We start from the raw sequence: 57671 nt of genomic DNA on the forward strand, positions 1-57671 counted from the left end.
CTTCAAGGCGCCGGCCACACTTGGATTGCTCGTTGAAGATTTGGATTTAGATGCCGTATTGATTCTCTCAGTTGGAGTAAGCCTTGTCAAGAACGGACGAACTATGGTATTGCATAAAATTGAAGCTGCGATTGTCGGCCCTATAGATGATGACCAATCCAAGGAGTACAAAGGGAGAATTGGGGCAGGTATGATGAATATGTACAGAGATGGTTTGAACTACAGTTCTGTCATGCTTGAGGTAGAGCCTTTTGAAGTCGCCAAAATCAACAAATCAGAAGGAGCAATTGAAGAATGGCAGTTGGACGGACTTGATGTGGTCAGCAAACGAATGGCAGCTGATCTGATTAGGGGTATGGAGAAGTTTATTGCTCTGGATAAGTCGAAAGATTAATTCTTTCTGAACCCTTACTTGCAAAACATGTATGATAGAATCTGGGGTAAAATCCCAGATTTTTCTAAGTAATACCTTGCAAGGACCTATAAATTAATGAGTTGGTTAGAAATTGAAAACTTGACCAAGCCTACTAAGCTGTTTTGATCAGTTTTTTTGAATAGATTTTTCTTATGACTTTCTACCGTATGTCTACTGATGAATAGCTTATCGGCAATTTCCTGGGTGGTGAGCTCCTGAATAATCAATTGGAGTACATCTAGTTCCCGCTCACTCAGCGATTGCAGGATTTCATGCTTTTTGTTTTGGAGTTGGAAATTTGATCTGAGTTTTCCGACAATTTGGTCACTATAATAAATGCCATCATCGAGGACTCGGTTCACTGCATTCACCAGCTCTTCACTTGTATTTTCTTTGAGTAGGTATCCTTCTGCATCTGCCAAAATGATTTCTTGAACATAGTGGTCGTTGTCATGCATGGATAGGATGATGACCTTGGTTTCTGGGTGATTTTGTTTTACCCACTTGGTCAGTTGTAGTCCATCCAGCTCTGGCATACTGATGTCTGTGATAATTAAATCTACAGCGGTAACGGATAGAAATTCCTGTGCCGATTTACCATTGGTAAATTTGCCTAGAAGTTGAATTTCTGGAATTTCGAGGAGTAGCATTTCGATACCCTCCATCACTATGGGATGATCATCTACGAGGATTGTTTTTACTTCATTCATGCGCTATTGGGGACTGTGACCAAAAGATCAGCACCTTGGTCAGAAGAGTTCAATTTGATGGTGCCACCTAGAAATCCCGCACGGGTGGTCATATTTTGCCAACCGATTCCGGTACTATTATGCAATTCCTTTTCAGAAAATCCAGGGCCATTGTCACGATAATTGATACTGAGTGTCTGATTGTTTTCCTGAATTGATAGTTCAATTTGGGAAATATCACCGTGTTTTAAGCCATTATTTACTAGTTCCTGGATGATTCGATAGAGATGGACTTGGTTTTCTTTTTTCAATCTAAGGTCGAATGGGGCTAGATTTAGGCGAAAATCAACCTGATGTGTTTTATTGATCAGCTCTTCCATTTCTTCCAAAGCCTGAAGCAGTCCCTGTCCCTCAAATTTTTTTGGCATCAGATTGTGGGAAATTTGACGCACTTCCTGAATAGAATGACTTAATAAGCCCATGGACTTTTCTTTGGATCGCTGGTCTTCTTCTGAATCAGGGTTTTTGCCTAGGCTTCCAACAAATATTTTAGCTGCGGTGAGGCTTTGACCCAATCCATCGTGTAGCTCCCGGGCTATACGTGAGCGTTCTTTTTCTTCAGCTTCGATGACCGCTTTCAGGCGATTTTTCTCTTCTGCTGCTTTAAGGTCTTGGATTTCTAGCTGCTTGCGGTATCGATTTCTGTTGTACCACAATCCCCCAACCAGAGAGATCAAAATAAAACCACCCCCTGAGATAAAAAGCTGCATTCGGTTGATAGCTTTTTGTTGGGCTATATCTGCCTCTTGCAGAGCGATTAGTTGCTCTTTTTTCTCTGTCTCATATCGCACTTCCATTTCCGAAAGACTGGTAGCTTTTTGGGCATTGAAAAGGGAATCGGTGAGTTTGTTGTAGTCTTCAAGGGCTTTAAAACCCTCCTCCTGATCCCTTAAAGCTATTTTGCTCAGAGCAAATGTCATCAAGGCGGCTGAATTTGCAGATTTTACTTGAAGAGAATCCGAGATGAGTAGCGATAAATCTGCTAGCTGAGCGGCTTCTTCGAATCGCCCCGTTTTTAGGTAGAGATTTGCCAGTTCGGCGTATCGATTCATCAGATGAGATTGATTTACCAAGTCTTTGGAGAGGGCGATTGCTTTCATATAGAGATCCTCAGCCTCTTTGAAGTTTCCCTGTCTTTCCAAGTTGCTGGCCAATCCCGAGTACGATTTTGATTCTTCGATTGCATAGTCCAAGGCATCCGAAATCTTGAGGCTTTCGTACAAGATGGAGTCAGACTTTTCATACTCCTCCAATTCCGTGTAGATAAAAGAAAGGTTGCCCAGAGAGGTCATAATATCGATGCTATCGGGAATGGCCCGTCTGAGATCATGAGCTTCCACCCCAAATGTCAATGCTTTATCATAGTCACCAAGTGATTGGTAGATCAGCCCTATATTGTTGGATACCATGGCTTTATCGTAAAGATTTTCCTCCAAGTCATATACTTTTTTTGCCTCATAAAAATGCCCTAGCGCCTCTGTCAATAGTCCTTTATTCCAATAATACATCCCAATATTATTGTCGAAATGTGCAAGTTGAAGATCCTGACCAGCTTGCTCTGCCAGAGAACGACCTTTTCGGTAATACCAAATGGTGGAGTCGGGCCTGTTTGACTCAAAGAAAACCACTCCTTTGATTCGGTAGGTAATGATTTCTCCCAAAGTATCTTGGTATTTGGTGGAAATCTGTTCTGCCTTGTTGACATAGTTTAATGCAGAATCCGTGTTTTCTTGTGCGTAATAAAAGGCAATTCGGAGTAAATCTAATACCTGATCTTTTTCTTCTAAAGTTTGGAGGTTTTGGCGGAGTGAATCCGGATAGAGATGTACTTGAGCGTTGGCTTCAAAAAAGGCCAAAAAGAAAAGGAGCAAGAAACAAAGCTTCATAGCCGAACATAATAAATACCTTTTTCAGATGAAATCGATTGGGAGAATATTTGATTTTTATAGGAAAGATAGGTTGACGCATGCCAGGTATATGATCTGTACTATTTTTCCTTTGTTCACACCGCTTACTGACGGGATTGTTTACAAATACGCTCAGGGGCTAATTCAATTTGCAGCCACTATGGAAGGGATGCCAATGGTTCCATTTTATGGCTATTCCATGGCGGATTTGTTAGTAATTGGATTGGCAATTTGGGACTCTTACTATGTTGCCACTTCTCCTTTTTTACTTTTTATAAATTTCTTTCTGGCAGACTTTCTCAGCTTGGTTTTATGACCTGACTCTCACCTAAACAAGGACTGATGTTAACCTGAACTTAGGGTAATTTAATTAAATACTGTCCCAAAAAATACCTTCAAAATCGAAATTCGAGTCTATATTCAATATGAATCAAATCCAATAATCTAATAGCACCTCTCTGAAAGTTTTTTCTGCTTTGGCTTCCCATTTTCTTCCTTGCTATTCAAGGGTTAAAGTCACAAACAACTGAGACTGAATCAGCCAGATTCCAGATTTCTTAGTCCATTGAGCTGAATAATTTCCTCCCACTACTGGTTTGTCAGAATCCTCAAAATATCCTTTCCAGGTTCCTGTTTCCCAAGCTAATTTGGACTCTGGATTGACTTTGATCTCTTCTGGAGTTCGAATCCAATACATTTTAGGGCCAGAAGCTCTTTTTATATAATCCTGAAGTGCCTTTTTACCAGAGATCAAAGTCCCTGCGCCTGTAGTAATCAGAACATCATCCATCAGAAAGGTACTGTTTAGGCCTTCAGCAAAAGATCCTATTTAAGATGAATCTGATCAAAGCAGCGGATGTACAATCTACCCAACAAACCATTCAAGCGGTGAAATCTCTTTCCTCAAGTTTGGAAAAGATGAAAGTGCGTTGGGAAAGAATGAAAAATTAATAGGCTTGAGCTTAATAAACTAGAAACACCCCTGTTCTCTTGATCAGGGGTGTTTCTAGTTAAAAATCGCTTTCGAAACTATTTACAGTGATAGTGATTTGCATCCCCTATTCCAAATCCAGGATAGCAATAATAACTTATTTGGATATTGTAAGAACCAATATTGTCTTCAAAGAAGGTGTCGTTTACATAGAAAACTACTTCTCCGCTTCCAGTAAGTTCGGTTGGTCCTTCTCCAACGAATTGTAGTTCTCCTCCACCTACTCTGGCAACTAAGGAGACTACTGGAAAATTGTTGAAAATCAAAACATCTGTTCTTCCGTTTGGAGTGGAAGGATCTGCTTGTCCAGCAAAGTAAAAGCCTACGAGGCCCGAAGCAGTGATAACAGCAGGAACTCCTTCTTTCAGGATGAAGCCTGTAGCGAGACCATCGTCATCAGTTGCTAAAATTTCGTATTCGTCAATCACTTTAAAACGTTCGAGATCCATGGCAGCAGCTGTAGTTCCTGCTCCATTTTGATCCGTAAAAACCTGCCCTGAAAAGTCTGCTCGGTTGACTGCATTCTGCTCTTCAAGTGTTTGATTTGGTCGCATATCTGACATGCTATCGATTCCGCAGGATGTCAAAAATAAAATGGCGAGTAATGGTACAAAAAGCTTTTTCATATGAGTTGAAATTTAAGTGGGTAATAATTATGGCTTCCCTTGAAAGCCATTTCCTATCTCAAAAAAAGTTCTATTGAGATCCTATATAAGTTAAGTATTTTCACCTGATATTCAATACAATAAACAATTTTAAAATACAAAAAAATGTATATGAAAATTAGTTTTATAACGTTGTATTTAATGAGCTCCTATCTTTTATACTAGTTAATCAGGATGAACTTCGGTTTTCATGGAGTTAAAAATTTCTGGTTTTTGTTATTTGTACCCTTCAGGTTACAGGAAATCCAAAACGAGAGAAATGAAGATTGCTGGAAACAATTTATTTGTTTGCAAATAGGAAATATGGGTTCCTAATTGTTCCCTCATTTTTGAAGTTTAAGCAGATCTTTTGAGTATGCAAATCAATTCTTCTCCTATTCCTTTATTAAGTTAATAAGGCAATGTAACAAACAACTGAGACTGAATCAGCCAGATTCCAGATTTCTTAGTCCATTGTGCTGAATAATTTCCTCCCACTATTGGTTTGTCAGAATCCTCAAAATATCCTTTCCAGGTTCCTGTTTCCCAAGCAAGATTGGTTTCTGGATTGACTTTGATCTCTTCTGGAGTTCGAATCCAATACATTTTAGGGCCAGAAGCTCTTTTTATATAATCCTGAAGTGCCTTTTTACCAGAGATCAAAGTCCCTGCACCTGTTGTTATCAATACATCATCCGTCAGAAAGGTACTGTTTAGGTCTTCATCAAAGTTTCGAAGTGCGGCATTAGACCTTTCCCGCTTCGCAAGAATCTGAGACATGTCAGATTCTTGTGCAAAGCAGAAAGCAGAAGTAAGTAACAAGAAAACACAGAGAAGAGGTCTCATTCTGAGTCCCTATAATGATTAAACCAACTTAGAATTGAAGCAGATTTACTCATGAGCATGCTCGGTCTGTTGACTAAACCATGGGATGCGTTGGGGATTCGAACCATTGCAGTTTCTACTTCCTGTAATTTCAGCGCTGCATAGAATTGCTCGGATTCAGCGATGGGAGTTCGATAATCCTTTTCTCCTGTTAAAAGCATGGTTGGAGTTTTTACATTTCCCACGTAAGTGATTGGGGACCTTCTCATGTAATTTTCCATTTCTTCCCAAGGTTTTCCAGGGAACCAATATTTCGTGAAAAAGGCGGGGTTATCTGCGTAAAGAGAATGAGTAAACCAGTTGATCACGGGCTTTGCAACCACCGCAGCCTTGAATCGATCCGTTTTTCCAACAATCCAAGCTGTCAAAACTCCTCCGCCACTTCCTCCAGTAACGAATAGATTCTCTGTGTCTATGTAGCCTTTTTCGATCACTGCATCCACACCTGACATCAGGTCGGCATAGTCATGATTTGGGTAATCGTGATGAATGGAATTGCCGAATTCCTGCCCATAGCCAGTACTTCCTCTTGGATTGGAATAGAGCACGACATATCCTGCAGCAGCATATTGCTGAATTTCATATGAAAAAGCTGGACCATACATGGCAAATGGGCCACCATGGATTTCAAGAATAAAGGGATACTTTTTGTTCGGATCAAAGTTAGGAGGAGTCACAATCCATCCCTGGATTTTCAAACCATCATAGGAAGATTTCCACCAGATTTCTTCCACTTCCCCCAAATTCCTAAAGGAGAAAATGTCGTCATTCAAGGCAGTAATTCTCTTAACTTCTCCATCAGACAATACTGCCAAGTCAGCAGGATGATCTGCTCCTCCTAAAGTGTAGGCAAATTTATTTGTGTTGGATACTGAAAAATCCCCGGCGTTGTAAGGCCTTCCTAAGTCCAAACCTCCAAGACCTTCCACAACAGTTCGGATTTTTCCGGTCAGTGCCACATGCCCGATTTTCGTGTCACCGAATTCATCATACTGGAAATAGATGCCTTTTCCATTACTTTCCCATTGTGGATTTGCAGCATCTCGGTCCAAGTCGGCAGTCAAGTTTTTAATGCCAGAACCATCTAGGTTCATAACATACAAATTGGTCACCTGGTAGCCTTGATAAGAGTCGTCAAACCCGGTATAGGCAATCTGAGTTCCGTCTGGAGAAAGCACTGGTCCTCCATCTGGGCCAAATCTGCTCGTCAATGCCTTGATAGAACCAGATGCCAAATCCAATTGATAGATATCTGAATTGCCAGGCTCTAAATCATGGTTTTCATGAAGATTCGCAGAGAAAATCAGACTTTTCCCATCCTTGGTCCAAATAGGTATTCCATAATCATTGTCATCAAAAGTCCATTGTCTTGCCGTGCCTCCAGCAAGTCCAATGGTAAAGATTTGCTGATTTCCAGATTTGTAATATCCAGCTCCATCCCCACGATAATTCATTTCATCGATGTAGATGGGCGCATCATTCCAGGTAGCGCCTTCCGGTTTTGCAGGAATATTCAGAAGCGACTTTTTTTGTTTTGGTACAAACTGGGTAAATGCCAACTCTTGATCGTCAAATGACCAGGAAACAGATCCGGGAGGATTGGCTGAATTGGTCAGAGCTACTGATTCTTTTGTGTCTAAATAGAGTACAAAAAGCTTCATTTTCTCATCCTGTTGATTGGATCGATAGGCGATTTTGGTACCATCATGAGACCAAACCGGGCTGACATCATTATGATTTCCCTGTGTCAACGGACGATTTTGTGTCCCATCGATATTCGAAATCCAAAGATTGGAATAGTCTCTATCCGTCATGATATCTTTGAAGTTTCGTACATAAACTACCTTGCTTCCATCAGGAGAAATACTTGGATTTGTTACATACTCCAGATTGAAGATGTCGGTTAATTCCAAATTGGTTTTTTGTTGCGCATTTAAACTTGAAAACACGGCCAAAATCATGGCAAAAAGAGAAATGAGCTTTTTCATAGTATGCTAGTTGATTAGTGGAACGTAAACAAATTAAGGTTTTGAATTTTTATCTCTGACAGCTTTCACAAGGAAGTAAATGACTGTCAGTGCAATAAAGAATACAAAGAGTCCTGTTTTTTCATATCCGGTAAGGTTAGACAGGAAAAACAGAATAATGAGGGAAGATAAAATTGGGACTAGAGGGCCAAATGGGATTTTGAAATCTCCGGGCTTAGATGCCTGCTTTTTTCGGAGCCAAATGACAGATAGACAAACCCCAAAGTAAACCAAAAGCATACTTGCTGAGGCAATGACGGCCAACTGACGAAAACCACCCAGGGCTGCTAGTGTGAAACCTATGCCTGCATAAAGTAAAATTGCTAAGTAAGGTGTCTTAAATCTTGAATGTACAGAAGCTAATCTTTCCAAAGGAATTACACGATCACTTGCCAGCCCAAATATTACTCTTGGGAGATTGAGAATTTCTCCGCTCAACATGCCGAACATGGAGATTCCTGCTCCAACTAATAGAAAAGTATATCCAATAGGTCCAAATACCACATTGGCAACTGCAGCTAAAGGAGCTTCTTTAAATCCCGGTAATTGATCCCCCATCACCCCCTGAGCAACGGTCTGAATCAATACATATAGGATTAAAACAAAGAGAATTCCTATGAAAATGGCTCTTGGAACAGTCTTTTGAGGGTTTTTGATTTCACCCCCTACGGAAAGCCCAGCATCACCCCCTTGAAAAGCAAAAAATAGAATCAAACAAGCTTGACCAAATTGATTGAATGTTGGAGCAGATTCCCAGTATAGGTTTGAAAAAGAAACATCTTTCCAACCGAAGAATATCAATAATAATATGGGAGTAAGTTTTGCTACTGTATTGATTTTAACTAATCCGATTCCTTGCTTTACACCGATGACATTTAGGAAAGCTAAACTGGAAAAAATCACGAATAATAGAAGAAATCGGTTGACAGGGTCTGTAAAAACAGGAAAAGCCAATCCTACTAATTCTACTAGTGCATTGGCCACTGCAGCATCAGAGAATACGCTTCCTGTGACCATAAAAATGGCAGCTAAAAAGCCCGTGTAAGGTCCAAAAGCGGTTTCCACGTAAGCATAGCCTCCTCCTGATCTTGTGATTTTACTCCCAGCTTCCGCAAAGCAGAGCATCACCAAGGCTATCAGAAACCCGCAAAACAGATAAACCACGATTCCTGAGGAACCCATGATTTCAGCCACAATTGCGGGCAGCACAAATATTCCAGCTCCCACGATGATGTTGACGATGTTGGCCGAGAGTCCCCAAACGCCTATTTCCCTTTTTAATCCGGTTTCTTTTTCCACTAGTGTTTATTTGAATTCAAATTATTCTATTTCTTCGACTATGCAGTTCTTTAATTGCCTCGTGAAGACACGAGTCATGGCGGAATTCTATCTTTGGCATTCCCCATTTATTTTTTCTAGAATTCCTCTTGCCCCTTGAATCAAAATCCAATTTCATTAGACGAATCTTCTCCAAGGGAGATTGGATGCGTTTCCAACTTCTGTCTCCTGTCTACCGTCTTTTTAGCTTTCTCACCTCAGCTTTTAGACTTTCCCATTGCTACTTTAGTAATCATGTTTAACCTTACAAGATTGCCACGTCGTCGTACCTCCTCCCTGCCTACCGGAAGGCAGGCTCGCAATGACGTTTCTAAAATATAAATCTTCTCCAAGGGGGGGGATGCGTTTCCAACTTCCGTCTCCTGTCTTTAGCTTTCAGACTTTCCTCCTGCTAACTGAGAAAATTGAATGGGCCTTCGACTCCGCTCAGGCAGACCAATTATTAATGCGACCTACCTCCCGAAGGCAAGCTAAAAACTGCCCACTGCTCAATATCCTCTCGCTCCTCCATCTTCACTGGATGAATCAGCGGCTCCAACCCAGGTTCCTAATTCCGGATCATAAGTAATCCCCATCAATACGCCAAGATTGGTTGTTGGCCGCAGATTATGTCCCATTTTTTCCAGTGCTTTTCGAGTATCAGGGGAGAGCAAATTATGCTCATATATAATTCTGTCAGGTAGCCATTGATGATGTATTTTCATAGCTTCAATTGCTCGGTCTATTCTCATGTCATAGGCCAACACATTTAGCACAGTTTGGAATACAGTGTTGATGATGGTTCTACCTCCTGGACTTCCAATAATTAAATAAGGCTTTCCATCTTTGGATACAATTGTTGGAGTCATACTGGAAAGCATTCTTTTTTCAGGAGCTACCAAATTCGGGTTGGAACCAATCAATCCTGTGGAAGTCGTCACTCCTGGTATTGGATTAAAATCTCCCATTTCGTTATTGAAAATAAATCCAAGTTTGGAAGAGCCCATTTTCACTCCATAAGAATTTTCTAAAGTATAGGTCATGGAAATGGCGTTACCTTCTTTATCAACCACTGAGAAATGTGTGGTATGGTCACCACCATATAATTGACCATATTTTGAAGAGTCGCTGACGGATGCTTTGGATAAATCCAGATTTTCAAACCGGGTTTTAGCAAATTCCTTGGAAGTCAATTTGCCAACCGGCATCTCAGGATTAAAGTCTGGATCACCTAAAAATTCAGCTCTATCTGCAAAAGCTCTTCTCATTGCTTCAGCTACCAAGTGAACATAAGCGGTAGAATTAAACTCCACAGAAGAGATGTCAGCCGCTTCCATTAAATTCATCATTTCTATTAAAGCAACTCCACCCGAACTTGGAGGAGGCATAGAGAAAATTTCAAACTCATTAAAAGTTGTGGTAACTGGGTTCCGCTCTACAGCTTCATATTTAGCTAAATCTTCCTGTGTGATGATTCCACCATTTGCTTTCATGTAAGCCTCTATTTCTTCAGCTACCCAACCTTTGTAAAATCCGTCTCTTCCATGTTTCTGAATTTCTTTTAGAGTTTTTGCAAGTGCTGGCTGCTTCCAGGTATTTCCAGGTTTTACCACCTCTCCATCATCTCCTTTGAAGAAATTTTGCATGATATCTTCTGATGGATCTCGATCTGTCATTCTAAGGGCCGCTCTATACAACCCCCAAGACATTGTAAAGCCCTTTTTCGCTAGTTCAACCGATGGCTTTACCAATTCAGACCAAGATAATTTTCCATATTTCTGATGGGCTTGATAGAGTCCAGCTACTGTTCCCGGTACTCCCACGGAAAGCAATCCTTGATGATTTGAGTTGTCTTTTATCCTTCCATTTTCATCTAAAAACATGGTTGGACTTGCTGCCAAAGGAGCTTTTTCTCTAAAATCGAACGTAGTGACTTCTCCATTTTCCTTATGAAAAACGATAAATCCTCCACCTCCGATATTTCCAGCTTCCGGGTGTGTCACTGCCAAAGCAAATGCGGTGGCAACAGCAGCATCAATGGCATTTCCACCTTTTTTGAGGATTTCAACTCCTACTTCGGAGGCTAAATAATGATCCGAAACTACCATTCCATTTTGTCCGTAGGTTTGACTGTTGGCTGGATTTGCTAAGAACAAAAAGGCTAAGATGAAAATGAGGTTGTAATAGGTACGCTTCATAAAATTTATAAGGATGATTAATTTGATTTTGGTTTTGGAGTAGGAATGATTACTCCCATATTTTTAGTGTACTGATCCCACTCAGCGAGTAATTCTTCATATTTTTCAGGATACTCTTCTTTTAGATTATGTTGCTCAGCAAGGTCATTTGAGAGATTGTATAATTCAAAATTACTCCTTTCAAAGGGCTTTATATGATTCACCAGTTTCCAATCCCCTTTTCTGATCAGAGCATTGCCACGATGCTCCAATCCGAAGACATAATTGGGTTCATGAATTAGTTCTGTTTTTCCAGAAAGGAATGGTATGAGTGAATTTCCTAACTGTGGCTTAATAGGATTTCCAGTCGATTTTTCTGGATAAGATATTCCCGCAACTTCAAGAAATGTAGGAGCTAAATCCATTACCGTTAAAAATGAGGCATTGATTTCTGGAGACCTTTCCACTCCTTTGCCCGAAATAATCAGAGGAGTAGTAATTCCTCCTTCTGTAGTAAATCCTTTGAAATATCGAAAGGGGGCTGATCCGGCTTCCGCCCATTGGGGGCCATAGGAAATGAAACTTTTTTCGGTTCCCATTTCTTCAAATGCATCTGTATAATGCTCTTGGATGTAAGGTCCATAAAATGAGCTGTAATAAAAATCATTTCCAGCAGCCCCATTATCCGACATAAAAATGATCAGCGTGTTTTCGTACAACCCTTTGCTTTTCAAGTAATCAAGAATTTTCCCAATATTCTCATCTAAGTTATCTACCATTCCCGCATAGAGCTCCATTTTGCGGGCTTCTTTGGTTTTTTCCTCAGAGCTTAAACTTTCCCAAGGTTTGATGGCAGGAAGAATGGCTGGCAAACTTGCCTCTTCCGGGATTACCCCAGATTTTTTCAGACTTTCGAGTCGCTTTTCCCGAAGGATTTCATACCCTTCATCGTACCTACCTTGATATTTTTGCCAATACTTTTCTGGAACCTGTAGTGGCCAATGAGGTGAGGTATATGCGGCAAAACCAAAAAATGGTTTTCCTGTTTCGAGGTTGGCGTCAATATAGGATATCAATTTTTCAGTATAAAAATCTGTGGAATAAACTCCTTCAGGCCAATCGGATTTTTCTCCGTTTTCAGTATAAAATGACTTGTCCCCATAGCTTATTTCGGGACTGTCAGGAAAAAGGAGTCTGTTGCTGAAGTGATTGGCTCCACCTTCTAATGTAACAAAGGATTTTTCGAACCCTTTTTTGGCCGGATCATCTTCTGGTCTTAAACCTAAATGCCATTTGCCGGCCATAAAAGTGGTATATCCTGATTGTTGAAGGAGTTCGGGAAAAGGGATAATTCTATCGGTGAGATGACCTTCGTATCCTGTAACATCCGTCACCAGATCTTGGGAACCCATTCCAGCGATATGGTTATCATTTCCTGAAAGCATCATGGCCCGGGTCACGGCGCAAACCGGCGCAGTATGGAATCTGCTAAATCGAATTCCGCTAGCTGCCAAAGCATCCAGGTTTGGGGTGGCAATATCTCCACCAAATGCGCCAATATCAGCATAACCTAAATCATCGGCGACGATTAGCAAGATATTGGGTGAAACAAATTTTTGAGACTCTTCTATTTGTCTCTTTGAACAGCTAGAGATACAAAAAAGAACAATTAATATTAGCATTAAGTCTTTCCTAATCATCCATTTTCATTTTGGTAAGAATCTATATACCACATTTTCATTTCTCCTTTTCCTTTTACCGGTAAGATTCCTCTTTCAATAAAGGTAAAGTCTGGGTCATCTTTAAGTAGCGAATAGGTGTTTTCAGAAATATTGATTTGGTTTATTTCGCAACTAGCCTCCATTCGTTGGGCAGTATTTACCGTATCACCCCAGATATCATATTGAAATTTCTTAATTCCTACAATTCCAGCGACAACCGGACCAGAGTTTATTCCACAGCGCATGTCGAATTTTATTTTCCTCGATATATTGGGATCGGAGTTTCGTTCATCTATAAATTTTTTCATCTGAATTGCCGCCAATGCAACTTCTTTTACACCAGATTTGGAGTTGAGTCCTCCGGCAGCCATATAGGCATCCCCGATGGTTTTAATCTTTTCTAGACCCAGATTGTATGTAATCTCATCAAAGGTTTTAAAGCAAGTATTCAATTCTTTGACAAGTTCCTTTGCACTGAGATGTTGCGCTTTCTTGGTGAAATCTGCAAAATCTGTAAAAATAACGGTTACCTGATCAAAGTCTTTGGCATCTGAACTTCCTTTTGTTTTAAGCTCCTCTGCAACTTCAGCAGGGAGAATATTCAGCAAGAGTTTATCTGATCTATCCTTCTCTTTTGATATAATTTCTCTCGACTTCTTTACAAATTGATACCTAAGGAAAAGTCCAATAGCAAGAGCCAAAAGGAAAAGTCCAGATATCATAAAAATGATTTTCCGACTTCTCTCTACTTCAAGACGTTCGTTGAAAATCAGATCCCTCTCTCTCTTTTCCTGCTCATTTTGGATACTGTCCAGAATCTGTTTTTTCTCGAATTCATAATTAAGCATCATTTGGGTGATGCTTTTTGTATTTGATTCATTTAAGATACTATCCTTTAGTGAAGTTGCCTTCTTTAAAAAAGCTAATTCAGCACGATAATCACCCGTTTTTTCAGCTATCTCCTGAAGTCTCTCATAGGCCATTCGAAGTACTTTAACTTCGCCTGCTTTTTCGGCATTTTCAAGTGATTTCTCACCATGATATTTTGCTTTTGACAGCTGATTTTTCTTTTGATAAAGATTGGCAAGTCGGTTATGTGTATAGGCTAAGCCGCGAGATAAGCCTAAAGAATCTCGAATTCGAAGGGCTTCAAGCAAGGTTTCTTCGGCGAGCTTCAAGTCACCTTTGTTTGCATAGTTATTACCCAAATTACTAAGTGCTAAGCCTATCGAATAGGGATTTTCATCCCGTTTGGCATAATCTAAAGAAAACTTATGGTAATAAATCGCAGAATCAAGTGGGCCCGTGTGTTCAAAAATGATGGCGAGATTGTTATAACTGCTTTGAATGTTTTCGGGAGTTCCCAAAGCAATATCCATTTCCAAGGCTTTCCTTGCATGATAAAATGCCTCCTCATAATCGTGCTGATCGTAGTAGAGCAAACTGAGATTAGAATGGGAGGATGAAACCCCTGTCAAATTACCTGTGGATTCATAAATATCCATGGCAGCTTGATGGTTTTTTACAGCTTTTTCAACGTCTCCAAAACGTGCAAATGTGCTGGCCAGAAAATTATTAGCTCTTGCTTGCTCCAACTTTAATCCTAGCTTATCCATTTGAATAATCATTTTCTCGATCAATTCAGTGTCGGACTGGGTTGGATCGCGTTCTTGAACACTCAAGGCTTTATAAAATTCTCCAATAAGCAAGGCGGACTCATTTTCTTCTTTTTTTGCGATTGCAATCGCTTGATTAGCTATTTGAATGGACTCGTCATACTGATAATCCGAATAAGTAGAATACGCCTTTGAAAGTAAACTATCCAAGTTCTGGCCTTTCAAAGAAAAGGAAACACTGAAAAGTAGAATAAATACAAATCGAAATTTTACCATAGCCAAAAAACTCTGATTATCAGACTTTAAGATAGGAGATTACGAGTTTAAAATACAATAAAATGTATCCAATCATATTCATTGACTAATATGATTTATGCAACTAGTGGTCTTTAAGTATCATTCTCAGTGCTCATGATCCATTCTATGCTTTCGCAGAATGTCTTCACCAAAATCTCCATCTTTCTTTCTTAGGATAGAATGAATATGGTTGGCATTGTCCAAGAAGCCTACATTGTCATATTCGATGATAAAATCAGGACTATGAATCAGGTAATAGTGGGCTTTCATAGGTTCTAAGCTTCCGATCCAGGAAAAGTAAACTTGGTCTAATCCTCTTTCATGAAGTATAGCCATAAACTCATCTGCTTTTTGAACTTCCAAGTTTTCGATATACTCCTCAATTAGGTAATGCAAAACCTTTTGTTGCTCAGGATTCAGTTCAGAGCCTTTGATTCCACGATATTCAGAAATCCACTGAGGTCGATCCGGGCTGGTTATGATGTCTCCTGGTACTTTGTCCTCGAAAACAGCTTTGGCTTTTTGGTCTTCATCTAAAAGATTAACAAACCAGAACCCATAGTCTTCTTCTTTGCTCAAAGGTCGAATACCGGCATATTGTGTGGTCTCAACTACTGCTGGATCGGAACCGAAAAACAGAGGTGTTAAGGAATATTCTGAATTCACCATGGTCAAGTTGATAGAAACATGATGCCCTTCAAATTTCAATCCCCAAGTGCCTTCTTCCTTGGGTTCACCCCAGACTGCAGCGAAATAATTTCCATAATCCCAGTTCAATCCACGGATCATATTGATCGTTTCCTCATTTATTTCCCCATTCTGAAATTTGATTTCAAAAATCTCATGAAGAATGTCATCTACTTGCATGATGCTGAAGGTCTTGAGATAGCCTTGAGAACTGAAAATTGCACTTAGGATTTTATGAAACTGAATTTTAGATTCTTCTGAAAAGTCTCCATACCTCAAGCCTGCTCTTGGAGCTAAACCCAGAGGTAAGTTGGTCCATTTGCTTCTCATGCTGTCTTCCATTGTAAGCATCACTTTGGATTTTTGTTCCGAATCCAGAGTGTTGAGAAAATCCTGGGTAGTAAGAATCAGTTTGTCAGCTGTTTGTGCTTGTAAATTGATTCCAGCTGTTAGTAGAAAAGCTAAGAGGAAAATTAATTTTTTCATAAAATAGTAAGGTCGATTTAAGATACTTTGATATAGGATTGGGATTGAATTTCTGAACCTGGTCGAAACATTTCTAATTTAAATTTACCGTCGGGTTGGAATATCATCCTTCGATAAGATCCATCGTGTAATCCTGGATAGTCGAAAGTATTGTCTCCCAAATAATCGAAGGCGATTCCAAATACTTCATTTTTTATCCAGAGTCTCCCTTCTTTTTGGAACAGTTCTATTTTTCCTTCCTCTCCATCTTCAGACTTATAGATTCCGACTAATTTTTCAAGGGAAGCCTTTTCCATTCCTAATTTTTTGGAAAGGCCTACATTATAAGAAACAATGCTACCATTATTACCATCGGGAGTGACTTGCAATACTCTATTTTTTGCGGCGTCATTGGAGGCCCAAGGATCTTTTTTTATGTTCTCGTCTCCTGAGAAATATAGTTGTGTTACCAAAGTCTGATATCCCTCTGCGGTAATCATTAAATGATAATGGGCAGGCCGGATCATGCCTCCTCCGGCATCATATGGAACAGGTAAGATGGTGTCGAATGAATATTGCCCTTTAGAGTCTGTCATAACTGTTCCACGGTAATTATAAGCAGGAGTAGAATTGTCATAGACACCTTCCTCATCGCAATGCCATAATTCAACTTTAGCATTGGCGTACGGAGTGTCACAATCATCATTCATAATGATACCAGTTAGATGAATAGGCTTACCCTTTTTGCCGGCAACATTTAAGTTGCTTCTCATGGGACTATCAGGTCTGTAAAATGGGCCTAAAATATCCGTAGTGGTTTCACAGTCTCCAATATATTTTTTCCCGTCAAACTGTATAAATCCGAATGCACTCACGGAGATCACGCTGAGTGCTGAGCTTTGAATAAATTTTCTTCTTTTCATGGTTTCTTGGGTTTAGTCCAAAAGGAACTTCATCAGTTTTGAAAAAGGCTCTGACAATGGAACGATGAAATATAAAATCTGAAATAGGAGGTATAGGGACAATGAAGTGATCAATGGAAATAAGTTTCTGCCCTTTTTAAAATCAAAGTACAATAAAATTAGGAGGATGATATCTATCAAAAGAAAGGAAACATACTCAGGTCCAAGGCCGGGAAGAATGTACTTCACATCAAACCAAAAATAGAGAATGCGATCTAGTGTAGGGCCCATAAAAGTTAAAACTGTGGCCACCATAAACCGGGCATGTAATGCGGGTGATTTCTTAAAATAAATAGCAAGAGAATAGAAAATACTTAGCCAGAACAAATAGACTAAGCCAATAGCCTGATAAGATCCTAAAAGGATTAAACCCTCATTTAGGGACATAATTTCCTGTCCATTGGAAATATTCTCTGTTAATAATGCTAGCTGAGTTTGATAACTATGCCGCATCATCAAAAATGAAGTCAAAATTACCAAAGGAATCAGGAGATAGGAGAGTTTACCTATTTTTCTGTGTAGCGAAAGCTTTCTATACTTAATTAATAAAGGTTGGGTAATTGCCATGCCCACCCAAACACTCATCAATGAAAAATGGATATGGACAATTCCAGGAAATGGGCTTGTTAATTTTGAGAAATAAGTAAAATAAAATCCACCAAATACCCCTGCAATAAATAGCATCAACCAATACCCCATGTTTGGGTAAATAGCACTGATCGAATCTTTGACCCTCATCTGAAATAAATTAGTAATAAACGACCCGTTTTTTTCGGATCAAATGGGCAAATGGTCTAGTTTGGTCGCCTAAAAATCATATTCGAAATCCACTGTAAAAATTTCAAGTTGGCTTCGATTAATTAGCTGAATATACGAAAAAATGCAATTCATATACATAAAATACAAATTGAAATCAGATTTGAACCGAATAATTCAAATCTGATTTCTAATTTTTGCTTGAAAAATTATCATTTATAAGCGATGGCAGCACTTGCCGGACCTGCTAATGGAAGAATTTCAAAAGATTTAAAACCAACTTCTTTGCCCCAAGATTGAAAATCATCAAAGGTATAATCAAAGCCTCCCTCAGTTTCGATGAGCATATTTAGGCTCATCATCAACCCAAAAACATTATGTTTTCTTTCCTGATCTATAATGTTTTCAATAGCCACAAATACACCTTCTTCTGGAAGTGAATCGTAGGCTTTTTGCATCAATTTTATTTTTTCTTTTTTGTTCCAATCATGTAGGATATTCCCCATCACGATCATATCAGCTTTAGGAATTGCTTCCATAAAAAAATCACCACTTTGACTCTTTACTCGATCTGCCAGATTAAATTTTTTGATGGTCGCATTGGCGATAGGATTTAATGGAGGTAGGTCAAAGGTCACACAACTCATATGAGGATTTTCCTGAGCCACCATCAAGGATAAGTAACCTGCAGATCCGCCTGCGTCAGTAAGAGTCTTAAACTTTGAGAAATCAAATTGCTTGGCAAAAGCCATAAAGTTGCCAATCTGAACACCCGTCATACCGTTGACAAAGGTCTCCAGAAGCTCCGGCTCCTTATAAATTTCCTCAAAGATATTTACCCCGTTTTTAGCTTCATTTTGTGGAGTTCCAGTTTTTAATCCTTCTTCAAGATTACCCCAAAAACCATAGAGCCTAGCATTCATCATTTCTAAGATTCCACCGATGTACGAAGGTTTGTTTTTATCTAAGAAAACTTCTGTATCCTGAGAGTTGGAATACAGTGCAGTCTCCAAAATTCCCGTTCGGGTTAGAAATCCCAATCCATATAGTCCATCCATAAAATCATAAAAATGTCTATCGGTACAATTGAGATCAAGTTGCTTTTTTAAAGCCAAGGCTTTTTGATCGGGATGAGCAGAAAGTTTGGTGAATAGGTCAAATTTAACAGCCGTCAAGAGTGCTTTACAGGCCATAAATCCAGAACCAATTTTAAGAATGTTTTCTGGTGTTGGGTGTGGGGATGTAGTGTCCATTTGAATGATATTAGAATGTTGAGAAAAGTATTTTTCAGCCTACAGGACTGAATTCATCAACCAATATTTATGCAGCGAAAAAAAAACAGAGCTGAACAAAATTCTAGTTAAATGCTTTAAAAGTTACCTAATATTATTAGAAAAGTTAAATATTATGCTAAATATATTTCAATTGAAAGGTTGGAATAGAATTTTGGTAAGGAATAAAATTTTATCGATCCTTAACCCTATACATAAATTTCAATCCGCTCCATTGCTCATCAATTGCGGCGACTTTTACATCGACCAATCCATTTTCTAGTCCATAGGATCGGATAGGAAATTTATCTACCTCAGTAAGGATTCCTGAGGTTTTCTTAGGCCAGCTGATCCAGAGAGAACCGGACTTTCTAAGGTGCTTTGATGCATGTTTAAAACCAATTTCCAGTTCTTCTTCACTATGTACAAACAGGTGTATCAAATCGGCTTGCTTAGAATATTCCGGTTTGATTTCCAAGTGAACATAGTCCGGGAAATCACTAAAAAAGGATAAATAGGCTTTAGGGCAAAACAATACTTGGACCACCATTCCTGATTTGATTCCTAGTTTTTTTGCCAAAGGTGTTCCTGAATATCCTGCATTATCCATAGCTAGTTCTTATTTTTAATCCACTCCAATACTTTTTCTGTTGGCAACTTTTCTACGATTCTTCCCTCTTTTCCTTCCATCGTTTCTGCTGCGAAAAGTGAATTGATAATAGCTTCTTCGGTGGCTTCAATTACTGCCAAAAACAAGGACGTCATGTCATCATTTTGAAGGAATTCGGCCTTCTCTAGCTCAAGGTTAGGCTTTACATAGGGAATTCTCAAATTTTCGGCAGTGCTAAAAGCAATGACATAATCCCCTGAGCCGTTAGAAGCAATTCCTCCGGTTTTAGCTAATCCCATCATAGCTCGTTTAGCCATTCTTTCCAGGTTTCTGTCCAATACCGGAGCATCAGTAGCTATGACAATCATGCAGCTTCCATCTGATTTTTCCAAAGCGTCTTTGAAAGGATATATTCCCAGTTTTTCTCCAACAGGTACTCCTCCTATCTGTAAATTTCCACCAAAATTAGTCTGCACTAATACTCCCACAGTATATCCCCCAAGGCTCTCAGGAAGTTTTCTGGAGGAGGTGCCAATTCCACCTTTCCAACCAAAACAAATGGTACCTGTTCCTGCTCCTACATTTCCCTCTTCCACGGGGCCTGATTTTGCAGATTTGATGGTTTCCATTACCTCTTCTGCCGAAATATGCATTCCTCGAATATCATTGAGGTAAGCATCATTGGTTTCTCCCACCACCGCATTTACAGAATGGATAGTTTCATTACCAGGTAGGCTTAAACTATACTTCACAGCACCTTCTATACCAGCTGCCACACTCAGGGTATTGGTCAGAATAATAGGAGTTTCTATGGATCCCAATTCCATCACTTGGGTCGTTCCAGCCAGTTTGCCAAATCCATTTCCTACATAAACAGCGCCTGGGACTTTTTGCTGAAAAATATTACCCCCATGAGGTAGTATAGCAGTCACTCCTGTACGGATGTTGCTTCCTTCGATTTTTGTAAAATGCCCCACTTTCACTCCCGGCACATCAGTAATGGCATTTAGGTTGCCTGGAGATAAAATTCCAAATGGAACTCCAGCTTCCCTAGGACGAGTTTGTCCAAACAATCCAGTGCCAAATAAAAGGAGAGAGCAAATGCTAAAAATTAATTTTTTCATAGTCGGGATTAGTCTGAAGTAAGTAGGAAAGATAAAATTTTTCAATTTCACAGCTCCAATTTCTCAATTTAACTATCTTCAAATTCAAAAATAAATCCAGATACATGCTGAAAAAGGAACGTTACGAAGCTTTTATCAATCATTTTTCTGAAAACATGCCTGTAGCAGAAACGGAACTGCAATATGAGAATCCATTTCAGCTCCTAGTGGCAGTGGTATTATCTGCCCAGTGCACAGATAAACGAATCAACATGGTTACTCCTGCACTTTTCAAAGATTTCCCAGAACCAGAGTTTTTGGCAGCTTCCAATTTTGACGAACTTTTTCCTTACATCAAATCCGTTTCTTACCCTAATAATAAAACCAAGCACTTATTGGGCTTAGGGAAAATGCTGGTGGAGGATTTTAATGGGCAGATTCCAGAGACGGTATCTGAGTTGATCAAGCTCCCTGGAGTAGGTAGAAAAACTGCCAATGTTATCACCTCGGTTGTTTGGAATCAACCCAATATGGCTGTGGATACTCATGTATTCCGAGTTTCCAAACGATTGGGTTTGGTCACCCAGACAGCCAAAACCCCATTGGAAGTAGAAAAACAATTAATTCGCCATATCCCAAAAGAATATGTTCATGTAGCCCATCATTGGTTGATTTTGCATGGTAGGTATGTTTGCTTAGCACGTAAGCCCAAATGTGAAGAATGTAGCCTAACTCATTTCTGTAAGTACTTTGAAAAGAACTATGGGAAGGCTGTCAAAACGGAAGACTGATGTGTGGTATCCATTTGATTTGGGGTAAAAACGCCAATGAAGACTCTATCCGAGAGATGATGCGTCAAAGTCACCATCGAGGCCCTGATCAAGAAGAAACTTTTAGCCCATGGCCGGGACTTTGGATAGGGGTAAATCGACTTAAAATTATTCATCCTGGACAGGAAGCAGACCAACCCTTTAGCTCTGAAGATGGTAAATCATTGCTCCTTTGGAATGGTGAAATTTATAATCATAAGGCCCTAAAAAGCTTGCTTTCAAAGATGGGAGTTGAATTTCAGACGGAAAGCGATACAGAGGTTTTATTGCATTGGATCCGTCTCTTTGGGTCTGAAGGATTAAACAAGTTGGAAGGGATGTTTGCCTTTATTTATGTGGATTTAACGAATAAATCCCTTTTGGTAGGAAGAGATAGAAACGGAGAAAAACCTCTGTATTATTCACAAAATCAAGATCGGCTGATTCTTTCCTCGGAGGCCATTGCTATTAATACCCAAACCAAATCTCCAATCGACGAGAATCAATGGGAACACTTTTTCTATAACCGTAGCCCCTTATTGGGGAATACTTTTTTTAAAGGGATTAAAGAATGGAAACCCAGTAGGTTTAGCCAAATTTTCCAGCATTCTACCTTTCGCTGGGACAATATTGCTTTACCGGCATCCAAGGAGTTAGCACAAAATAAAGAGTCATTTAAAAGTCTCTTGGAGCAGGTGGTCCAAGAGCAATTTCACGCAGATGTGCCAGTGGGTATGATGATGAGTGGAGGAGCCGATAGCAGTTTGTTATATGCTACCTGGTACCAACAAACAGGGGTTGAGCTCCCAGCATTTACCCTTCAGGTAGAACAGAAATATAGGAAAAAGTATTCTGATGCGGATGCAGCAAGAGAGCTAATAAAGAAAGTTCCAGCACAACACCATTTGGTTTCTGTGGACCAGGATGTTTTTTGGGAAAATTGGGAGGAATACTTGTCTAGTGTCGACTTCCCTATTGGAGATTCCGCAGGTTTTCTCACTTGGTTGATTGGAAAAGAAGCAAAGAAATCTGTCAAAGTGATGATCACAGGAGCCGGTGCCGATGAACTCTGGGGAGGATACCAACGTCACCAGGCTTTTGACTATTATTTGAACAACTATCATTGGATTAGGAAAATCAGACCCCTACTTCAATACCTGCCATTAAATCGCTCTTATGCTAAGTTTTTAAATTCAATCAGTGATTCTGCCAATAAAACATTTCAAAATTTTGCGGCCCTTCGCCCCATTTCTGATGATTTGGCCATGGATAGCGAGCGGAATTTCAACTCCCAATTGAGTTCGTATAAAAGAGTCCTGGATTTTGATAGGCAACAATACCTCGTTCAGGATGTTTTGAAAATAAATGATCAACTTTTGATGGCGCAGGGTCTTGAAGGAAGAGCACCCTATTTAGATCAAAAAATGCTTTCATTTTGGATGGATATAAAAACGGATTCCTTCTTAAAAAAGAAACAATGGATTCGAGAATTATTGAATGAATCCGGTTTAGAATCTATTTCTAAAAGAAAGAAAATGGGGTTTGGATTACCACTTCAAGAATGGTTTGCTGAAAGAGGAGAATTCTCCAAAAGGGTATTTCACAGTATAAAAGCATTTGAAGCTAGTCATGGAAAGTCATTTCCTAAGGGAATGAGAGAATTAGCGAAAAACCCTGAGTCCGGGATCAAAAATTATTTTTTAGAACTCTATAACCTGTTTCTTTTGGCAGAATGGGTGAAATTGCGAAAGCTATGAAAGTAATTTACATCCACCAGTATTTTAAAACCCCAAAGGAAGGAGGGGCTGTAAGGTCCTATCATTTGGCCAAAGGCTTGGTGGATGCGGGGTATGAGGTGGAAATGATTACTGCCGGGAATAATTTAGAATATGATCAGCAGTGGATTGATGGGATTAAAGTCCATTATTTGCCAGTATCCTATGATCAAAAATTCGGGTTTATAAAACGTGTGAAGGCTTTCTTTACTTTTTCCTATTTGGCGAAAAGGCTTTTGAAAAGACTTTCTAGACCTGATTTACTGTATATAACTTCTACTCCCTTGACTACAGGATGGATAGGTTTGTGGGCGAAGAGGAAAATGGCTCTTCCGTACATTTTTGAGGTGAGAGACCTTTGGCCACAAGCACCCATAGAAGTGAAAGCGATTAAAAATCCATTGGCGATTAAGTACTTAAAAAAAGTAGAAGCTAAGATCTATAGGCATGCGCTGAAATTGGTGGCTTTGTCCCCGGGAATTGCTGAGCATTTAAGAAAAGTAAGTCCAGATTCACAGGTTCAACTGATTCCAAATTTTTCGGATGTCCAGACATTTTTTCCACAGAAAAAACAGGAGAGGATTCTTCAAAAGTATCAGTTGAAAGATGAATTGACTTTTGCTTATACGGGTGCTTTGGGCAAGGTGAATGCAGTAGAGGAGCTTTTGGCTTTAGCGAAAGTTGCTCAGCAGAAAGGCAAAAATTGGCAGTTTATTATTATGGGAAAAGGAAGCCAAGAACAGGCTTTGAAGCAATTGGCTAGCAAATCCCAACTACAAAACGTGATCTTCGTCCCTTTTGGCTCCAAGGAAAAAGTAAATGAGGTGCTTTCAATGGTCGATTTTGCCTGGATTTCATTTGCTCATTTGCCTGTTTTAAAAACCAATAGTCCCAACAAGTTCTTTGATGCGATTGCCGCAGGAAAGGCTATTCTAGTCAATCATAAAGGTTGGGTTTACCAGTTGACGATCAAAAATAAACTTGGACTTACTTTTCTTCCAGGAAAAATCGAGGAGAGTTTTCACCTCATAGAAGAAATGGAAAGTAATCCTGTTTTATTGGATAGAATGAAGCAAAATTCCAGAAGATTGGCTGAAAATTATTTTTGTAAAGAGATCGCAATTTCCCGACTGATCAACGTGATAGATCCTAATAATATTCCTTTCGATTCGACTGATGAAAAGGAATTTAGAATTGCCTGAACCTCCTAGATTTTTATTTTGGTTTTTTGAATTAACAAAAAAGTTGATTTGATAAAATCATTTGTTTTTCAAACACATGGGACAATTGCGAGTCGGCCTAAACTTAGATTTTTTAAACTATTTGTTTCTTGGTTAGTTGTATAGACTCAATTATTTACGATACCTAAAACCAACTAAAATGAAAATTTCAGAATTTAAGAAATGGCGTTTTTTGTCGCTTTCAATGGCTCTTATGGTCATGGTAGGCTTCACTTCATGTGATGACGACGATGATGATATGACCCCAGAACCAGAAAATCTTGTTGAAGTGATCGATGGAGATCCTGACTTTATGATTTTATCCTCAGCGATTGCCGAAGCTGGTTTGGAAGGAGCTTTAAGTGGAACAGGCCCGTTTACTGTTTTTGCTCCAAATGATGCGGCAATTGAGGCTTATATCCTTAATAACAGTCTCACACCAGCTGATTTATTGAGTAATGCTGAATTGGCAGATATTTTAAGCTACCATGTTGTTTCAGGTAGTGTTATGGCCGCAGATGTAACTGCAGGTTCGGTAAGCAATTTAACTTCAGATCCATTTTTTGTCAGCATAGATCCTAGTGGAAGCGTTTGGATCAATGGTAATACTGAGGTGATTGCTACAGATCAAATGGCCAGCAATGGTGTCATTCACACTTTAGACTACATTATTACTCCTCCTACTCAGAGTATTGCAGAAATTGCAGTAGAAAGTACTACGGCAGCAACTCCAGAGTTTACACAGTTAGTAGCGGCATTAACTAGAGCAGGCCTAGTGGATGCGGTAAGTGGAGGATTTGAAGATAACCTAACTGTTTTTGCCCCAACGGATGCTGCGTTTGAAGCTCTTTACGAAACCTTAGGAGTTGATGGAGTTGATGATATTGATTTGGATCTTTTGACGAGTGTATTACAATATCATGTGGTTCCTTCAAGAGCTTTCTCACAGGATTTAAGAGATGGAGCAAGTTTACCAACGTTATTAGAAGGTGAAAGTCTAACTGTGGATCTACCAGGCTTAATGATTAATGAAAGTAGCTTGGTTCCTTCCATGTTAAATATTCATGCTACGAATGGAGTCATCCATGTGATTGATCAAGTGATCATCCCAGAATAATTTTTCCTGCTAAATGAAAAAGCGAGTCTTTAATAAGGCTCGCTTTTTTTATTTTATACCAGTGAGATTTCGGTTGGAATTATTCGTTTGGGTTTCTCGGTCTATAGCCTGATTGTCTAAATATTTGCTCCGCATCAGGATTGTCCATGAGTTCTACAAGGCTGACATCTTGGTTAAATTGATAATCATCAACGATATTCCAACCCAACCATCTTCCTAATCTACCAGGAGCCTTCGTGCTAATAGCATCTGTAAAAGGAGCTTCGCCCATGTATTTTGTGATATCAAAAGGATTGGTCTCATAGAGCAGCTCATTTTCTACAAAATGTGACCAGATATACTCCTCATTGGCATAGCATTCAGCAATCTCATCTTCGGTATAACCAATGATATATTTTTCAGAAGTACAGGGTAAGATTGCCTTTGTAAAATGATAGGCTTTGCCGTAATAGATCATTTCAGCCAACATGGTATTATCAGCTGGGTTGGTTTTATTGAACTTTGAAGAGATTGCCGTTACTATCATAGGAACGATATATGGGCTATCATATCGTTCTGCCATGTACCGAGGTAAATCTGGTTGGAATTCGTGGCTCGGGGGAAGGAAATAATCTAAACCAATGACGATTAGATCTTCACTTAAAATTAGGTCGCTGTTAAAGCCACTTAAAAAGGTATAGACTTTAGGTACTTTAAATTCAGGGAAATAGTATTTGATATATTTAAAGGCATTCTCCAAGTCTTTTTCTACCTCAGAAAGATCCTGAAAATGAACTTTGACTGAGTCGTAAAGAACATTCATGGCAGAATCTTGGTGAATGGCGATTAATTCTGATATCAAAGTGTCAGGTGAAGAGTAGAGGCTCCTGCCTAAATAGTCTTCCGCGAAATCAGGATATTTTTCGATTAGGAATTCAAAGTCTTCGGCAGATTTTGCATTGAAAAACTCATCTTCCAAACGCGTGAATTGCAAGTTTAAATCCTGATCTAAAATCTTGGGGTCCAGCTGACATTCTTCTGTGCTTTTTTGGCAAGAAAAAACTAGAAGTAATAAGAATGAATAAAGAGAAAATCGGATGAATCTCATGAAATTGGCTTTTATCTGCTCAAAAGTAAGTAAACGAACTGAAGTCCTTTTTATTAATTCAAAGAATTCCATTTTGAAGGTCAATAGCAATTAGTTTACTTGCCTGAGTGAAGAATAAATGGATCACGGCAAAGGCAATTTTAAATTATCTGACTTTTATTAAAGTCTGGAATTACTTGCTTTTGCAACTTTCTTTTCAATTTTCCCGGCTTGTGGGAAAGCCATTGATTTGGGGCAAACCAACAACCTTGTCTATAGAGCCAACCACCAGTTGTAATTTGCGCTGTCCTGAATGCCCATCGGGACTTCGGTCATTTTCTAGGCCTACAGGTATGCTTCAGGAAAATCTGTTTGAAAATGTGATTTTAGAGAATAAAAAGCATTTGAGTTGGCTTCACCTTTATTTTCAAGGAGAACCTTTTTTGAATCCCCGATTTCTGGAAATGGTAAAATTTGCAGATAGTAATCGGATTTTTACTTCTACATCTACTAACGCTCACTATCTGGATAGAAAAACTGTGAAATCGATATTGGAGAGTGGACTTCGGCAGTTGATTGTCTCCATGGATGGGATTTCACAAGACGTATATGAGCAATATCGGGTAGGAGGAAATTTGGAGAAAGTACAAAAAGGCTTGAAATTATTGGTGGAGGAAAGAGAAAAGTTGGGTTCAAAATTTCCAAGAATAGTTTTGCAGTTTTTGGTTACAGGACAAAATGAACATCAACTTCCCGAATTAAAAAAATGGGTGGAGGAGATGAAAGTGGACGAACTCCAATTAAAAACTACTCAGATCTACGATTATGAAAATGGTTCCGAATTAATTCCTACAGATCTTGGGTACTCTAGATATATTCCTGATGGACAGGGAAAATGGAAACTCAAAAAGAAACTCGAAAATAAATGTTGGAGGATGTGGCAAGGGGCCGTTGTGACTTGGGATGGAAAAGTGGTGCCCTGTTGTTTTGACAAAGATGCATCGCATGTGATGGGAGATATGAAGCTCCAACCTTTAACTGCTATTTGGGCATCCAAGGCATACCAGCTATTCAGATTACAGTTGCTGACAGATCGAACTCAAATTGAAATCTGTAAAAATTGCACTGAATAGCAATAAAGGTAGTTTTCGGGAAAGTTGGTTTTTGGAACTATATTTGGTGAAAATTAGAAATACAAGGATTTTTAATCCCCATATTTGTTGGATATACACCCGCTTTAATCGGATTACCTCTCTTATAAGCATGATTTTAAAGAAAAGATTCTGGTACTTTTTTACCTTATTAGCATTCCTGGGATTGGCAACACCTCAGGTGATTGCACAGCAGTCCACAGATTTAACTAAAATCCAGGTGGATGAAATGAGCGACACTGAGGTGCAAGAGCTGTTGAATCGCTCTGCAGAAGCAGGACTTTCTATTGAAGAGTTTTTGCAAATGGCAGAGATGCAAGGAATGCCAGCTTCAGAAGTGTCAAAATTGAAAGTAAGAATTGCAAACCTGGATCTAGGTGAGCCTGGATTTAGAAGGTCTAGTGAAGCCTCCAAAAGAGACCCCAGAAAGCAAGCAGACTTTGACTTGATTATGGATGGGTTCTATAAACCTCAGTCTACTTTTGAAGAGGTTGATTTAGAGAATCAAATTTTTGGAACTTCGTTATTTTATCAAAAAAACAGAAGACTAAGTTTTGAGCCAAGCTTAAATCAGGCTACTCCAAAAAGCTATATTCTTGGCCCAGGGGATTTGATTTATGTGGATATTTACGGTGAGTCGGAGCAGTATTATGAAGCTACAGTAAATCCTGATGGGTTTGTGCTCTTAGATAATATAGGTCCGGTGTCTGTCTCAGGAAAAAGTATTGAAGAGGCCACAGGGATCATAAAAAATCGAGTAGCAAGATACTATTCGGGTCTAAGCGGAAGCAATCCCTCGACCTTTTTGAAAGTTACGTTAGGTGATGTAAGAACCATCAAAGTCCATATTCTTGGTGAAGTTAGGCTTCCAGGGACATTTACTTTAAGTGCTTTTTCCACGGTTTTTAATGCGCTTTATGCTGCGGGAGGTCCGAATGAAAATGGAACTATGCGAGCTATAAAGTTGGTCAGAAATAATGAAGAAATAGCGAAGATAGATGTTTACGATCTACTTGTAAATGGAACAGCAGAATTGGATAAGCAGCTTCAGGATCAAGATGTTATTTTGGTGAATCCCTTCATTTCCAGAGCAAAAATCAAAGGAGAGGTTAAGCGTCCAATGACTTTTGAAATCAACGGGGACGATACATTTGAAGATCTTTTGGAATATGCCGGTGGATTTACCGATGAAGCATTCAAAGACCGGGTAGCTATCTCCAGAATTACTGGAAATCAGCGTTCGGTTTCAGACCTTTACCAAAGTCAATTCAATCTATTTCCATTGGCAGGTGGTGATGAAATAACCGTTCAGAGAATCCTGAATCGTTATTCCAACCGTGTCCAAATCAAAGGAGCTGTTTATAGAGAAGGGACTTTTGCTTTGACAGAAGGGCTGACCATTTCTCAATTGATTAAAAATGCGGAAGGACTCCGTGGTGATGCTTATACCGCACAAGCCAGTATTTTAAGGACCAAAGAAGATTTGAGTTCCGAGATGATTCAAGTAAATCTTCAAGAAATTTTGGATGGAACTGCAGAGGATGTCCTTTTGAAAAGAGAAGACGTTGTCAGGGTTGCTAGTATTTATGATATCAATAATGAAAAGTACGTTCAGGTACTTGGTGAAGTAAAAAGACCCGGAGTTTACCCTTTCTCAGAATCCATGAAAGTGGAGGAGTTAATTATCATGGCGGGTGGCTTGCAAGAATCAGCCAATACCCAGGATATTGAGATTGCTAGAAGATTGGAAGATGGGGACTTGGGGACACTTTCAGAAATCATTCCTACGCAGGTCAATGCAGATTTATCTTATAATCCAGAGGGTAATACTTTGCTTGCCTACGATCAGGTAATTGTGAGAAAGCGAGCGAATTTTAATATGCAGAAATTAGTAGCTGTAGAAGGTCAGGTTAATTCTCCTGGGATTTTTGCTATCCAAACGAGCGAGGAACGTATTTCTGATTTGATAAATAGGGCTGGAGGATTGAATCAGTTTGCCTATTCCAAAGGAGCTACACTCATCAGAAGAACTGAATTTTTTAATACAGAGTCTGAACAAATCAGAAGACAAAGAAATTTGGAATCACTACGACTGCAACTGATTGAGGACCCGAATAACTCTGAAGCTCAGGAAGAGTTATTGGCAAGGTTATTCAAGGATTTGCCGAAGGAAAAAGATTCCCCTGTGGATACCCAATTGGCACAAACGAAAAAAGAATCCTTAGATCAAATTGCTTCAGAAACACCAGGCTTTGCAGTGAAAATAAAGGAAACAGAAGCTGTGGCGATAGACCTAGAAGCAATTGTTAAAAACCCTGGTTCTGAAGATGATTTATTATTGGAGGAAGGAGATATTTTATCTGTTCCTAAGCTGCTTCAGACAGTCCGAATGCGTGGAGATGTCGTATATCCAACTACCTTACGTCATGAGTCAAATAGAAGTCTCAAACATTATATTAATGGCGCAGGAGGCTTTGAAAGAAGAGCCAATAGGAAGCAAACTTATGTGGTTTATGCCAACGGAGCTGTAAAGCGAACGAAAGGATTTTTAGGAATTAGAAATTATCCGCCTGTGGAGCCTGGAGCAGAGGTCATTGTACCTACCAAAGGCCCTAAAGTTCCTCTTCGTTTAGGGGAAATTGTTGGGATCACGACAGGATTGGCAACATTAGGACTTGTTATTTCTCAAATCAACTGGTAATGGCAGGAAGTAAGCATTTTTCAGACAATCAATTTACGTTTAAAGAGGTATTCCAAAACTTTAGTGAATGGGTTACCTATTTCCTTTCGCAGTGGAAAATACTTATTCTAGCAGGTTTGATTGGGATGGCTTTAGGAGCATTGGTGTCGATCTTTAAAAAGCCGGTATTTAATGCAAGTACCTCCTTTGTACTCGAAGAAGGTGATGGTGGAGGTGTTGGCCAAATGTCAGGATTAGCTTCTTTGGTAGGTGTAAACCTTGGTTCATTGGGAAGCACTAGTGGTTTGTTTCAAGGAGACAATATCATGGAGTTGTACAAGTCAGATCGAATGATTGACGAGGCTTTGTTAAGCCCTTTTGATGAGGATGAATTATTGATCGATCGATTTGTGGAGTTTGAGGAGTTGGACAAAAAATGGTCCTCAAAGGTTGATATTCCTTCCATGGACTTTTCTATTCCTAGAGAAGAATTCACTGTTTCCCAGGATTCAGTGGTTAAAGAAGTAGCAAAATTGGTTCGGGATTATCAATTGAGTGTGACCAAGCCTGACCGAAAGCTAAGTATCATCAAGGTTACTGTTTCTTCTAAAGATGAGCTTTACGCAAAAGCTTTTAATGAGCGATTGGTGGAAAATGTCAATGAGTTTTATAAAGACACAAAGACAAAAAAGACCAGTGAAAATCTCTCCATTTTACAATCTCAGGCTGATTCAGTTCGTTCGATCCTAGATCAAAGCATCGGAGCGTACGCATCAGCTACGGATCGGGTTCCCAATGTCAATCCGCTTTTATCTTCAGCTACCATAGATGTTAAGAAAAGGCAAATCGATGTGCAGGCTACAGGAGCAGTTTATGAAGAGATTGTAAAAAACCTGGAAATCGCCAAAGTAAATCACCGTAACAACTCTCCACTTATTCAAATCATTGACTCTCCTAGGTTGCCATTGGAGCGAACGGAGATCAGATTGGTAAAAGGGATGGTTTTTGGATGTGCTATTGTAGGGCTTCTAACACTTTTGTTTGTTTACTTCCGTCGCTTGTATCTAAAACATGTGCAGGAAAGCTAAATGAAGCTGCCATGTTAGAAAAACTCTCCTTACTTCCGATCGGTAATTTCATCAGGAATAAATCCATTCAGAATTTTCTTTTTTTGGCGATTATCCAATCGTCCAATGTACTGATTTCGATTATTTCCATGCCCTTGTTGATACAGAATATTGGCGTGGATCAGTTTGGATTGGTGAATTTGGCTTTGGCAGTAATTATCCTATTGAATATTTTGGTTGGGTTTGGCTACAATCTTAGCGCACCTAGAGAAGTGGCTGTCAATCAAAATGATAAGACTGCGCTTTCACATTTGGTTTCCAATGTTTTTTCAGCCAAAATTTTATTGGCAGCAATTGCCACACTGATCATTTTTGTATCTGTTTTCGGGCTCAACTTGTTCAAGGAATACCAGATGATTCTGGTATTTTCTGTTTTGATGCTATTTTCCGAAGCCACATTGCCTCTGTGGTTTTTTCAGGGAATGGAGAAGATGAAATTGATCAGTATTGCCAATATTTTCTCTAAGCTTCTCTTCTTGATGGGAATCGTGTTTTTCATCCATAGTCCAGGGCAAAGCAAATGGGTGAATTTTATGATGGGGTTTTTTGGTTTGGGGATCAACTTACTCTTGCTTTTTTATATCCATACTTTCATGGGGATCAGAGTTTATAGACCAGAAGTTTCTGCTATTTGGAAGAGCCTGAAAGATAATATATTGCTCTTTTTCAGTAATCTCGCGAGCCATATTTCCATCAATGGCGGTTTGATCATTTTGAGTTTTTTCTCTGTAGCTGAGACTTTGGGGATGTATAGTTTGGCCGAACGTGTCGTAATGGTCTTAAGGATGTTTCCCGCGATGATTATTCAGGCAATCTATCCCAACGCAGCTAAATTGTATAAAAAAGACGAAAAGGCTTTCTTTAGATTTTTGAGGAATGTCTATATCAGAGTGGTTCTCTTTGGGGTATTCATAGCGGCTATGACTTATTTAACTGCCCCTTGGACCATTAGGATATTGGCTAGAGAAGAGCTTAAAGAATCTGTGACCTATCTTCAGGTTTTGACTTTGGTACCTTTGTTAGCTTGCTTGAATATCGCCAATGTAATTATGATGTTGGTAGCAGATTTAAAAAATTTGCTTTTTAAAGCTTCTTGGATGATGTGTTTATACATGCTGACAGTGGCACCGATTCTAACTTCATTCTGGGGAGGAATTGGAGTTTGTGTGGCCATCATATCCACAGAGGTTGCGGTCTTTCTGATTTGCTTGGTTTTATTGTATAGAAATAATCGAAAACTTTTTTATGGCTTTTACACCTGATCCATCAGTTGCAATAATTCTTGTGAATTGGAACGGGTATGATTTTACAGCAGCCTGCATCAATTCCCTGCGGAAGTTAGAGTTTCCTGACTATCAAGTGATTTTAGTAGACAATGCCTCCGGGAATAATGAAGGACAAAAGCTCTTAACTGCATTTCCTGAGATCATTCTATTGGAAAATAAAGAAAACTTGGGTTTTGCAGGGGGGAATAATGTAGGGATCAAAAAAGCTTTGGAGGATGGTTATTCACATATCATGCTTTTGAATAATGATACCGAAGTAGCCCCTGATTTTTTGGGTCAAATGGTGCGAGTATTTAACTCCAGTAATCAGCAGCTAGGCGTGGTTCAGCCCTTGATTACATTTCTGAATGATAAAGGGAAAATTTGGAGTGCTGGAGGGAAATGGAATTCGTTATTGGGAAGATCCATCACCTTAGGAGATCGAAAACCTGTTGAAGATTATCAGGCTAAAGATGTCAAATTGGATTGGGCAACGGGCTGTTGTATGCTGATCTCAAGGGAAGCTATGATGAAAACAGGTTTGCTTAACGAATCCTATTTTGCCTATTTCGAAGACGTGGAATGGTCCTTGAGGTTTAGAGAAAAAGGATATCAAATAGCCTTGGCTTCCAAAGCGATGATCTATCATGAGGCAGGAGCTTCTTCAAAAAAAGCACATGCTGAAGGTGTTTTGAGCCCCAAAGTGTTTTATTATCATGTTCGGAATCAGTTTTATCTGATTCGTGGTATGCAAAAAGGAATGTCTTTCCTTTTGTCACTAGGGTACCATGGTTTCCGTTTTCTGCTTTGGATACTCTATTTTTGTTTGAGAGGGAGGTTCCAAAAATTAAAAGCTGTTGTTAATGGTATGATAGATGGCTTAGGTGCTTCTCTAAAAAAAGCTCCATCATGGCCTTGATAATTTTCATTTTCATTTCCTTTGCTGTTGCTGCTGGATTATTCTGGGCAGTGCAGGAAATGGTATTTAATGGAAGGTGGAAGTATTTCATTTTTTTTCTGATTGGATTTCTACCTTTTTATATCACCACTCTTAGTTTGGTCTATTTAGCTACTGGATCCAGTGCATTGGTAGGTGTATTTCAGGTACTTAAGGAATTGATCGTGCTATTAGCTCTTTTTTCCTTCCTGCTTTACCAACGAAAATTATTCGAATATCCCTTTCGATTTCAATGGACAGATACCTTCTTTCTAGCCTTTCTTAGCTTGGCTGCTATTTATTTGATTTTACCGTTGGGGCAAGCTTCTTTCATGAACAAGGCCCTTTATTATAAGGGGATTTTAATACCGGGGATAGTTTATTTCTTAGGCAGAAATAGCACATTTAACAAGGACGAAATCCGTGGGGTATTTCAAATGATTTTCATTATCGCCATTGGGGCATTCTTGGTTAATCTTTTTGAAAATTATGTGCTGCAGGCTCATTTGCAGCAGTTCACTGGTTATGCCTTGTATAATCATGTGATAAATGACATTGATCCAACAGGTAATTTTGGTTTGACGTGGACTTTTGAGACCCAAGCGGTAACCAAACGATTGGCGAGCTTTTTTTCTGACCCCCTGGAAATGGCCAGTTCAGTTTTGATGGGTTTTGCAGCAGGGCTGATTTGGTTTTTGACCAGCAAAAGGGAATACAACTGGCTTTACATTTTGGTCATGGCTTGCTCTTTGGGAAGTTTGGTGTTTTCAGCTTCTAGAGCCGCTTTTGGAGCATTCTTCCTAATGATATTCTTTTTGGCTTTAGTTTTTGGACTATACAAACTGATAGCTGCGGGCTTTCTAAGCCTGATTGCTTTTGCAGTGTATGTGATCTTCTTTGCCAGCGATGATTTTTACTTTTTCGTCCTAGATACCATCACTTTTGAAAATACTTCCAGTGTGGGACATGTAGTAGAATGGCTGCTTGCATTGGATTCAATGGTGGGAAATCCAATGGGCATAGGATTGGCAATGTCTGGAAATGCCGGAAGTGTTACGGATGAATTAAGAGTGGGAGGAGAAAATCAGTTTTTGATATATGGAGTTCAGTTAGGCTGGCTCGGCATGATTTTGTATATACTTACCTTGGCTTCCGCAGTGATATTAAGTTTGAGAGTTTTTTATCGAACAGATAATATTATGGAAGCCCGAATTGCTTTTGTAGCTGCAGCAGTGAAGGTTGGATTGCTTTTACCTCTATTTACCGCCAATGCCGAAATGTACACTTACGTGGCTTGGACCACTTGGTGGATGGCAGGATATTCTGTTCATGCCTACAGCAGATTAAAAACCCAAGAAAACCTGAAACTTGCATGAAAGTACTTTTAGACCTTCAATATCTGAACGTGGCCACTACAGGCATCAAAACCTATATGATGGAATTGGCAAATGCAACCAAGGCATTTCCACATCCTGAAATAGAATGGATTTTCACCCATGATCCCGAAAAACAAGCGGCTGATACTACCTTTAAAAATCCTTCCTCAAAATTTCAGAGACTAAACTACCACTTGGATTATTTCCGTTGGAAAGAGTTTCAGCTTCCAGATTTGGTTAAAAAGCATCAGCCAGATGTGTTAATATGTCCAGATTTTGTTTCTCCGGCAGCTTCACTTCCATGCCGAAGGATGACCGTACTTCATGATGCCTTTTTCTGGCAAATGCCTCAGAACTATCCCCGATGGTGGAGAAAGTATTTTCTTAATTTGATACGAAAAGGCCTTAAAGAAAAAACTGAAATCATTACCACGACTCAGTATTCCAAAACAGCCCTGCATAAGCATTTGGGAAATGAATTACCGATTCATGTGGTTTATCAAAGTCCTAAAATCATCAATTCTGTAGCCGATGAAATGATTCTGGATCGCTTAAAATTGAGAGATACCCCATACTTCTTTCACCTGGGGACCTTTGACAAAAGGAAAAATTTACCTCTGCTCGTTCATGCATTTAAAACATTTTTGGAAAAAGAAAACCAGGACTTCAAATTGGTTTTGGCAGGAGGCCCAGGTCAAAGTATTCAAATGAATGATTTTCCAGTGGTAGAAAAGTTGGTTTCGGAACTCGGACTGAAAGAGAAAGTAGTCTTGCCAGGCTATATTTCTGATGCTGAGATTGTCAGTCTCTACCAGGAAGCATTTTGCTATGTTTTTCCCTCAGAAAATGAAGGTTTTGGCATCCCTATTTTGGAAGCGATGAAATTTGGTGTTCCAGTAATTCATTCAGACCAAGCAGCACTAAAAGAGATTGCCAACGGAGCAGGACTTAGCTCCAAATCAGGTGATGCATCAGATTTGGCAGAAAAAATGATACTTTTGAGCCGGGATAAAGCTTTACGGGAGACTTTGATAAAACAAGGTCTGAAGCAAAGCGATAATTTTTCCCCTAAAAAATTTCTAGAAGCTTTTCAGTATCTGATTTTGGATGCTGCCCCTGCATTATGAGGCAAATTATTTGTCCGGTCTGTCATACGAAACCTTCCCAAGACAAGGAAGAATTATCTATTATCAATTGTCCTCAATGTCAAGTGAAATGGACCTTCTTTTGGAAGGAGCTCGATGCGGATGCCCTTTATGAAGATGAGGTTTATGAAGTGGTGGATAACCGGGAGTCCATTTTTGAAAAGATCATTTTTAGAGAAGCAGGTAAAGTCCTCAAGAAAGCGAAAGGAATACAGCCTGACTTAAAATCACTATTGGATTTTGGCAGTGGAAAAGGCCAGTTTATGCATGCAGCAAAAAGTCTAGGTTTTTCCACATTCGGAATTGAAACTGCTGAAAATAGAGCTGCTTTTGCTAGGGAAAAGTATCAGCTCCAGGTTAAGAATGAATTCTACGAAAGCGGGAAGATTGAAAGTGGAGAATTTGACTTAATTTCCTTAAACCACGTGTTAGAGCATCTTCCTGATCCAATGGGATTGCTAAAAGAGCTATTGGATCAAAATTTAGCAAGTAGCGGTCTCGCATATATAGAAGTGCCTCGATCAGACTCCTGGCAGGCAAAATTGGCTGGGGGAAAATGGCTTCATTGGGATATACCGAAGCATTTGACACATTGGAATGAGGAAACCCTCATAAAAGAAATGGAGAGAATTGGCTATCGACAAGTAGGGGCCAGGAAATTTTCTATCCATTTAGGTGTGTTGGGAATGCTTCAGGCGCTCTTGTCAAAAGTTGGTTTTAAAGGCCATCTTATTCTTAAGTTGAAAAGGAAAAAGACGATTGGACTGATGGCTGCGATTTTACTTTTCATGCCTCTAGCATGGATTTTGGAAGGTTTATCTACTTTGAGTAGCAAGTCAGGAATCCTTGGTCTCTATTTTCAGAAAAAATGAGCAAAACCAGAAATGTACTTTTTCTTCAGAGTAGTTCTGAGCTGTATGGTTCTGGAAAAATCATTTTTCAAGTTCTAAGAATTTATCGGGAAGAAGGCTTCAATCCAGTGGTTGTTTTGACTGGAGAAGGGCCCTTGGCGGACTTGCTGGTTCAAGATGGGTTTACTGTTTGTATACAGAATCTAGGAATTCTCCGAAGGAAATATGTCAACTTTAAGGGACTTATCAACAGGTTTGACAAGAAGCTTAAAGCCTACAAATTTTTGGATAAACTCCACCAGAAGTATGATTTTGAATTAGTTTATTCCAACACGCTTGCGGTGATTGTAGGGTCTTATTGGGCACAGAAAAACAACCTTCCACATATTTGGCATATTCATGAGATTCTTTTCGGCCCTAAGCCATTGGTCAAACTTCTAAGAGCAATGCTTGATAAGGGGACTCCTGAGCCGATTGTAGTTTCTGAGGCAGTAAAAAAACATTGGGGAGGTATGCTTAAGAATTCCAAACCGGAAGTTATTCACAATGGAATTCCATATCAGGAGTATTTAATGCCTGATTCGAAGACTAAATCCGATTTGAACATACCTGTGGATAAGTTGGTCATTACGATGATTGGCAGGATCAATCCAGGTAAGGGACAATTGTTTTTTTTGGCCATGGCTAAAGAAATTTTAAAGACTTATCCACAATGTCATTTTTTATTGGTTGGAGATCCATTTCCTGGCTATGAATCGATCCATGAAGAGATAAAAAGCGTAATTCGTGAGGGGGATTTTTCAGGGCATGTGACAGATTTAGGTTTTCGAAAGGATATACCTACCATATTGTCTGCAACTGATATATTTGTCCTCCCATCCATCTTGCCCGATTCATTCCCTACGGTGATTTTGGAAGCCATGGCATCTGCTTTACCTGTGGTTGCCACAAGGTCTGGAGGAGCTGAGGAAATGGTTTCAGAAGGGGAGACCGGTTATTTGATTCCTATTGAGGATGTAGAGATGGGGAAAATTGCTTTAGAAAAGTTAATTTTGAACGATCAACTTCGTGAAAGTATGGGAGAGGCAGCAAGAGAAAAAGTATTGCGTGAGTATAGTTTTGAACAATTCAGCGAGAAAATTAGAAACCACCTATGGCGTCAAGTAAAAAGAAATTGAAAGTTGCCATCATGGGTGCAAAAGGGTACCCCTATGTCTATGGGGGTTATGACACCATGGTCAAAGAACTCGGTGAAAGGCTCGTTGCAAAAGGAGTTCATGTACGAGTTTACAATCATAAAGCACTTTTTAAAGTAAAACCTAGGTATGTCAATGGGATAGAATGTATTTATATGGGTGCCGTGGAATCCAAAATTGGAACCCAGTTATCGCATACATTTTTCTCCATGATCCATGCTTGTTTTTCTGATGTAGACATAATTTTTGTAGTGAATAGTGGAAATGGGCCTATTGGTTGGGTTTCCAGATTCTTTAGAAAAAAGTCAGTCATCAATGTGGATGGCTTGGAATGGCTGAGGCCAAAATGGAAAGGGATTGGTTCAAGGTACTTTTTCTGGGCGTCTCGATTAGCCACGAAATACTTTGATCGAATCATCAACGATTCCGATGAAATGCAGCGGGTTTATAAGGAATTATTCAATGCTGAATCTCAGGTGATCGCTTATGGAGCGGCTGTAAAAGAGGATGTGGAAGTTGCCCCGATTGCAAAGTGGGGTATTGAACACCAAGATTATTTTCTGATCGTAGGTCGACTTGTTCCAGATAACAATGCCGATTTAATTATCAAAGGATTTTTGAAATCTGATTCCAAGAAGAAGTTGGTCATCGTGGGTGACGTACCATTTATGGATGAGTATGCGACTTTATTGAAAAGTTTGGAAGATGATCGATTGTTGTTTTTAGGCTATGTCACGGATCCGCATGAATTAGGAGCATGGTACACCCATTGTTATGCTTATTTCCATGGGCATGAATATGGTGGGACCAACCCAGCCATGCTTAAGGCTTTGGGATATGGCTGTGCAATTTTAGCATTAGATACTCCATTTAATCAAGAGATGCTTCAAAATGGGAAACACGGTTGGTATTTTCAAAAAGAAGTTGATTCAGTAAAAGATATTGTAGAGACGGCCGAAGCTAGCTCCGAAAGAATGGAGTACTTCCGAAAAACTGCCAGAGAGGGTCTGATTCAAAAATACAATTGGGATTATGTGACAGAGCAGTATTTAGCTGTGTTTGAAGAATTGGCAGGGTTTAAAGTCATCAATCCATCAGAAGAAAAGAAGAATTTGACAGAGGTGGAATCCTGAGTTTTCTGAAATTTGATTGAACCAAAACAGGTGATTTTTACTTATATACATAACTTTTAACCCTAAAAAATTTTAACCATGATTAGAAAAGCAACCGCCGTATGGCAAGGAAATGGAAAAAATGGCAAAGGTCATTTGACCACTCCAAGTACTGTTTTAGATAAAACACAATATTCCTTTAATTCTCGATTTGAGGATGGAGTGGGTACTAACCCAGAGGAATTAATTGCTGCTGCTCATTCGGGATGTTTTGCCATGAAACTAAGTTTCAACCTTCAAGAGGCTGGTTTTACAGCTGATGAATTGGATGTAACTTCCAATATTACTTTTGAAGATGGAACGCTGAAAAAGTCACATTTAGTGCTGAAAGCGAAAGTGGATGGCATCGAACAAAGTAAATTTGATGAGCTAGTGAAAGATGCTGAAAAAAATTGTCCTATTTCTCAAGTTTTGAATTTGGAAATCAGCGTTGAGAGTACTTTGAACGCTTGATTTTATTAAAAGTATCAAGGTTTTAGAACCAAGTTTTAAAATTTGATGCGATAAAAAATGGGAAAGGGGGTCTGAATTAGTTCAGACCGCCTTTTTTTGCTTATTGACTAGCCTGAAAAGAATAATACTTAAACTATTCTTGCGAGTGAGGACACTCGCAAAGGCGAAAATTGCCCTGATTCGTGTCTCCACGAATCAATTGATGCCTTATCCCTGCGAGTGGAGACACTCGCAGAAGCGCAAGAAGATATTTCTATGCTGTAGACTTTTTTTCTGTGATCCTTGGACAAAAATCCAAGTACCTGATACCTGTCTTTACGAATCAATTGAATCCTTTTTCCCGGGAGTGGAGTTACTAGCAAAGGCGAGAAATACTTACTATGCCCTGATTCGTGTCTCCACGAATCAATTGGTGCCTTATCCCTGCGAGTGGAGACACTCGCAGAAGCGCAAGAAGATATTTCTATGCTGTAGACTTTTACGGGACGCTTGGACTTACCAAAATTAATATTCCAAAACTTACTATTTCCTCACCTTGTTTTTATTTTTAATACCATCGTCTTTTTGCCCAGCCTTCTTGTTGCGTGGGATTTAGAAAAGTCCAGGCAATGAATCGAGTTTTTTTATTTCCATGTGTCATCTGGATGATTTTTCGCTCAGCAACATTTGCTTTTTTCAAGGCAAGAATCAAATCTTTTAAATGCTCCTCTTTCGATACCAAAGAAGTAAACCAGTAACAGTTGAATTTGTAGATTTTACTTTCCAGAATCATTTTACGAATAAAAGTCAGTTCGCCTCCTTTACACCAGAGCTCATTGCTTTGCCCTCCAAAGTTTAGCGTGACAGTTTTGCCCACCTTCCCTTTCAGGTTTTTCACCTTACGGGTGCTTCCAGCCAATGCTGCCTCTTTGGATTCGTGAAACGGTGGGTTGCAAAGTACAAGATCAAAAACATCGTCTGATCGGATGATACCACTCAGAATTTCCTTGGGGTTTTCCTGAAGTCTCAGGTTTACCTTTTTTAGGATTTGTGGATTTGAGTTGAGGTTTTGCTGAGCGGAATGAATCGCTTTGGGATCAATTTCTGAACCCACAAAATTCCAATTGTAAATTCTGGTTCCCAAGAGTGGGTAAATACAATTTGCGCCTGTCCCAAGGTCCAAAACATTTACTTTTTCTCCTTCGGGTAGCTTACCTTTATTACAGTCTGAAAGTAAATCTGCCAAATAATGCAAGTAATCTACTCTTCCAGGAATAGGTGGGCAAAGATAGCCCGAGGGAATATCCCAATCTGATATTTGATAAAAATGCTTTAAGAGGGCTCGATTAAGTTCTTTGACCGCTTTTGGGTCGGCGAAATCTATGCTGAGATCTCCATACTTATTCTCAGCCACAAATTTTTCAAGTTCAGGCTGGGTGTTTATTAAGCTAGGGAAATCATATCGATCTCGATGGAGGTTACTTGGATGTAAGCCAGGTTTGAGTTCGTTTTTTGGAGTCTTTTTCAAATTAATCTACTTCAAAAACCAGCTTCATCGTGATGGAAGCAGTTTTGTTTTTATCTGCCGTATTAAAGGTTCCACCCCAGGAATAGTCTTCCCCTGAGTTTTGGCCTGTGATCTGAAAGATACCCATATTTGCGGATATCAGGTCTCCTAAGTCGCCTTTTGAGTTCTCGGCAATCCTCTCTGCACGAACTCTCGCATCTTCAGTAGCCTTGGCGATCATTTCTAGTTTCAATGACTCCAATCCGGTATAATAATACCGTGGAGGCTGAGAATAGAAGGCGATTCCTTGGTTTAACAATTCCGTGATTTCTCTACTGATTCGCTCAACTTTTTCTACGTCTTCGGATTCTATTTTTAAGGATTGATTCAAAGTATACCCCTCAAAAGTTTGACCTAGGTATCGCCCATCATTGGAGTAATTCTGTCGATATTTTGGATTTGTATTGACCGCATTAAAAATCAGTTTGTCAGCGGAAATACCTTTTGAGATCAAGTATTCTGTTACAAGCTTTTTATCCTTTTCAAGGTCTGCATAAGCTGATTTTAAATCTAAACTCTCCCTTGAGAAATTTCCTTCCCAGACTACTAAATCGGAAGTAAAGTTGCTCTCCCCAAGACCTGTCACATGTATGGTGCCTTGAGGCCGATTTCGTTTGATTACTGCATTCCCTAAAACTATGGAAGCTATTACAATTGCTAGAGCAAAGAGAATGGAGGATAGGTGCTTGTTCATCATTTTGAAAAATCAGAGATGGAAAATAACAATAATTACTTGTTGATAATCAAAAAAACCGCCAAGTGACGGGTTTTTTGGATTGAAGAACATTTATTAACAATTAATAAATGGGTTGCATGAATAGCTCATCTTTAGGATTTTCCAAGTCAATCAAATAGCCGTTGACTAAGGCGTATTTTAAATTTCCATTTTTGGAGAGATAGAAATTAGGAGCAGAGCCTGTAGTCCAGCCACCAGAAAAAGTATCCGTGCTTTTTAAAACTAAAATTGGAAGGTGATGTACCTCCTTTGGCATTCCACTTTTTATTTTCACAGCTAAAAATCCTTCTTTTAATAGCTCTAGAGCCTTTTCTTCAGTAAGATCTTCTATGGAATTAAATGTAGTTTCATAAACTTTTCCTTCTGTGAACTCAAGACCTGAAGCATCCAGCGTTTCCCGAGCAAAATAAACCTGCATATCTCCAAGGTCATCAATGGAGCCAGAGACATAATAGCCATTTGGGATTTCAGATTCCCTTCTACGGATCACTAGGTCGATTGGGTATTTCTTTCCATTTACATTGACCTGCATTTCGTTGATCAATAAATCTACGAGCTTGGAATCGTTATCAGGAATGGCAAAATATTGCTCGGTAGTATAGCTTTCATATCCTTTGGTAGCAATTTCATGCAGGGCTTCCAAGATGATCATAAAATTGAGTTGACGGATATACTGTTTATCTGGATCTCCCCAATAGCCGCCAGATTCAATTAAAATAGTGCTGGTTCCCCATTTGGTAATATTGTCTCCAAATGCCCTTGGTTCGAAAGCATCGTCGTATTTCCCTACTTGCCCGGGAATCACTTGCTGTAAAACCTGGTTCATTCCTACGATGGTCTGCATTGCTTTTTCCCTCACATCATTCACATCAGTAGCATAATTATAGGCAGGAGCCAAAACAGAAATAGTCGCTTGTTTTGGAGTGCCTTCTACATTATAATACACTTGCTGATCATGTAGGTTGAACCCAAATTCTGGTTCGAAATCATCTCTGGCTTTTTTAAGAATAATGGCCTCTGGAGAAATTTGAGAGATAGCATCTCGATTCAAATCAATATCTAAGCTGTTTCTTCTTTTGAAAGCCTCTGCGCCGTCAGGGTTGATCAAAGGGATAAATTTGATTTCTAAATTTTCTTTGAGTGTATTTCGGATCGGATCAAATTCATCTCCACTTCCTTCTAAAAAGTTGAAAAGATCAAAAAGGGCCATGGTGGCAGTACTTTCATTGCCATGCATTTGAGACCAAAGCATCACTTTGGTTTTGCCATTTCCCCAATCCATACTGGAAATTGAACGGTGATCGATAGACTCACCTAAGACTTCCACTTTAAATTCTTGGGAGTGTTTTTGTATCAAAGGTTGCAGGTCGGCATGCTTGAATCGCCGATTAGTAATAGCAGCCTCTTTATATTTTTTATATGCAGCCTCTAAAGTTTCGATAGATAGTGGCTCATTCGTATATTTATTTGCAGTTTTGTAACTAGTTAGCAAAAAGCAAAACAGCAAAAAAATGCTAACATGGGATGCCCGGGATATTTTCATATGGCTTCTATTTTCTTTTTGTGTCAAAGTAAAACTAGCCATTGGGAATGAAAAAGTATATGAAACGCCCTAAAAATTAATGAACATATGAAACTTACCTATTTCGTAGAGGATCTTCCTTTAAAGCATACATTTACCATTGCTCACCAGAGTAGGGATATTCAGGATACACTCCTTGTCAAACTAGAAGAAAATGGCATGGTGGGATATGGAGAATCTACTACGAATCCATTTTATGGAATGACGGTAGAAAATATGAGTGAAGCATTAGAGTGTTTTAGGGAAACGGTAGAAAACGGCAATTGGAATAGCCCCGAGGAATTATGGGAGCTAGGAAAAGATTGTTTTAAGGAAAACCCATTTGCACAATGTGCTTTGGATATGGCTGCTTGGGATTTATTTGCTAAAAAGAAGGGGCAAAAGTTATATGAGTATTTAAAATTGGATCCAGCAGATATTCCTACAACCAATTTTACTATTGGTATTGATACTGTGCCAAAGATGGTTTCTAAAATGCAGGAGGTTCATTGGCCTATTTATAAGATCAAGTTAGGCACTTCAGATGATCTTGCCATTGTGCGGGAACTTAGAAAGCATACAGATGCGGTTTTTCGTATTGATGCCAATTGTGCATGGTCAGCAGAGCAGGCAATAAATTATTCTGGGGAGTTGAAGAAGTTGGGTGTGGAGTTTATGGAGCAGCCACTGGGGAAAGATGATCTAGAAGGGATGAAGGAAGTTTATCTGCATTCGCAGCTTCCGGTAATTGCTGATGAGAGCTGTATTGTCGAATCTGATGTCAAAAAATGTCATGGGCTTTTTCATGGAATTAACGTCAAGTTGGTGAAAGCTGGAGGGATAACTCCTGGGCTCAGAATGATTCATGAAGCAAAATCTTTAGGGATGAAAACGATGGTTGGTTGTATGACAGAGTCGTCTATAGGTATTTCTGCGATTGCACATATTGCTCCATTACTAGATTATGTAGATATGGATGGAGCGATGCTTCTGGCTAAAGATCCTGCAAAAGGGGTAACTATTACACCTGAAAAAGTAACTTTCTCGGAAGAGAATGGTATAGGTGCCACTTTGGTTTGATTAAAAAGGTGCTAAAATCAAAAGAGGCATGGAAATTAATCCTTGCCTCTTTTAGATAGTCTATTTAAAATCGGTAATACTTCTAGAACGATTCCCAACTGCTTATGTTGGATTTATTCCCGACTATTTAATATTTATTCACTTACGATCAACTTAAAGCCTTCACCATGAACGGTGATGATCTGTACTTTTGGATCGTCCTTGAGTAGTTTTCTGATTTTGCTGAGATAAACATCCATACTTCTTGCGTTGAAGTAGCTGTCATCTCCCCAGATTTGCTTCAAAGCATGACTTCTGTTGACCAAGTTATTTATTTCAGAAGCTAATAGTCTGATGAGTTCATTTTCCTTAGAAGTGAGTTTATGCTTCCCTTTTGGGCCTTCTATGAATTGCTCGTCATAGTGAAGGACAAAACCTCCAAACGTATAGGTTTTAAGTGGAGATACTTCTGAGCTTTTTTGAGTTCTTCTTAAGATAGCTGTTACTCTTAATAGTAGCTCCTCCATGCTAAAAGGCTTCGTGATATAATCGTCAGCGCCTATTTTTAGCCCCTCGATGATATCGTCCTTTTGATTTTTAGCTGTTAAGAATAAAATAGGTAGGTTGTCCTGTACCTTTTTGATTTCCTTCGCAAGCGTAAAGCCATCTTTCTTAGGCATCATAATATCCAAAAGACAAAGGTCGTATTTGTCTTTTTTGAATTTATTCCAGCCTTCTTCCCCATCTCTGCAGAGTGTGGGTTCGTAGCCTTTCATTTCTAAATATTCCTGAAGTATATCGCCAAGATTTGGGTCATCTTCTACAACCAATAGTTTTGCTTTGCTCATTGTTTTTTGGGTAAGTTTATGGTGAACGTGGTTCCCTTTCCAACTTCACTTTCCACTTGAATTCCTCCTTTGTGTGCTTCTAGCATGGCTTTAACATAAGATAAGCCCAGGCCAAAGCCTTTTACATCATGCACGTTTCCAGTAGGAACTCTATAAAATTTATCAAATATTTTCTTTTGGGCATCTTTAGACATCCCAATTCCATTGTCTTTGATCTTGATGATTACTTGATCCTCACCGTCACTGGCTTCCATTTTTATGGTGGGAGCGTTTGGCGTGTATTTGATGGCATTATCCAATAAATTATTGAAAATATGCGTCAAATGAAAAACGTCTCCTTCGATCAAAGGTTCTTTTAGGCTATCTCTTAAGGTCAAGGTACCGCCTTTTTTCTCTACTTGAAGGCTGATGTGCTGCATGGTTGATTCCAACAGTTCGCTTAGGTTGACCTCTTCAAACTTCAATTTGAAATCCTGTTTATCTAATGCTGCGGCCTGCAATACTTTTTCCACTTGGGCTGTGAGCCTCTTGTTTTCATCTTTGATGATTCCCAAATAGCGATTTCTAAATTTACCCTGAGTAGAAAGCTCAGGATCTTGTAAAGCTTCTACTGCGAGACTAACAGTTGCCAATGGAGTTTTAAACTCATGGGTCATGTTATTGATGAAATCATTCTTTGTGTCGGATAAGGCTTTCTGTTTGAAAATTACCTTGATCGCATAGATGAAACAGAAAATAATGACGGCTATAAATAGAACTGAGCTGGATAATGGCAGCCATACTTGCCTGATAACATGATAGCTTTTATCAGGAAAGTAAATGTATAGGAAGTTGTCCTCACCTAGAATGTCATTTGGAAATAGCTGAGCTTTTGTTCCTTTATCTATTAATGTGGCTGGATCTGTAACTGGCCCCAATGGCGTTAATTCCCCATTGTTTTTTAATAAACCCATTTCGAAAGATTCGGAAATTCCGCGTTCTATCAAATGGTTACGTAAAAGTGCTCTTGCTTGCAAAGTGTCAAGTCTTTCTAAAATGGCCTTTTGTCCTGCTAACTCATTCCAGGTTTTTTCAACCATATCAATCTTGAAATTTGCCCTACGTATTTTTTCAAGGATATCGTCTGAAATGTTGATTTGGGTAAAAACTTCAGGTCTTTGAGCAGTCCTACCACCTGAAATTTTTGTAGCCTTCTCCCTTTCGCTGAGATATTTAAGTTGCCTTTCCTTTTCTTCAAGCAAAATTTCCATTTCATCTGGAGTGAACATGCTGGAAGCAAGTTCGGGAGTCATGTAGGTGAAAAACATTTCCAACTCCTTCAATAAACTCATATCAAATCCTCTGGATTCTAGGATTCGACGGAAAGTAGGGCTTACTTCAGGTGCAGGTTCATTTAATAAAGTATCGACAATAGATGGCCTGGATGGATAGACGGAACGCTGTTGAATTTGAAAAGTGATGGGTTCAATTTTTTCAAAAAGGGATTCCTGCAGTACAGAGTCTTTCATAAGTGAACTCAGCAACACATCCGAGGTTTCACTTTTTTCCAGTTGGTCAATGGTGCCTGAAAGTGCCATGTAAACATTTTGGTCAAATCTTTCCCGGTTTATGCTTACTGCATTACGCACCCAATAGTATTGAAATCCCATCAAACCGAAGCTTGCGAGGGACATCAAAACGATGATAAGCGTAATGTTTCTTTTAGACATAATGCAAATTTAGTCTGATTCTTAGGTCAGCTATAGAGGTTAACAATATTTAACTGCGTATAGAATTGTAAAGGAAGCCTGTTTTAACAACATTTTGGGAAATGTATCCGATCTTGAGCGATGATTTCTTAATTACACCTTAATAAGGTAGGAAAACAGGGGGCTTATGCCTCCTTTTTTTCTGAATTGGCTATCTTTGGGCGCAAATTTCAGACCATGCCTAGACCTCAACACCCCTTAACGATTCAGGGAGTATCCTTAAATTCAGTAGCTGAACAGTTTGGTACGCCCGTATATGTGTACGATGGAGACAAAATCACCTCCCAGATTAAAACATTACAGCAAGCATTTTCCAAGGTGCCGTTGAAGATCAAATATGCGACTAAAGCTTTGACTAATGTTAATATTCTGAAAGTTGTTAAGCTAGCTGGTGGTGAAGTGGATGCTGTTTCCGTTCAGGAAGTCCGATTGTGTTTAGAAGCTGGTTTTAAAGCTGAAGACATTATGTATACTCCTAATGGAGTGAGTTTGGAAGAAATCAAAGAAGTGGTTGAGCTAGGTGCCATGATTAATCTTGATAATCTTCCAGTCTTGGAATTGTTTGGTCAAACTTATGGCCATGAAGTTCCGGTTTGCATCCGAATCAATCCTCATATTATGGCAGGCGGAAATGCCAAGATATCCGTAGGGCATATTGCAAGTAAGTTTGGAGTATCTATTCATCAGCTGGATGAGATTTTGGAGCTTGTAAAGAAATATAATATTCAAGTGACAGGGCTTCATTTGCATACAGGTTCTGATATTTTGGATGCTGAAGTATTCTTAAAAAGTGGAAATGTCTTATTTGAGGCTGCATTGAAATTTCCTGAACTGAAGTTTCTTGATTTTGGAGGAGGCTTTAAAGTAGGTTATAAAGAAGGAGATGTTGTCACCGATATGATGGAAGTTGGGAACCGTGTGTCAGAGGCATTCCTGAAGTTTTGTGAGAAGTATGGTAAGAAATTGGAATTATGGCTAGAGCCAGGGAAGTTTGTAGTAAGTGAAGCTGGCTCCCTATTAGTACAGGCTAATGTGGTTAAGAAAACTCCTCAAATTACTTTTGTGGGAGTTAATTCAGGTCTGAACCACTTGATAAGACCCATGATGTATGATGCATATCATGATGTTTATAATTTAAGTAATCCAGAAGGAGAAGAGAAGAAATATAATGTGGTAGGCTACATCTGTGAAACTGACACCATCGCTGCCGAAAGGGATATTGCAGAGGTAAGAATGGGGGATTTTCTAGCGATTAAAAATGCAGGTGCTTATGGTATCAGCATGGCTTCCAACTATAATTCAAGATTAAGGCCAGCAGAGGTGTTGATTTGGGAAGGTAAGGCTAGGTTAATCAGAAAACGTGAAGAATTTGAAGATCTACTCCGAAACCAGGTAGTTTTAGATCTTTAATGGGAATAATTTAATACTAAAAATTTCTTTGGTATAGTTATTGATTTTCAATGCCAAAATTGACGGATAAACATAAAAAAATTGTGTTTTGTCAATATGGTTTGAAACCAAATAAGATTGTTTGCCTCAATCATAAGCCCTAGTAGTTTCACAACCTACATTTTATTTAAATTTCACATAACAGCGTTGCAGTTTGTTTAAATTGATCGTTGGATAGGTGAAGAAAGATTATGTTGAGGAAGATCTTAGGCATAGGTATTTTAATATGGGCACTGTTACAGCTGCCAATAAGCTCCTATGCTCAAGATACCCAGTTTTCACAATTTTATGCGGCTCCTTTATTTTTAAACCCAGCTTTAACGGGCTCTTCAGAATTAACTAGAATAGGAATCAATTACAGAAACCAATGGCCTGGCTTAGACCAGAGTTTTAATTCCTACTCCGCGTACATTGACCATTATATATTTGACTATAATTCTGGTGTTGGATTGATTTTCAATGGAAGTCAGGAATCAATGGCGCAGCTTTCAACCAATGAAATTGGTCTCTTGTATTCTTATAAGCTTCAAATTTCGGAAAACCTCTTCTTTAGTGTTGGTGGTCAAGCAAGTTACATGCAGCGAAATGCCTTTTTTTCAGACTTGGTTTTTGGAAGCCAAATAGATATCATCAACGGGACGGTCGGAGGAATAACGGATGAGCTGAATGGGGTGCCTCTTGATTCCAAGTACAGTTTTATGGACTACTCTATCGGAGCTCTTATATTTACAGATAAATATTGGTTTGGAGTTTCTGCGCATCATTTATCTGAACCCAACCGCTCATTTGTGGATGGTCAGCTTTCAAAGCTTCCCATGAAGCTTTCCGCTCAAGGTGGAATAAAATTCGATTTGGGGCATGGAGGCAGAGATTATTTCACCCATCAATATTCGGAACGCTCAATTTCCTTCGCGTTTAATTATAAGCAGCAGGATCCTTTTAGCCAATTGGATGTCGGAGCCCAATTATATTTGGAGCCATTGGTTTTAGGTTTATGGTATCGAGGTCTTCCAACAAAAAATTCATTGCCCAACAATGAGGCTTTCATTGGTCTAGTAGGAGTATCACTTCCAAGTGGATTAGATATAGGATATTCCTATGATGTAACAGCCTCAAAACTAGGTTTAAAAAACAGTGGTGGAGCACATGAGGTCTCTGTGAGATATACTTTTCTTTGGGGAGATCCTAAAAACCGAAATCAAAGAGGAAGAGTAATTCCCTGCTTCAAATACTAAATTGGACTTCTCTTAGAGTCAATTATAGAAAAATATTAATTTTTCTGGAAAATTTTTTCTAAGCCTGATTTTCAGGCTTTTGTATTTTATGCTCAAAAAAAAGCATCACCACCTACTTTTTTTGGGTATGGTAATATTTTAAGAAAAATAACACTATTTAAAGGAGTATTTCATTTTTTGCCTAAGCCTCTCAACGCTTGGATATTAGAATTATTCTGTATTTATTTCAAATAATCTTCAAATTTTAAGAATATCATTTTGCTGTATATGACTTACAAAAAATAATATTCTTAAAAATGAAATACAAAAACCCTATTATATAAGGCAATTTTACCCTACTGAAAATCAGTGTCCTGAATTCCAGGTTAATTATGAAAAAGGCATTCTTATTTTATGGCTTGATGGTATTCCTACCCCTTTTGGTGAATGGGTCTGTTTTGCCTTTGAATGCAAACAGCTTTTTCACCTCTCCAAATTTGGAGAATACCCCTGGTTTGGGTTCAGAAGTAATACAAGTAGACGTTTCCGGTAAACTTGCTCTATGCTCTCATTCCGAGAAGGGGCATATCATTTTAACAGTTTCAGGAGGAGTTGCTCCTTATACTTACAAATGGAATACACTTGAAACTACCAAAGATCGTACCAATTTATATGCCGGTACCTATACGGTTGATATAACTGATGCCGAGGGAACAGTTCATACAGAAAGAATAGTTGTTCAACCTCCATTTCCATTAATATTAGATCCAATAGAAGTTGAAAATGCATCCTGTGGATCTGGTGCAAATGGGAAGGCAAAAGTGAGTGTGAAGATTGGAAGAGGCGAACCCTATACTATAAAGTGGAGCAATGGGATCACTGATCAATGGGAAGTGGATCAGCTTCAGCCAGGTACTTACTCTGTTACAGTTGGAGATAAATATAACTGTGATGTTACGGTTTCTTTTGAAGTTAAAAGTGAATCAGAGGGAATTACTGTTTCAGAGGATATTCAAAATGAAACCTGTACAGAAACCGGTAATGGCTCTATTAACCTAAGTGTCAGTGGAGGGCAAGCTCCTTATACTTATTCCTGGAGTAACGGTTCTACTCAGCCAAACCTTTCTAACCTGAAAGCAGGTAGCTATACAGTGATAGTGAAAGACCAGACGGGCTGCTCATATACAGCAAGCTATGAGGTTACTTCACCAGTTTCCTTTTCCTTATCTGAGAATGTAGAAAACCCAAGTTGTTTAGGAAATGCGGATGGGAAAATAGATGTGGCAGTAGTAGGAGGAAGTGCTCCATTTACCTATCAATGGAATAATGGACAAGGTGGACCTTCTCTTTATGGACTAGAAGCTGGAGTTTATTCAGTATTAGTATCAGATGCATCTGGATGTACAGTATCCAAGGAATTTAATTTGACTAATAACTCGCAGTTAAACTTGAAGCTTGTTGAAAAGCAAGATGTAAGCTGTGAAGGGGACGACTCAGGGAAAATTTTCTTAGAAGTATCCGGGGCATCTGGAGAAGTGGAAGTTTTATGGTCTGATGGAGTCAAAGGGTTATTAACCAGAGAAAATTTGGCTCCGGGAGCCTACAGCGTAACAGCCACTGAAATAGGTGGGTGTGAAGTCAGTAATTCATTTGAAATAAAAGCAGCAGGTTCGATGAATGCACGAATCGAAAGCATGCTGGATGTTGATTGTGATCAAGGCTCAATTACAGGAGTAGCTTGGGTTTCTATTCAAGGAGGAGTTGAGCCTTATTCCATCGAGTGGAACACAGGAGATACTGATTTGAGAGAGGTTCAATTCTTCCAAAGCAAGACACTTCAAGTAAAAATTTCGGATGCCACAGGATGCTCAGTTGTCTCCGAAGCAAAAGTTGATTACCCATCCTTCTCCACCCAAGAAGGAAGATTGAATTTTCAGTTTAGAAAACTGGAAATTACTAATGAACCAGAAGTAAAAGTAGATGAGCAGGTCCTTTTTGAAAGTGAAATTCCCGAAGAGTTTATCGCCTGGGAATGGCATTTTGGAGATGGACAGAAGTCTACTGATAAAGACCCAGTACATGTTTTTGAAAAAGCAGGGGCTTTTGAAGTGACTTTAACTGCTTATGATTTATATGGATGTTCAAGTGTTGAGAAAAATACTGTTCAGGTAACCCAGCCTGAAGAAATGGTAGTTATTCCCAATGCATTTTCACCAAACGGTGATGGCCTAAACGACACGTTTATACCCAAAATGAAGGCTGTCACAAATTTCTCCATGGAAGTATTCAATACCTGGGGAGAAAAAATGTATGCAACGACCAGTCTTGAATCCAAAGGCTGGGATGGAACATACAAAGGTCAGGCTTTGCCGGCCGGAAATTACTTATACAAGATCACCTATACTTCTGCAACTGGCGAAAATTTAAGCCTAACTGGAGGTATCACCCTTATTAGATAATTTATGAAACGATTATTTACGCTTTTAATGATGGGACTTCTGTCCTTGAGTCTCTATGCTCAGGATGTTCAGTACTCCCAGTTTTATGCTGCACCTCTCTACCTTAATCCTGCCATGGCAGGCTCTTCAGAAATGACACGAATAGGTGTGAATTATAGAAATCAATGGCCTGGTTTAGACCAATCCTTTAATTCTTATTCAGCCTATATAGATCATTATTTATTTAATATAAATAGTGGAATTGGTCTGATTTTCAATAAATCCCAGCAAAGCATGGCCAACTTGAGCGTTTCAGAAATAGGAGCAGTTTATTCTTATAGAATGCGTTTAGGCTTTAGATCTTTTTTGAGAATAGGTGGCCAGGTAAGCTATATGGATAGAGATGCCTACTTCGGTGACTTGCTTTTTGGTAGCCAAATTGATGATCAAACAGGAGCGATCGGTGATTATAGCGGTGAAAATATTGGTGAAGATTTTCGTCAGCAGTTTGTTGACTACAGCTTTGGCTTTTTATACAATAATGAAAACGTTTGGTTTGGTCTTTCTACGGCTCATGTCACTCAACCTAATATGTCATTTATAGATGGTCAAAGTAGACTTCCGCTTAAAGTTTCAGCTCATGGTGGAGTGAAATTCGATTTGTCTGGGGGTAGTTCAAGGGCGTTTTATAATCAAAAGTCCGGTACTAGAGAATTGACATTAGCTTTCAATTACAAAAACCAAAAACCATTTTCTCAATTGGATATTGGAGCTCAAGTTAATATTCAGCCTATTGTATTGGGGGTTTGGTATAGAGGTATTCCAGTATCTAATTCAGAGCAACCCAATCACGAGTCCATCGTGGCCCTAGTAGGTATGTCTCTGGGAGGAGGACTGGATATTGGGTATAGCCATGATTTTACTTTATCATCCCTAGGAAATGCTAATACCGGAGGAGCACATGAGATATCATTACGATATAGCTTCCTTTGGGGAAAAGCCTCTGAAGGAGGAAGAAAGTCTTCAATGCCTTGTTTCAAATATTAGAGAAAAGAACTTCCATTGAATGGCTCTTTAGAAAAACTAATTTAGTTATAGATATTTTGGAAGTCTTTTAGCGTTCATTTTCCTTATGATTCGCATCAATTCAAAAAATATCACAAGAGAATTGAAATTTTTATAAAATAGCCCTCCCGACAGCTGGGAAGGCCAGAATTCTAATCTTTGAGTGGGATCGAGAGAGTTCCGCTACACCAGCCTGCCATTAAATCTCCGTCATATTGACCTAGATAATATAAAATTTCCCAGTCTTTCTCCGTGTCTATTTGGTAAGGGCCAAAATACTCTTGGTCTGCAATGGGAGTGGGTTCCATTCCACTATTGCCCCGAATTGTATGACGGTATAATTGTCTAAGTGGGATTCTACTTAATAGGCGATTTGCCAAAACTGTCGGACCTGTCGCTTGTGTAAAAAAATTAACTGCATACAATCTGGAGCGATAGGCCTCAGCCAATGCCGGTTTGTTGATAGCCTCAGCCTCAACAATTTTACTTTTTAACCAAACCATTCTATTTTGAAAATAGGTGTTCAGGTCATCTTGGGTTAACCCAATTTGGGCCAGACCATCTGTAGAAAGAGCAAACCGTTGATATGGAAGCCTTCTATCCAAAATCGTGTTTGGGAAAACCTCGTAGAGTTGTTTATCAGGATACTCCATATCCAAGGGGTCAAATCTTGATATTACTGTTTTGCTATCATCAGGAGTATTGATTGTGAAAAGGAAGGGATTGACTGTAAATCGATCTGGGTCACCATCTGAGGTTATTTGGTTTCGGCCCTCAAAAATAGGTCCTTTATAAGGGCCATTTGATTTGGGACGATTTGCAAATCGGCAAAGAGCTCCCTTCATTTTTTCATTTAACTCGGGAACTGTCTCACCATTAATCTGTACTTCTTTTACTAATATCCCGATTCCTCTGGAGTTATAATTCGAATAGTCTGGAGAAGCTTCCCTAATGTTTTTAATATCAAATTGGGTATTGCTTCGCAATGGATCCTTAAAGCACTCCTCTTTTGGACCATATGCTTTTTCTATGTCTTTGGCTTGTGACCAAATAGACGGATCTAGTAAAGTTTCACCGGCCACTGAATAAGTAAAGCCACTGATCCCTCTCTGTTCATTGGATGGATCAGGGTCCGTAGCCAACCTGCATTGAAAATACCCGTCAAAAATAATGTCTAGAATTGCCATAAAAAGTCTTAGTTGAATGTTGTGGAATAGTTTTGAAATCCTCGTGAAGAAATTGGAGCTACCATATCTCCATTCCAATAGGCTTTAAAGTTTTTACCCATTCTTTCGAAGTTTTCTGCCAGATAACCAAAGGACACGTCAAAATCCCTTGCATCGTCTTGTAAGTAAAAAGCCATATGATATCCTCTTTCTTTACATAGGTTTTGGAGATCAATTGCTTTAGTTTTCATCGATTCAAATCTTTCTAAATAGTCCTCTAATTGATCATAAGGAGCGATCATTTTATCTATTTCATCTTGATTGAACTGTGATACATCCAGCATAAAGTCCGGACCTGCACATCGCTCTGGAATTTTTCCACCGTCAGGAATAAAGCTTTCATCAGCAGGAAGCCTACAAATCATTTCACCTAAGGGCCTAATTACATTGGTCATGAATGGGTAAAAGGCAGTTTGGAAATAGGCATTTACCTGTTTAGGACGAATTCCTGTAGTCTGATCAATTTCATAATGACCAAAGAAACCACTCAGCATTTTTACCATTAGGGTATAAGCTTCATTAAAGAGTTGCATCGCTAGGACAGAAACCTGATTTGAAATTTGATTGGTTGCGTTACTTGATAAGCTTGGAATGTTTTTGATCAAATGTCGATCGGCTTGAATGGAGTAAGTAGGGTTCCAAACTACCGGTAGAGCTGCATCAAAGGGTAGCCCTGAAACTTTTTCCTCTTTCTGTAAGTCGTCAAGAATGGATTGGAAAACCCAAAAGTGGCTTCCTAAGGAAGGTGGAATGCCATGAACTCCCTCGCCTTCTTCCAAAATTTGGCTGACCGCCTCTTCCACGTATTCAACAAACTGTCCAACAATTAGTGGGTTTAATGAAATATTAAAGCCATAGTGTTCATCGACTATTCTCTCAAAATTTTCTCCTTCAATGATTTGGTATTTTAAGGCGATTACTAAATAAAGTTGGAGAAAAGTATACAACTCCTCAACGCTATTAAAATATGTGTTTTCAGTTAATGGATTGTGGATTTGGTTTAATTGGTCCTGAGATAAATTCTTCGCGAAGAAGTCTAATAGAAAATCCATTGCTTTGGATTCAGTTGCTTCTTTGTCGAAAGGCTTGGCTTTTTTATGTGGAATATTAAAAAGGCTTTTCATTTGCTCTGGAATCCCTGATGCCTCCAGTGGATCAGAAACTGGTAAGTGGTCGGGCTTTTCCCAGTATCTGAAAATCTCAATAGCGATAGGGCTAAATGGCATGAGGTTAACGGGCTTTTCCATTGGAAAGCTCGTGGCCGGAACAGGGAAATTAGGACGGAATAAATACGGGTTTTCTCCTAAAATGGCTAGCAGATTCATATCATAACACAAATGACCCATCTCTTCTCTGGAGACCATCAGGATATTCGCCTCCCACCTTCTGATTTTTTCTACCTGAGCCATTCGGATTTGATTGATTCTTTGTTGTCCAGGATCTAAAGATCCAGGTACATAATCCGAAAACTCTTCTGGATATTTTTTTAAACTAAAGCTAGTAAACAAGTACTGCATAGCGAGTAAATGTTCCGTGGTGCTTGCTTGCTTGAGAAGTGAGTAAATAAGGTTTATAAACTCCTTTTTCTCTGAATCATTTAAATTTTGAACCTTTTGGTCTAAATCTGGGGCAAGCTGAATTTTTCTATGATTTTTTTGTGTCATATTGAGATAAAAAATAAATAAGTGTATACAAAATAAAGATTTATAGTGACATAAATATAACCTTAAGTTTGGACTAGCACCTTTTTTTGGTATATTTCATTAGTATTTTTATCACACAAAAAAATTTTTAAAAGATGCCAAACATTAAAAATGGAGTCAACCTCGATAATATTGAGGCGCTTGTTGGAGCAATCCAAAATGATCCAGAAGTTGCAAAAGTTCAGTTCAAAGCACAATCAGAATGGAAAGGTGGAACCCAAGCTTCTGTCACGGTTTCTGAATTATTTTCAAACGGAAATAATATCCGAACTGAAGCGAGTAAATTTAACTTAATAGTGGATGAGCCAGCAGTTCTTGGAGGGAAAGATGAATACCCCAATCCGGTAGAATATTTAGCTTCTGCTCTATGTGGTTGCTTGACCGCAGGAATAGCTACAAATGCTGCACTTTTTGGAACAGAGCTGGAAAAAATCAACGTGGAAGTATTGGTTAATTTTGATATCCACGGAGTTTTGGGATTAGATAGATCCAAGCCTAGTGGTCCTTTGGATTTACATTACAAGGTAACTTTAAAGGGGAAAAATGGGGCTAAAATGGAAGAACTGATCAAATCTAAAGAGACTTTGGATAAAAAGTCTCCTATAAAAAACACGATCGAACTTCCTTTAAAAGTAACCACTGAGGTAGTTATTGAGGAATAATTATGTCTGCAAAAGCTACTTCATTTGGTGTGGGGTTCGCCGAAACGACCGATTCCTTACTCGCAGGAGTAGAAGCTAGCAAGCAGGCATTACAGACAGCTGGACTTTTTCCTGAGGAGGTCCAGCTTTGTTTTTTATTTTGTACTTCCCGACATGAGGCAGAGCATTTTTTTGAAGGAGTAAAATCCTGTTTAGGAGAACAGACACAGTATTTTGGAGGCTTTTCCAATGGAGCATGTACTAATACCGAACTAGGATATGACGGATATCAAGCAATCGTGGGTTTGTTAGGTAAAGGTGATTTTAAGTTTGACTTAATGATCCAAGAAGGGATAGGATTTCATGAATTTGAAACTGGAAAATCTTTAGGGTTAAAAATTCAAGCCCAAAAGTATGATTCTGAACCACAGATGTTTTTGCTTTTTGATGCTGTAAATAGGCTGGAAGGAAGATTTAGGATGAATTATGGCACTCCT

Annotated in this window: 49 protein-coding genes (2 of these 49 running past the window's edge); 25 read left to right on the forward strand and 24 right to left on the reverse strand. The window is 39.1% G+C overall.

Annotation, left to right across the window (positions count from 1 at the left end; translation table 11 throughout):
- Positions 1-394 carry the final stretch of a hypothetical protein gene (locus ALPR1_RS02125; protein WP_008198091.1) on the forward strand. 608 nt of this gene lie to the left of the window's left edge, so 394 of the gene's 1002 nt are visible here — the last part of the coding sequence; its start codon lies beyond the left edge, outside the window; its stop codon occupies positions 392-394.
- A gap of 86 nt (positions 395-480) precedes the next feature.
- Here the strand turns inward: ALPR1_RS02125 and ALPR1_RS02130 are convergent, their stop codons facing one another.
- Together ALPR1_RS02130 and ALPR1_RS02135 are read right to left on the reverse strand one after the other, a co-directional pair.
- Positions 481-1125, reverse strand: a complete 645-nt coding sequence (locus tag ALPR1_RS02130; RefSeq protein ID WP_008198092.1) for a response regulator transcription factor — start codon at positions 1123-1125, stop codon at positions 481-483.
- Positions 1122-3050, reverse strand: a complete 1929-nt coding sequence (locus tag ALPR1_RS02135; RefSeq protein ID WP_008198093.1) for a tetratricopeptide repeat-containing sensor histidine kinase — start codon at positions 3048-3050, stop codon at positions 1122-1124. The genes ALPR1_RS02130 and ALPR1_RS02135 overlap by 4 nt, the downstream gene beginning before the upstream one ends.
- Positions 3051-3078: 28 nt before the next feature.
- Between ALPR1_RS02135 and ALPR1_RS02140 the strand changes: the two genes are divergently transcribed.
- A complete protein-coding gene (locus ALPR1_RS02140) occupies positions 3079-3387 on the forward strand; it encodes a hypothetical protein (protein WP_040302469.1) in 309 nt (102 codons plus the stop codon).
- A gap of 183 nt (positions 3388-3570) precedes the next feature.
- On the opposite strand, the gene ALPR1_RS02145 is transcribed toward ALPR1_RS02140, so the two are convergent.
- The 14 genes from ALPR1_RS02145 to ALPR1_RS02210 form a co-directional block, all read right to left on the reverse strand.
- A complete protein-coding gene (locus ALPR1_RS02145) occupies positions 3571-3861 on the reverse strand; it encodes a DUF4440 domain-containing protein (protein ID WP_008198094.1) in 291 nt (96 codons plus the stop codon).
- Positions 3862-4100: 239 nt separating this feature from the next.
- Complete coding sequence (locus ALPR1_RS02150; RefSeq protein WP_008198095.1) at positions 4101-4688, reverse strand: hypothetical protein; 588 nt, start codon at positions 4686-4688, stop codon at positions 4101-4103.
- Between the two features lie 429 nt (positions 4689-5117).
- On the reverse strand, positions 5118-5486 hold the full coding sequence (locus ALPR1_RS02155) for a nuclear transport factor 2 family protein (protein WP_008198096.1): 369 nt from the start codon (positions 5484-5486) through the stop codon (positions 5118-5120).
- Between the two features lie 62 nt (positions 5487-5548).
- Positions 5549-7579: a S9 family peptidase gene (locus ALPR1_RS02160; protein WP_008198097.1), complete on the reverse strand. Its 2031-nt coding sequence runs from the start codon at positions 7577-7579 to the stop codon at positions 5549-5551.
- A gap of 33 nt (positions 7580-7612) precedes the next feature.
- Positions 7613-8917: an APC family permease gene (locus ALPR1_RS02165; RefSeq protein ID WP_008198098.1), complete on the reverse strand. Its 1305-nt coding sequence runs from the start codon at positions 8915-8917 to the stop codon at positions 7613-7615.
- A gap of 527 nt (positions 8918-9444) precedes the next feature.
- Positions 9445-11133, reverse strand: a complete 1689-nt coding sequence (gene ggt, locus ALPR1_RS02170) for a gamma-glutamyltransferase (RefSeq protein WP_008198099.1) — start codon at positions 11131-11133, stop codon at positions 9445-9447.
- 17 nt (positions 11134-11150) lie between these two features.
- A complete protein-coding gene (locus ALPR1_RS02175; protein ID WP_008198100.1) occupies positions 11151-12812 on the reverse strand; it encodes an arylsulfatase in 1662 nt (553 codons plus the stop codon).
- Complete coding sequence (locus ALPR1_RS02180; RefSeq protein WP_050776356.1) at positions 12809-14725, reverse strand: adenylate/guanylate cyclase domain-containing protein; 1917 nt, start codon at positions 14723-14725, stop codon at positions 12809-12811. The genes ALPR1_RS02175 and ALPR1_RS02180 overlap by 4 nt, the downstream gene beginning before the upstream one ends.
- A 126-nt stretch (positions 14726-14851) precedes the next feature.
- Complete coding sequence (locus ALPR1_RS02185; RefSeq protein ID WP_008198103.1) at positions 14852-15919, reverse strand: DUF3500 domain-containing protein; 1068 nt, start codon at positions 15917-15919, stop codon at positions 14852-14854.
- A 17-nt stretch (positions 15920-15936) separates the two neighbouring features.
- The gene (locus tag ALPR1_RS02190) at positions 15937-16821 is read right to left on the reverse strand and encodes a dioxygenase family protein (protein WP_008198104.1); all 885 of its coding nucleotides are present in this window, start codon (positions 16819-16821) and stop codon (positions 15937-15939) included.
- Positions 16822-16833: 12 nt separating this feature from the next.
- The gene (locus ALPR1_RS02195) at positions 16834-17598 is read right to left on the reverse strand and encodes a hypothetical protein (protein ID WP_008198106.1); all 765 of its coding nucleotides are present in this window, start codon (positions 17596-17598) and stop codon (positions 16834-16836) included.
- A gap of 230 nt (positions 17599-17828) precedes the next feature.
- A complete protein-coding gene (locus ALPR1_RS02200) occupies positions 17829-18869 on the reverse strand; it encodes a methyltransferase (RefSeq protein WP_008198108.1) in 1041 nt (346 codons plus the stop codon).
- A 211-nt stretch (positions 18870-19080) separates the two neighbouring features.
- The gene (locus ALPR1_RS02205; protein ID WP_008198111.1) at positions 19081-19497 is read right to left on the reverse strand and encodes a DUF3052 family protein; all 417 of its coding nucleotides are present in this window, start codon (positions 19495-19497) and stop codon (positions 19081-19083) included.
- Between the two features lie 2 nt (positions 19498-19499).
- The gene (locus tag ALPR1_RS02210; RefSeq protein WP_008198112.1) at positions 19500-20621 is read right to left on the reverse strand and encodes a P1 family peptidase; all 1122 of its coding nucleotides are present in this window, start codon (positions 20619-20621) and stop codon (positions 19500-19502) included.
- 104 nt (positions 20622-20725) lie between these two features.
- Between ALPR1_RS02210 and nth the strand changes: the two genes are divergently transcribed.
- The 4 genes from nth (at position 20726) to ALPR1_RS02230 (ending at position 25521) form a co-directional block, all read left to right on the forward strand.
- Positions 20726-21391, forward strand: coding sequence for an endonuclease III (gene nth / locus ALPR1_RS02215; protein ID WP_008198113.1), 666 nt, complete (start codon positions 20726-20728; stop codon positions 21389-21391).
- Positions 21391-23166, forward strand: coding sequence for an asparagine synthase (glutamine-hydrolyzing) (gene asnB / locus ALPR1_RS02220; RefSeq protein WP_008198115.1), 1776 nt, complete (start codon positions 21391-21393; stop codon positions 23164-23166). The genes nth and asnB overlap by 1 nt, the downstream gene beginning before the upstream one ends.
- The gene (locus tag ALPR1_RS02225) at positions 23163-24386 is read left to right on the forward strand and encodes a glycosyltransferase family 4 protein (RefSeq protein WP_008198117.1); all 1224 of its coding nucleotides are present in this window, start codon (positions 23163-23165) and stop codon (positions 24384-24386) included. Before asnB ends, ALPR1_RS02225 begins: the two co-directional genes overlap by 4 nt.
- A 178-nt stretch (positions 24387-24564) precedes the next feature.
- Positions 24565-25521 (forward strand): fasciclin domain-containing protein, encoded by a 957-nt coding sequence (locus ALPR1_RS02230; RefSeq protein WP_040302473.1) that lies wholly within the window; start codon positions 24565-24567, stop codon positions 25519-25521.
- Positions 25522-25600: 79 nt separating this feature from the next.
- Here ALPR1_RS02230 and gldB read toward each other — a convergent pair whose 3' ends face one another.
- Positions 25601-26608 (reverse strand): gliding motility lipoprotein GldB, encoded by a 1008-nt coding sequence (gene gldB, locus ALPR1_RS02235; protein ID WP_040303144.1) that lies wholly within the window; start codon positions 26606-26608, stop codon positions 25601-25603.
- A gap of 107 nt (positions 26609-26715) precedes the next feature.
- On the opposite strand from gldB, the gene ALPR1_RS02240 reads away from it, so the two are divergent.
- From ALPR1_RS02240 to ALPR1_RS20775, 12 genes are all read left to right on the forward strand, one after another.
- Complete coding sequence (locus ALPR1_RS02240) at positions 26716-27720, forward strand: SPASM domain-containing protein (protein ID WP_008198120.1); 1005 nt, start codon at positions 26716-26718, stop codon at positions 27718-27720.
- Between the two features lie 130 nt (positions 27721-27850).
- A complete protein-coding gene (locus ALPR1_RS02245) occupies positions 27851-30439 on the forward strand; it encodes an SLBB domain-containing protein (RefSeq protein WP_008198121.1) in 2589 nt (862 codons plus the stop codon).
- Positions 30439-31506 carry a GumC domain-containing protein gene (locus ALPR1_RS02250; protein ID WP_008198122.1) on the forward strand — a complete coding sequence of 356 codons (1068 nt, stop codon included), beginning with the start codon at positions 30439-30441 and terminating at the stop codon, positions 31504-31506. The genes ALPR1_RS02245 and ALPR1_RS02250 overlap by 1 nt, the downstream gene beginning before the upstream one ends.
- 11 nt (positions 31507-31517) lie before the next feature.
- Positions 31518-32807, forward strand: coding sequence for an oligosaccharide flippase family protein (locus tag ALPR1_RS02255; RefSeq protein WP_008198123.1), 1290 nt, complete (start codon positions 31518-31520; stop codon positions 32805-32807).
- Positions 32791-33729, forward strand: a complete 939-nt coding sequence (locus ALPR1_RS02260) for a glycosyltransferase family 2 protein (protein WP_008198124.1) — start codon at positions 32791-32793, stop codon at positions 33727-33729. Before ALPR1_RS02255 ends, ALPR1_RS02260 begins: the two co-directional genes overlap by 17 nt.
- The gene (locus tag ALPR1_RS02265; RefSeq protein ID WP_008198126.1) at positions 33720-35123 is read left to right on the forward strand and encodes an O-antigen ligase family protein; all 1404 of its coding nucleotides are present in this window, start codon (positions 33720-33722) and stop codon (positions 35121-35123) included. Before ALPR1_RS02260 ends, ALPR1_RS02265 begins: the two co-directional genes overlap by 10 nt.
- Positions 35120-36250, forward strand: coding sequence for a glycosyltransferase family 4 protein (locus ALPR1_RS02270; protein WP_008198127.1), 1131 nt, complete (start codon positions 35120-35122; stop codon positions 36248-36250). Before ALPR1_RS02265 ends, ALPR1_RS02270 begins: the two co-directional genes overlap by 4 nt.
- Complete coding sequence (locus ALPR1_RS02275; protein ID WP_008198128.1) at positions 36247-37140, forward strand: class I SAM-dependent methyltransferase; 894 nt, start codon at positions 36247-36249, stop codon at positions 37138-37140. The genes ALPR1_RS02270 and ALPR1_RS02275 overlap by 4 nt, the downstream gene beginning before the upstream one ends.
- Positions 37137-38297, forward strand: a complete 1161-nt coding sequence (locus tag ALPR1_RS02280; RefSeq protein WP_008198129.1) for a glycosyltransferase family 4 protein — start codon at positions 37137-37139, stop codon at positions 38295-38297. The genes ALPR1_RS02275 and ALPR1_RS02280 overlap by 4 nt, the downstream gene beginning before the upstream one ends.
- Entirely contained in the window at positions 38273-39448 is a 1176-nt protein-coding gene (locus ALPR1_RS02285) for a glycosyltransferase (RefSeq protein WP_040302474.1), read from the forward strand. Before ALPR1_RS02280 ends, ALPR1_RS02285 begins: the two co-directional genes overlap by 25 nt.
- A gap of 78 nt (positions 39449-39526) precedes the next feature.
- Complete coding sequence (locus ALPR1_RS02290; protein WP_008198133.1) at positions 39527-39940, forward strand: OsmC family protein; 414 nt, start codon at positions 39527-39529, stop codon at positions 39938-39940.
- Between the two features lie 145 nt (positions 39941-40085).
- Positions 40086-40448, forward strand: a complete 363-nt coding sequence (locus tag ALPR1_RS20775) for a hypothetical protein (protein ID WP_153231756.1) — start codon at positions 40086-40088, stop codon at positions 40446-40448.
- 39 nt (positions 40449-40487) lie between these two features.
- Here ALPR1_RS20775 and rlmF read toward each other — a convergent pair whose 3' ends face one another.
- The 3 genes from rlmF to ALPR1_RS02305 form a co-directional block, all read right to left on the reverse strand.
- Positions 40488-41447, reverse strand: a complete 960-nt coding sequence (rlmF, locus tag ALPR1_RS02295; protein WP_008198134.1) for a 23S rRNA (adenine(1618)-N(6))-methyltransferase RlmF — start codon at positions 41445-41447, stop codon at positions 40488-40490.
- A 1-nt stretch (position 41448) separates the two neighbouring features.
- Entirely contained in the window at positions 41449-42180 is a 732-nt protein-coding gene (locus tag ALPR1_RS02300; protein ID WP_008198135.1) for an SIMPL domain-containing protein, read from the reverse strand.
- Positions 42181-42283: 103 nt separating this feature from the next.
- Complete coding sequence (locus ALPR1_RS02305; protein ID WP_040303147.1) at positions 42284-43765, reverse strand: M14 family zinc carboxypeptidase; 1482 nt, start codon at positions 43763-43765, stop codon at positions 42284-42286.
- Between the two features lie 87 nt (positions 43766-43852).
- Here ALPR1_RS02305 and ALPR1_RS02310 point away from each other — a divergent pair, with 87 nt between their 5' ends.
- Positions 43853-44863 carry a dipeptide epimerase gene (locus ALPR1_RS02310; protein WP_008198138.1) on the forward strand — a complete coding sequence of 337 codons (1011 nt, stop codon included), beginning with the start codon at positions 43853-43855 and terminating at the stop codon, positions 44861-44863.
- A gap of 134 nt (positions 44864-44997) precedes the next feature.
- On the opposite strand, the gene ALPR1_RS02315 is transcribed toward ALPR1_RS02310, so the two are convergent.
- The gene (locus ALPR1_RS02315) at positions 44998-45690 is read right to left on the reverse strand and encodes a response regulator transcription factor (protein ID WP_008198139.1); all 693 of its coding nucleotides are present in this window, start codon (positions 45688-45690) and stop codon (positions 44998-45000) included.
- Entirely contained in the window at positions 45687-47399 is a 1713-nt protein-coding gene (locus tag ALPR1_RS02320) for a sensor histidine kinase (RefSeq protein WP_040302476.1), read from the reverse strand. Before ALPR1_RS02320 ends, ALPR1_RS02315 begins: the two co-directional genes overlap by 4 nt.
- Before the next feature lie 216 nt (positions 47400-47615).
- Between ALPR1_RS02320 and lysA the strand changes: the two genes are divergently transcribed.
- The 4 genes from lysA (at position 47616) to ALPR1_RS02340 (ending at position 53586) form a co-directional block, all read left to right on the forward strand.
- Positions 47616-48848 (forward strand): diaminopimelate decarboxylase, encoded by a 1233-nt coding sequence (gene lysA / locus ALPR1_RS02325; protein WP_008198143.1) that lies wholly within the window; start codon positions 47616-47618, stop codon positions 48846-48848.
- A 230-nt stretch (positions 48849-49078) separates the two neighbouring features.
- Positions 49079-50122, forward strand: coding sequence for a PorP/SprF family type IX secretion system membrane protein (locus tag ALPR1_RS02330; RefSeq protein ID WP_008198145.1), 1044 nt, complete (start codon positions 49079-49081; stop codon positions 50120-50122).
- 371 nt (positions 50123-50493) lie between these two features.
- Positions 50494-52560 (forward strand): T9SS C-terminal target domain-containing protein, encoded by a 2067-nt coding sequence (locus tag ALPR1_RS02335; protein WP_008198146.1) that lies wholly within the window; start codon positions 50494-50496, stop codon positions 52558-52560.
- A gap of 3 nt (positions 52561-52563) precedes the next feature.
- The gene (locus ALPR1_RS02340; protein ID WP_008198148.1) at positions 52564-53586 is read left to right on the forward strand and encodes a PorP/SprF family type IX secretion system membrane protein; all 1023 of its coding nucleotides are present in this window, start codon (positions 52564-52566) and stop codon (positions 53584-53586) included.
- A gap of 170 nt (positions 53587-53756) precedes the next feature.
- Here the strand turns inward: ALPR1_RS02340 and ALPR1_RS02345 are convergent, their stop codons facing one another.
- Both ALPR1_RS02345 and ALPR1_RS02350 read right to left on the reverse strand, forming a co-directional pair.
- On the reverse strand, positions 53757-54791 hold the full coding sequence (locus ALPR1_RS02345; RefSeq protein ID WP_008198150.1) for a hypothetical protein: 1035 nt from the start codon (positions 54789-54791) through the stop codon (positions 53757-53759).
- Positions 54792-54799: 8 nt separating this feature from the next.
- Positions 54800-56494 (reverse strand): ferritin-like domain-containing protein, encoded by a 1695-nt coding sequence (locus tag ALPR1_RS02350; RefSeq protein WP_008198152.1) that lies wholly within the window; start codon positions 56492-56494, stop codon positions 54800-54802.
- A 134-nt stretch (positions 56495-56628) separates the two neighbouring features.
- Here ALPR1_RS02350 and ALPR1_RS02355 point away from each other — a divergent pair, with 134 nt between their 5' ends.
- Both ALPR1_RS02355 and ALPR1_RS02360 read left to right on the forward strand, forming a co-directional pair.
- Positions 56629-57195, forward strand: a complete 567-nt coding sequence (locus ALPR1_RS02355; protein WP_008198155.1) for an OsmC family protein — start codon at positions 56629-56631, stop codon at positions 57193-57195.
- A 2-nt stretch (positions 57196-57197) separates the two neighbouring features.
- Positions 57198-57671, forward strand: the start of a protein-coding gene (locus ALPR1_RS02360; RefSeq protein WP_008198157.1) for an FIST C-terminal domain-containing protein. 765 nt of this gene lie beyond the right edge of the window; only the first 474 of its 1239 coding nucleotides appear in the window; it begins with the start codon at positions 57198-57200; its stop codon lies beyond the right edge, outside the window.

This window comes from Algoriphagus machipongonensis (genome assembly GCF_000166275.1).
GTDB lineage: Bacteria > Bacteroidota > Bacteroidia > Cytophagales > Cyclobacteriaceae > Algoriphagus > Algoriphagus machipongonensis.

What these genes read in the sequence shown, in the direction of transcription:
- ALPR1_RS02285 (WP_040302474.1), top strand. Translation starts at nt 38,273, where the DNA reads ATGGCGTCAAGTAAAAAGAAATTGAAAGTTGCCATCATGGGTGCAAAA.
- ALPR1_RS02315 (WP_008198139.1), bottom strand. Translation starts at nt 45,690, where the DNA reads ATGAGCAAAGCAAAACTATTGGTTGTAGAAGATGACCCAAATCTTGGC.
- ALPR1_RS02260 (WP_008198124.1), top strand. Translation starts at nt 32,791, where the DNA reads ATGGCTTTTACACCTGATCCATCAGTTGCAATAATTCTTGTGAATTGG.
- ALPR1_RS02190 (WP_008198104.1), bottom strand. Translation starts at nt 16,821, where the DNA reads ATGAAAAGAAGAAAATTTATTCAAAGCTCAGCACTCAGCGTGATCTCC.
- ALPR1_RS02320 (WP_040302476.1), bottom strand. Translation starts at nt 47,399, where the DNA reads ATGTCTAAAAGAAACATTACGCTTATCATCGTTTTGATGTCCCTCGCA.
- ALPR1_RS02255 (WP_008198123.1), top strand. Translation starts at nt 31,518, where the DNA reads ATGTTAGAAAAACTCTCCTTACTTCCGATCGGTAATTTCATCAGGAAT.
- ALPR1_RS02340 (WP_008198148.1), top strand. Translation starts at nt 52,564, where the DNA reads ATGAAACGATTATTTACGCTTTTAATGATGGGACTTCTGTCCTTGAGT.
- ALPR1_RS02290 (WP_008198133.1), top strand. Translation starts at nt 39,527, where the DNA reads ATGATTAGAAAAGCAACCGCCGTATGGCAAGGAAATGGAAAAAATGGC.
- ALPR1_RS02205 (WP_008198111.1), bottom strand. Translation starts at nt 19,497, where the DNA reads ATGGATAATGCAGGATATTCAGGAACACCTTTGGCAAAAAAACTAGGA.
- ALPR1_RS02185 (WP_008198103.1), bottom strand. Translation starts at nt 15,919, where the DNA reads ATGAAAAAATTAATTTTCCTCTTAGCTTTTCTACTAACAGCTGGAATC.
- ALPR1_RS02230 (WP_040302473.1), top strand. Translation starts at nt 24,565, where the DNA reads ATGAAAATTTCAGAATTTAAGAAATGGCGTTTTTTGTCGCTTTCAATG.
- ALPR1_RS02280 (WP_008198129.1), top strand. Translation starts at nt 37,137, where the DNA reads ATGAGCAAAACCAGAAATGTACTTTTTCTTCAGAGTAGTTCTGAGCTG.
- ALPR1_RS02300 (WP_008198135.1), bottom strand. Translation starts at nt 42,180, where the DNA reads ATGAACAAGCACCTATCCTCCATTCTCTTTGCTCTAGCAATTGTAATA.
- ALPR1_RS02250 (WP_008198122.1), top strand. Translation starts at nt 30,439, where the DNA reads ATGGCAGGAAGTAAGCATTTTTCAGACAATCAATTTACGTTTAAAGAG.
- ALPR1_RS02160 (WP_008198097.1), bottom strand. Translation starts at nt 7,579, where the DNA reads ATGAAAAAGCTCATTTCTCTTTTTGCCATGATTTTGGCCGTGTTTTCA.
- ALPR1_RS02350 (WP_008198152.1), bottom strand. Translation starts at nt 56,494, where the DNA reads ATGACACAAAAAAATCATAGAAAAATTCAGCTTGCCCCAGATTTAGAC.
- ALPR1_RS02265 (WP_008198126.1), top strand. Translation starts at nt 33,720, where the DNA reads ATGGCCTTGATAATTTTCATTTTCATTTCCTTTGCTGTTGCTGCTGGA.
- ALPR1_RS02225 (WP_008198117.1), top strand. Translation starts at nt 23,163, where the DNA reads ATGAAAGTAATTTACATCCACCAGTATTTTAAAACCCCAAAGGAAGGA.
- ALPR1_RS02310 (WP_008198138.1), top strand. Translation starts at nt 43,853, where the DNA reads ATGAAACTTACCTATTTCGTAGAGGATCTTCCTTTAAAGCATACATTT.
- asnB (WP_008198115.1), top strand. Translation starts at nt 21,391, where the DNA reads ATGTGTGGTATCCATTTGATTTGGGGTAAAAACGCCAATGAAGACTCT.
- ALPR1_RS02200 (WP_008198108.1), bottom strand. Translation starts at nt 18,869, where the DNA reads ATGGACACTACATCCCCACACCCAACACCAGAAAACATTCTTAAAATT.
- nth (WP_008198113.1), top strand. Translation starts at nt 20,726, where the DNA reads ATGCTGAAAAAGGAACGTTACGAAGCTTTTATCAATCATTTTTCTGAA.
- ALPR1_RS02150 (WP_008198095.1), bottom strand. Translation starts at nt 4,688, where the DNA reads ATGAAAAAGCTTTTTGTACCATTACTCGCCATTTTATTTTTGACATCC.
- gldB (WP_040303144.1), bottom strand. Translation starts at nt 26,608, where the DNA reads ATGAGATTCATCCGATTTTCTCTTTATTCATTCTTATTACTTCTAGTT.
- ALPR1_RS02330 (WP_008198145.1), top strand. Translation starts at nt 49,079, where the DNA reads ATGTTGAGGAAGATCTTAGGCATAGGTATTTTAATATGGGCACTGTTA.
- ALPR1_RS02305 (WP_040303147.1), bottom strand. Translation starts at nt 43,765, where the DNA reads ATGAAAATATCCCGGGCATCCCATGTTAGCATTTTTTTGCTGTTTTGC.
- ALPR1_RS02195 (WP_008198106.1), bottom strand. Translation starts at nt 17,598, where the DNA reads ATGAGGGTCAAAGATTCGATCAGTGCTATTTACCCAAACATGGGGTAT.
- ALPR1_RS02345 (WP_008198150.1), bottom strand. Translation starts at nt 54,791, where the DNA reads ATGGCAATTCTAGACATTATTTTTGACGGGTATTTTCAATGCAGGTTG.
- ALPR1_RS02155 (WP_008198096.1), bottom strand. Translation starts at nt 5,486, where the DNA reads ATGTCTCAGATTCTTGCGAAGCGGGAAAGGTCTAATGCCGCACTTCGA.
- ALPR1_RS02270 (WP_008198127.1), top strand. Translation starts at nt 35,120, where the DNA reads ATGAAAGTACTTTTAGACCTTCAATATCTGAACGTGGCCACTACAGGC.
- ALPR1_RS02355 (WP_008198155.1), top strand. Translation starts at nt 56,629, where the DNA reads ATGCCAAACATTAAAAATGGAGTCAACCTCGATAATATTGAGGCGCTT.
- ALPR1_RS02130 (WP_008198092.1), bottom strand. Translation starts at nt 1,125, where the DNA reads ATGAATGAAGTAAAAACAATCCTCGTAGATGATCATCCCATAGTGATG.
- ALPR1_RS02245 (WP_008198121.1), top strand. Translation starts at nt 27,851, where the DNA reads ATGATTTTAAAGAAAAGATTCTGGTACTTTTTTACCTTATTAGCATTC.
- ggt (WP_008198099.1), bottom strand. Translation starts at nt 11,133, where the DNA reads ATGAAGCGTACCTATTACAACCTCATTTTCATCTTAGCCTTTTTGTTC.
- ALPR1_RS02140 (WP_040302469.1), top strand. Translation starts at nt 3,079, where the DNA reads ATGAAATCGATTGGGAGAATATTTGATTTTTATAGGAAAGATAGGTTG.
- ALPR1_RS02335 (WP_008198146.1), top strand. Translation starts at nt 50,494, where the DNA reads ATGAAAAAGGCATTCTTATTTTATGGCTTGATGGTATTCCTACCCCTT.
- ALPR1_RS02180 (WP_050776356.1), bottom strand. Translation starts at nt 14,725, where the DNA reads ATGGTAAAATTTCGATTTGTATTTATTCTACTTTTCAGTGTTTCCTTT.
- ALPR1_RS02135 (WP_008198093.1), bottom strand. Translation starts at nt 3,050, where the DNA reads ATGAAGCTTTGTTTCTTGCTCCTTTTCTTTTTGGCCTTTTTTGAAGCC.
- ALPR1_RS02175 (WP_008198100.1), bottom strand. Translation starts at nt 12,812, where the DNA reads ATGATTAGGAAAGACTTAATGCTAATATTAATTGTTCTTTTTTGTATC.
- ALPR1_RS02275 (WP_008198128.1), top strand. Translation starts at nt 36,247, where the DNA reads ATGAGGCAAATTATTTGTCCGGTCTGTCATACGAAACCTTCCCAAGAC.
- ALPR1_RS02210 (WP_008198112.1), bottom strand. Translation starts at nt 20,621, where the DNA reads ATGAAAAAATTAATTTTTAGCATTTGCTCTCTCCTTTTATTTGGCACT.
- lysA (WP_008198143.1), top strand. Translation starts at nt 47,616, where the DNA reads ATGCCTAGACCTCAACACCCCTTAACGATTCAGGGAGTATCCTTAAAT.
- ALPR1_RS02145 (WP_008198094.1), bottom strand. Translation starts at nt 3,861, where the DNA reads ATGGATGATGTTCTGATTACTACAGGCGCAGGGACTTTGATCTCTGGT.